The sequence below is a fragment of the Kamptonema sp. PCC 6506 genome, assembly GCF_000180455.1.
GTDB classification, from domain to species: domain Bacteria; phylum Cyanobacteriota; class Cyanobacteriia; order Cyanobacteriales; family Microcoleaceae; genus Kamptonema; species Kamptonema formosum.
Window position 1 is genome coordinate 1 of sequence record NZ_CACA01000353.1, and the last position, 42,704, is coordinate 42,704.

Below are 42,704 nucleotides of genomic sequence, written 5' to 3' on the forward strand. Positions count from 1 at the left end.
CCCCCGCTCCCTAGATCCAAACCTGCTTCTGCCAGGAGAGTATGCTTGTTAATAATTATCGTTGCCAGACCCCAGTAGGGGCCACCTTTAGGTAAGCCCTCCTTTGGCGTGATAAAAATTGGAGTGTGGCTGATAAAGGCTCCAGTACCATCGCTCCAGTGAACAGGCCCAGCAACTACAGTGCTTCTAGTATTAATAGCTCGCACGATCGCCTGCCTTTCCTGCGATTTCTCCAGAAGGTTAACGCCCAGTGCGATTTTCGCCTCTGGCGGATAGATATGACTAATAACAGTATCTTTAGCCAATTCAATAATACGGATGCCTGTTTGTTTTGCCGCCAGTACCCTAGCCAGGGTCTGAAATTCCTGCGAGCCAATATCAGGATGGGTTGAGACGTGAGCCACCAGTCCTTCTGTGAGAAATAACCGCGAGTTCAGAGCACCTTCAAGCCGAGCTCGTGCTGTACTGACTTGATTGAGAGTGTCAATACGTCTTTGTTCGCGGAAACGCTGCTGTTCTGAGCGATCCAAAGCCCAAACCCCAGCAAGAATCGTTACCATTGCCGATACCGCCGCTAAGTAAGGCAAAGCTCTAAAATTCATAACCCTGTTGCCAATCCTATAAATACGCCCGCCACCATTAGCTATTAATACTTAGTCCTTCATTATTCGCAATCAGTCTCCCATAGCACCGCTCTTGTTTGACTTTTCTTTACTCCGCCCGCGACTCGCAATCAATAACTGTTCTGCTTGCAGCAGGACTGAGGCACTTGACGGTCAAACTTTTCTTAGCCTAGCTAAATTATCAAGTTAGTAAATGAAACTGCGGTTTCTAGCTTGATACAGATACACTAATCACATTGTGGCCGAGAAATCGTGAGATTGCTGCGATCTGTAGCAGGAAATCTTAAAAAAAAGTAAGATTTGCCCAGTTTCCCTAACCTCAAATGTCACTTCCTATAACTAAAATGTCTTTTACTTTCTTGCGAAGATACTTAACCCCTTATCTATTCTTGATCCCAGCTCTGCTTGCCTTGGGTTTAACTGTCTTGTGGCCGGCCGCGCAAGCTTTTTACCTCAGTTTCACTGGCTACGAATACGACTTAACCCAGTTACCACAGTGGGTTGGTTTGAAAAACTTTCAAAAGCTCTACGCCGATCCGGTTTTTTGGCAGACTTTGCGAAACACGCTACTATACCTCATCTGTGTAGTCCCTGTCATGGCGATCGCTCCTTTGGGACTAGCGATTTTAGTCAACCAAAAACTGCGCGGAATGCACTGGTTTCGAGCCGCATTTTATACTCCTGTGGTAATTTCGATGGTTGTGGCTGGACTTGCCTGGAAGTGGCTGTATGCGGAAAATGGATTGCTCAATCAATTGGGTCAATTATTTTCATTTCCCCCTATTCCTTGGCTCTCCAGTCCTAATTTAGCGCTTTTTAGTGTTATGGCTGTTACTATCTGGAAGGGGCTAGGCTATTACATGGTAATTTACTTAGCAGGCCTGCAAGCAATTTCAGAGGAACTCTACGAGGCCGCTGCTATTGACGGTTCAGACGGCTTCCGCAAGCACTGGGACATTACTTTACCACTGATGAAACCCTATTTGGTGCTAGTAGCAGTAATTTCTGCTATCTCTGCTACAAAAGTGTTTGAAGAAATATATATTATGACCCAGGGAGGGCCGCTTAATAGTTCTAAGACTATTGTTTATTACCTTTATGAAAGGGCTTTTCAGGATTTAGAAATTAGCTATGCTTGTACCATTGGTCTAGTCTTATTTTTGATAATTTTGGGGCTATCAATTCTGCAATTTAGTATTCAGCAATCAGGAGTAAGAAGACTAGATAATTAATATCCCGACGTCTGATTAAACAAGTTGAATTAGATTACTAATACCTCATAGGATGATAGCGAGGATAAATTAAGCAATATGACAGCAGATACTCTCAATCGCGATCGAGGCTTTCAATTTCGCCGTTTGTTTGTTAATTGGCGAGGAGATTTGACGGGAGGCTTGACAGCGGCGGTGGTAGCTTTGCCTCTAGCTTTAGCATTTGCAGTCGCAAGTGGAGTCGAGCCGAGGGCGGGACTCTATACGGCAATTGTGGCGGGAATTGTGGCGGGAATTTTTGGCGGTTCTCCCGTACAAATTACTGGCCCGACGGGAGCGATGGCGGTGATTTTAGTGGGGATTGTTACTAAATACGGCATCGAAAAAGTTTGGATTGCGGGGGTGATGGCTGGAATTATTCAGGTTGCTCTAGGAATTGCTAAATTAGGGCGGACTGTAAAGTTTATTCCCTATCCAGTGACGGCTGGATTTACTAATGGAATTGCGGTAATTATTTTTTGCGGTCAGCTCAATAATTTCTTTGGCTTACAATTGCCGCGTAGCGAACATTTTTTGCCGGGATTGTGGCAGAGTTTGACTCATTTGCAGGGTCTAAATTGGGCGGCGGTTGGCTTAGCAATGGGAGTGATTGCTATCAAGCTGCTTTGGCCTCGGATTAATCGCACCATTCCTGGTTCATTGGTGGGGATGATAGTCGCAACTGCGATCGCCTCTTATTTTCACCTTGATGTACCCACAATTGGCGCGATTCCCCAATCTTTGCCTTTACCGCATGGGATTCCCCACTGGAATGATTTTGGCTTAATCCAAGAATTGATTAAGCCGGCTTTGGCGTTGGCGGCGTTGGGAAGCATTGAATCTTTACTGTCAGCGGTAGTAGCCGATGGGATGACTGTCAGCGAGAAACATGATAGCGATCGCGAACTTATCGGTCAAGGTTTGGCGAATATCGCCATCCCCTTCTTTGGGGGTATACCCGCCACAGGCGCGATCGCGCGTACTGCTGTCAATGTCCGATCTGGGGGCAAAACTCGACTTTCGGGAGTTATTCACAGTCTTGCGATCGCCCTAATTATCTTAGTTTTTGCTCCTCTGGCCGCACAAATTCCCCTAGCAGCTTTAGCTGGGATTTTGATGGTAACAAGTGCGAGGATGATAGAGTGGGAAGCTATTGGTTTGCTGATGCGAGCTACTTACTCGGATTTTGGCGTAATGATTCTGACTTGGTTTGTGACAATATGTTTTGATTTAGTCCTAGCTGTGGAAGTAGGGTTGATTGCTGCCGGCGCTCTATTTATTAAGCGCATGAGCGAATTAAGCTTAGGCAAAATTCCTGAAACAGAAGCATTTCCCCCTGGAATTCCGCTGGAATTGAGCAAGGAAATTGCCGTTTACCGGGTGGATGGCCCAGTATTTTTCGGTGCAGCGGAACGGTTTGTCACTTTCCTCCGAGAACAGCCAGAAGTGAAATTTTTGGTTTTACGATTGCGTTACGTTCCCAATATGGACACGACTGGTTTAGTAGCTTTGGAAGACATTTTTAATGACTTAAAACGCCATAATTGTCGATTACTTCTGAGCGGTTTGCAGCCAGAAGTGGAAGGACTTCTAGAGCGCACTGGCTTACTGGGAAAAATTGGTCGCGAAAATTGTTTCGAGACCACAGAGGTAGCAATATTATCTCTAACTCATGGCTTTGAAGGAAGTTCTCAGCTAACTATTACTACTAAGCCAGAATTAGCTGTTTAATACTTGAATGAAGAGCGAGGGGAAAAGAAAGGGTAATGGTAAGGGAGAATTGTACCTGCCTTTGCGTTAGGTTTTTGCCCCTTGGTGTCAACTTAAGGTCAAACCCTGACTCCGACAGGGGTTAAAACCCCTGTCTCAAAGATCAAGTCCTCTAAAGAGGACTAAGAAAAGCTTTGAATTTAGTTAGTCCTCTTCAGAGGACTTAAATTTATTAGCCAGGGGTTTTAACCCCTGGCGGGCTTTCTGCTTAAGTTGACACCTATGGTTTTTGCCCCCTTCCTTTTTCCTTTTTCCTTCTCCCTCCTTCCCTTTTCCTTTTTCCTTCTCCCTCCTTCCTTCTTCCTTCTTCCTTCTTCCCTCTTCCTTCAGCAAAAAATGATATAAAATGTATTGTGTAAGATTTGGCAGATGAAACAATTGTTTAAATTATCAAGGAGTAGCTTTATGGGATGTCAGTGTTGCGATCGGCGCTATTTTCTGAAATCTTTATTGTCAGGCGCGATCGCATTTACAGTCCTTCAACCGACTCAACCTGCTAGAGCCGAAGAGCGGGAAGCTAAAGCACTGGTTCTTAGTTGCATAGACTTTCGCTTTCTCGGATCGGAAAGATACTTTTTATCTTTACAAAACCTGGGTAATCAGTATGACTGGACGGCTTTAGCTGGAGCATCTCTTGCTTTGGCCGGATTTCCCAGCGGGGCTGATACTCAAGCTTTTTGGGATCAATTAGAGTTATCTTACAAACTGCACCATATTAAAAAAGTAATCATTCTCGACCATCAAGATTGTGGAGCTTATGCTATTAAATTTGACCCCGAATTGAACCAAGATGCTGAACGAGAGTTGCAAGTCCACACGGATTACTTGAATCAAGCTTTTTGGGCAATTCGCAAGCGCTATCCTGACCTAAATATAGAGCTTTATTTTGTTAATTCTAATGCTGAAGTTAAACCTATTTTGCCTATAACTCAGACTGCAAAAACTACTCGCACCACCTAAAAATTTAGATGGAGTTATCCCTATAAAAACAATAGTTTCAGCAATTAAGAATTTCCTAACTGTGTTGATGCTTGCTATCTTTCTACCTACGGTAGTTTCATTTGAATGGCAAATGTAGTAAAGATATTTCCTCCCAGCGGAGAACTTTTCAGCTTGTAAAGTCTCGTTAAGACTCTTAACAAAATGTGTAAAATCAAACCCAAAACTCAAATAGACCCTTAACCTAGAGATTTATAGTAAGTAACCCCCGAATTTATGAATAACCTCCATAACTATCGCCTCAAATGCACGCTCACCTTCGGTGACATCTACGGTCAAATCATTGCTTGGCTAATTGTCATCTTCCTGAGCCTAGCATCCTCACTAGCTTTGTGGAGCAGCGCCCGTCAGATCTACGCCCTAGCCACTGTGGGTATAGTTTTAGTGCTGTCTTTGCCATTCTTGCTGTTTGCCTTCGTCACTACCCTCCTAAACCATATCGAAGTAACAGCCATTGACCCAGCCACCGAACCCCAAGCCACTATTACAGGAACGATGCCCAATCATAAACCAGCCGAAGCCATTGGCTGATCGGATTTTAGATGTGAACAGGCATCTAAAATCAAAAAAATTTCCCTGCCTTGAGGTAGGGAGTTTTTTTTATGCTTGACACTCCCACCCTCAAGGAGCAATACTCGCGGCGCGGTTAAATTCTGTCAGGTTGACACTCCCCGGTCTGTCATACACGGGGATTCTTAAGGACAAACTTTGGGGGATAAATCCACCCAAAGTTTGATTCTTAAAGGGTTTGTCAGTAACCCGCTACCCACTCGCCCAATAATTGAGTCTGTGGCTACTTTTGATTTGCAGATAATATTTGCCGCACCGTTAACATCTGCATTTAGAATTAATCTCTGAGCTGAACGGTACAAACCTCGTTTAATTCTTTTGCCTGATGGTTGCCAATTGTCGGGTTTTTCACCAACTTTTACTGGCAGAAAATCTCGATCTAAGAAGCTAGCTTTTGAGGTGTAAGATTCATCTTGCTCCACAAATCGCCAACCTCTTAAGTCGCACTCTTGTTGCAATCTATCTTTAACTTTAGCTGTGGGTATTTGAACGAAGTTCTGATTGGTTACTCCACCCATATTGACTTCTTGCTTCTGTCCCTTATTCCAACCAAATACTATGACGTTAATTTGGTGACTTTCGCAATAATCTATGATGGTTCTAACTGCTTTGTTGACAGCATCTCTCATCCTTCTAGTGCGAGTTTCTGATAACTGTTGCAGTCTTTTTGACGAGAAGCCTTTAGGCAACTTGTGTTTAGCGTATTCTGATTGAATTCTCGCTTTTTGCTTGTTAAACCATTGGTTCCAAGACTTCAATTTGTGACCATCGACAATGAAGGGCTTACCATTGCTAGAAACACAGGTCAACCAGTTATTGATACCATGATCTATACCCAGAACTCCAGTTACTTCGAGACTGCAACTAGGGGCTTGTTTGGTCAAAGATTCGTGGATATACTCAACCCAGACCTCACCATTTCTAGGGATTAACCTGAGTTCTTTAATCGAGCAACCCTTCAGTCTTTGTGGTAACGTCACCCAAAGACCGTCTACCCCAAAGTGTTCTTTCCCTTTATTCCCTAGAGGTAGTCTCACTTGATTGCCGACTATTTTCAAGGCTTGTCCCGGATATGAAACCGGGTACATACCCCCTTTGGTTCTGTACTTGGGTAATCTCGGTTTTTGATTAAGTTCCCCCTTTTTGGCTAACTTTTCTAAGGCTCGGAAAGAACTAAAAGATTCAGCGACAGACTTAAGGGATTGTTGAGCAACTTGCGAGTAGAGCAAGGCGTAATTTTCGTTGGTTTTGGTTATTTTGTATAGTTCGGGATATTTAACTGCGCCTTTGTCTTTGAAGTATCGTTGCCGACTTTCGTAAGTGCCGACATTAAATAGGTTATTTGACCATCTCAACAGTTGTTCGACAATAGATTTATCGCGTCCTATTAAATGCCAGATATCTTTTTGCACTGCGTACATTTGGTTTCACCTCCTTTGATTAATTGTACTATACTTGGAAATATCTAACTGGGAGATTAAAGTCTCCCGATCCCTTTCATCCCTGGACTAAAGTCGCAGGGTTTTCAGGGGATTTTTTTATAAGAACAGCAGAACAACTCAAAATCAGCTAATGTTAGAACACGACGTAATCATAGTAGGCGGTGGGTTAGCCGGTTGCCGCGCCGCAGTAGAAATTGCTCGCACCGACCCCAGCTTAAAAGTAGCTGTCGTCGCCAAAACTCACCCGATTCGATCGCACTCTGTCGCCGCCCAGGGGGGAATGGCCGCCACACTGAATAATGTAGATACTGAAGACACTTGGAAAGCCCACGCCTTCGATACAGTAAAGGGTTCTGACTATTTGGCGGATCAAGACGCGGTAGAAATTCTTACTCGCGAGGCCCCAAATGTAGTCATCGATTTGGAACACATGGGGGTATTATTTTCCCGCCTCGCAGATGGGAGAATTGCCCAACGTGCTTTTGGCGGACATTCTCATATCCGTACTTGCTACGCCGCTGATAAAACCGGTCACGCCATCCTCCATGAATTAGTCAACAATTTGCGTCGCTATGGAGTTCACATCTACGAAGAGTGGTATGTGATGCGTTTGATTTTAGAAGAAGGCCAGGCGAAGGGATTAGTAATGTATCGCCTTGTCGATGGTCAAATTGAAGTTGTCCGCGCTAAGGCGGTGATGTTTGCTACTGGTGGTTATGGTCGGGCTTACAATACGACATCTAATGATTATGCTTCGACGGGAGACGGTTTGGCGATGTCTGCCTTGGCGGGAGTCCCTTTGCAGGATATGGAATTTGTGCAGTTTCACCCCACTGGTTTGTATCCAGCGGGAGTGTTAATTTCCGAAGCTGTGCGGGGTGAGGGCGCTTATTTGATTAACTCGGAAGGCGATCGCTTTATGGCTAATTATGCCCCTAGCAGGATGGAGTTAGCACCAAGGGATATTACATCTAGGGCAATTTCATTAGAAATTCGCGCTGGACGTGGTATCAATACCGATGGTAGTGCAGGCGGCCCTTTTATTTACATGGATTTGCGACACATGGGCCGGGAAAAAATCATGAGTAAAATTCCTTTTGCTTGGGAAGAAGCGCACCGATTATTAGGGATTGATGCTGTAAATCAACCGATGCCTGTGCGTCCAACGGTACACTATTCAATGGGCGGAATTCCCACTAATACTGGCGGTCAAGTTCGTAGCAGTAGTGATGGTTTGGTTGATAGTTTTTTTGCTGCGGGTGAAGCTGCTTGTGTCTCAGTTCACGGCGCGAACCGTTTGGGCAGTAATTCGCTATTAGAATGTGTAGTTTATGGAAAAATTACTGGTGCAACTATAGCAGAATTTGTGCAAAATCGCAAGTTGCCATCAGTGAATGAACAGCGTTATGTGCAGGAGGCTCAAGAGCAAATTCAAGCGCTAATCGAACAGCCTGGAAAAATTAGAATTGACCAATTAAGGCAGCAGTTTCAAGATACTATGACTGCACACTGCGGTGTGTTTCGTACTCAGGAAGTGATGCAGGATGGCTTGAGTAAATTGGCAGAACTACAAGGGCAATATCAGGATATTTACTTAGATGATAAGGGTAAGCTTTGGAATACGGAAATTGTAGAAGCCTTGGAATTACAAAGTTTGATGATTGTGGGGCAGTTAATTTTAACTTCGGCTTTGAATCGTCAAGAAAGTCGCGGTGCTCATTCGCGGGAGGATTTTCCGCAGCGGGATGATGGGAGTTTCTTAAAGCATACAATGGCTTATTATTCGCCTGCGGGGATTGATTTGTCTTATCGACCTGTGGCGATTACAATGTTTGAACCCCAGGAGAGAAAGTATTAATTAAAGAGTTAACGGTTAACTGTTAAGGGTTAACAGTTAACCCTTTAATTAAATGAGGCTAAAAGCTCTCCAGCAGCCTCGACATCCAGGGGCTTAGAAAAAAAGAATCCCTGTCCGTATTCGCACCCCAATTCCCTTAATCGATTCAATTGTTCTTGCGTTTCTATCCCTTCAGCAACCACATCCAGTTCCAAAGAGTGAGCCAAAGCAATAATCGTCTTCACAATATCAAAATCTTTACTATCTCCAACCATTCCACTAATAAACTCCCTGTCAATTTTCAGAGTATCAATTGGTAGATGATGCAGATATGATAGAGAAGAATAACCCGTGCCAAAATCATCAATAGAAAATTGTATTTGCTTCGCTTTTAACTCTGCTAATAACTGACCCGCCGCTCCAGCATTCTCCATAAACATACTCTCAGTAATCTCTAACTTTAAAGACTCACCACTTAAAGAAAACTGTGCCAACAACTCCTCAATCAGCATCACTAAATCAGGACTAGAAAGTTGAATTCCCGACAAATTAACGCTCATACTCAAAGGTCGTACATTCGGAAACTGTTCGAGCCAAATCCTCAAACACCCCATCGCTTCCGATAGTACCCATGCCCCTAAAGACAGAATTAATCCTGTTTCTTCAGCAACAGGAATAAACTCGGCTGGAGAAACCATTCCCCTAACTTTATGCCGCCATCTTACTAAGGCTTCAAACCCAACAATTTGTTCATCAACTAATGAGAAAATGGGCTGATAATTTAAATGTAATTGCTCGTTAAAAACTGCTCGCTGCAAATCAGCTTCTAATTCGAGGCGAGAAATTGCACCCGCAAGCATCCCTGGATTAAATACCGCCGTGCTACCTTTACTCTGCACCACTGCGTAGTGCATCGCTGTATCCGCTGCTCTCAATAAATCTTCCGGTTCAAGGCCCTCTAAACTGCTGTGAGCAATGCCAATACTCACTGTTGAAGACACTGCCACTTCTTCTAAAACAAAGGGAGTTTCTAAAGCGCGATGGATAGCACTAGCGATATTGCTTGCCTGTTGATTGTCAGAAATATCTTTCAACAATATGGCAAATTCATCACTGCCCACGCGGGCGATTATTGCCGTCTGCGGCATACAACTTTCTAACCGCCGAGCTGTCTGTTTCAACAATTCCTCTCCTACTCCGTGTCCCAAAGTAAATTTGACAACTTGATAGCGGTCTAAGTTCAAAAATAATATCGCAAAGCGATTACTAAGCTGCTCTTGGCTAATATGAATACAGACCTCTATCTGTTCGATAAATCCGTTTCTGTTCAGTAAACCCGTAAGAGCATCATAAAATGCCTGGTATCGTAGTTGTTCTTGCGCGGCTTGAAGCTGCCGTTGATTATCTCGAACTTCGCGGACAAACCCCAAGGTTTTATTAATCGTAATCTCTAAATCATTAAAGTCAATCGGTTTTGTCAAAAAATCAAAAGCTCCGCGATTCATCGCAGTTCTAATGTTTTTCAATTCGTCGTAAGCTGATACGACAACAGCCTTGAGAGTTGGGTCAACTTTTTTGATTTTATCTAACAGCGTCAAACCATCCATCTCCGGCATCCGAATGTCCGTTAAGATTAAATCGACATCTGGGGAAGCTTCTAGCAAAGATAGGGCTTCAAAGCCGTTACTAACAAAGATAAATTCTAATTCTTTCGCCTTAATTTGTTTGCGAAACCTCTGTTTAATTAAACGTTCCAGACTAAGCTCATCATCTACTACTAAAATAATTTTGGATGTTCTGAAAGATGGCATAGTTAACCACCCCCAGAATTGCTGTATATGGGAATTTCTATGATAAATTCGCTACCGTTTTCTGGATTAGAAATACAGTCAATCCTGCCACCATGTTTTTCTACCACAATTGACCAAGAAATAGACAGCCCCAATCCTGTACCGACCCCCACTTGTTTTGTTGTGAAGAATGGGTTAAAGATGTTCTCTCTTACTGATTCTGGCATTCCTAGTCCATTGTCAGAAATGCGGATTATAGCGTGAGGATATAATAATCTCGCTCTCTCATCTCTATTGTCATCATTTCCTATCTGCGATTCCCGATTTCCCAATTCAGTTTTAATAGTAATTACCTTGGAATTAGCTTTAATCTCTTCATAACTATATCCTTGATTCGATTCTTCTATTGCATCAATCGCATTGGCAATAATATTCATAAATACCTGATTTAGTTGCCCAGGGTAACATTCTACTAGAGGCAATTCTCCGTAGTCTTTAATTACTTTAATGTCAGGTCGATGCTTATTACCTTTTAGTCGGTGCATCAAAATCATGAGCGTACTCTCAATTCCCTCGTGAATATTGAAAGGAACTTTTTGGACGGTATCGCTTCGCGAGAACGTTCTCAAAGAGGTGCTAATATTGCGGATGCGTTCTGTTCCTTCTTTCATTGATGCGACAAGTTTAGGCAAGTCTTCAATCACAAAGTCCAACTCGACTTTCTCTATTTTCTCCTGAAGAACGTCGCTAGGGCTTGGTAGTTCGGTTTGATAGAGTTCTAAAATATTCAACAATTCTCGGATATAAATTTCTATGTGATCGATATTACCAGAAATAAAGCCAATCGGATTATTAATTTCATGAGCAACTCCTGCCACTAATTGCCCAATAGAAACCATTTTTTCACTTTGAATTAATTGAGCTTGTGCCTGATGTAGCGCCTTGAGGTTTTGTTTCATTTTTTGGACATACTCTAAGGTTCTATTAATGGTAATTTCTAAATCATCAAAGTCAATCGGTTTGGTTAGAAAATCAAAAGCACCCCGATTCATTGCTGTTCTAATATTTTGTAAGTCACCGTAAGCAGAGACTACTACTGTTTTTAAAGTTAGATTCCCCTCAAGCTCCGAGAGCTTTTCTAGCAAAGTCAATCCGTCCATTTCTGGCATATTAATGTCAGTTAAAATTACGGCTATGGGGGATTCTTCTACTAATTTTTCTAGGGCTTCTTTGCCATTATGAGCAAAAATAAACTCTAATTCACGATCGCGAATACTTTTACGAAATCGTTGCTTAATTAATCGCTCTAAGCTTACTTCATCATCTACTACTAAGATTTTATATGTCATTTTTTACCTACTACACACTTGATTTTTTGCTTTTGTTGGCATTGAAGGGGTGATAAAATCGGGAAATAATCTTTATTTTCAAGAGTTGAATTAAATTAAAATTGCCAACTCTATTCTTATAATTCAATCATTTTCTTACCCGACCGCTTATCTTTCATTGCTCAACTGTTTCGGTAAGCAAATGATAAATTTTGTCCCCCTTCCTAGTTCAGTTTCTAGTTGGATGCTGCCTCGGTGTTGTCCTACAATTATATCGTGTGTGAGCGATAGCCCTAAACCTGTACCTTCTCCAGCCGATTTGGTTGTAAAGAAAGGATTAAAGATTTTATCTTGAAGTTCTGATTCGATCCCGCTACCGTTATCAGCAATACTGATTTCTACAGTTTCGCCGCGATTTCGCGTCTTCACAGAGATGGTAGGGTTAAAAGAATCGCCAAGTTCTTGCTTCTTAGTATGCACCGCGTAGCAAGCGTTGTCAATCAAATTGATGAAGGCGCGGCTGAGATCGGAAGCTATTAATTGTAATTGACCGATAGTGGTATCATAATTGGTTTCTATCATTAAATTAAACCTATTATCTTTTGCCCGCCTGCTATGGTAAGCTAAATCAACTGCTTGAGCGAGAAGTTGGTTCAAGTCTATGAGTTGGTATTGACCGCTTTCTGTACGAGCGTGCATCATCATACTTCTAATGATATTTTCAGCTCTTTTCCCATGCAGGTTGATGTCACTCGCATTGCCTTTGAGTTCTTCCAGAATATATTTGATATTGTCAAGAGTTTCTGGTTCTAGCTTTTCTGAATTTTTTTCTATTTCTTCTATCAATTCCTCAGTTAATTGTACGCTAGATTCGGCAAAGTTATTGACAAAATTGAGTGGATTTCTGAGTTCGTGAGCAACACCAGCGGTCAGAGATCCTAAAGAGGCGAGTTTTTCTTTGGCGATAATCTGTTTTTGAGCTGCTTTGAGTTCCGCAGTTCTTTCTTCTACTTTAGTTTCTAGGTTATGAGAATATTCTGCTAGTTGCTGATTGGCGGCTTCTAACTGCTGGTTGCTTTGCTCTAAGTTACTATACAAAAAGGCATTTTCTAAGGAAATAGCTGCTTGAAGGCAGAGAATATTTAAGACTTCTGTACGCTCTTTTGTAAAAGCTCCGATTGTAATGTTGTTTTCTAGATAAATAAGCCCAATTAGTTTGCCTTGATTGAGAATAGGCGAACACAATACTGATTGAGGATGCTGCTGTTGAATGTAAGAATCGGCAGCAAATCTTGAGTCATTAGCAGTACTATTTAATACTAGGTTTTGTTTGCTCCTGAGCACATAGTTAACTACTGAAATAGGTAGTAATTCCTTAGCTAAAGGGATTTGCTCCACTGTTATTAATTCTGGGCTGAGAGCGCTGACTTCTATTGTCAGTTGATTGTTTTCTTGCAAGATTAAATAGCCTTTTTGAGCTCCGGCGTTTTCTATTAAAATTGTCATTAGTTTGCTGAGCAAACCTTCTAAGGCAAATTCGCCGGAGAGTGCTTGTGCAGCTTTCATAACACTAGCGAAGTCTAATACTGCTGAACCTCTCGAACTGGAATTGGTTGACCGCGTTGAGGTAGTTACTCTAGTTGCTTCTATGTCCGATAACTCTGGGTTTGACGTGCGGAAAATTAGCTGAGGGTAGCGTTCGTCTAAGTCTTTGACTTTAGCTGTTGCTCCCCAGCGGATGTAGGCGTAGTAGGCTTCTGTCATGTAGGTTTTGGCTATCTTTTCTCTGCCGAGAGCGAGATAAAATTCGGCGGCGAGTTCGTTCGCTAAGGCTTCTTCTTGGATGTAGCCATTGTTTTTAGCTCCAATAATTGCTCGGTCGTAATAGTCCTGAGCTTTGAGGATATCGCCAGAAATTCGCGCTCTTTCTGCTTCAACGAGTTCGTATTTATGCTGGTAGTTGGCGGGGGCGTGGTGGGCCCAGTGCTGCATTTTTTTCTGGTTTTCTTCTACTTGGAGTAGATATTGTTCTTTTTTAGTAGGTTCGACCTTGGAATAGTGAGCGAGGAGAGATAGGGAATAATAAAAGTTATAAACGGCAAGAGTCATCAAGCCTATCCCACTCGCAATTTGTTCTAGCACTAGCAAAGCATTGTCAATAGCTTGAGAAAAATCTTTGAATAAATAGCAGAGAATTGTTTTATTAATATATACAACAAAAAGAGTTCCACTATTTTTTGTTGCTTGCAAAAATGGCAGCATGGCTGTCTCGTCAAAACTTTCACCAATCAACACAATTTTATTTGGCGCTAGCCCTTGTAGATTTAAGGTGAGTTGATGAAAACTTTGGATATATTTGGTTACGAATTCTTGCTTTAATTTTTTCATTGAACCAATATATGCCAGTTGCTCATTTGCCACTAATTCTAATGGCTTACCAACCCAAAGTATGTAAACTGAGTAGTGAAGAGCACAAATACCAGCATATTCCATATCTCCGGTCTCTAGTCCACTATGAAATCCTTCTATTAACGGTGCTAAAGTTTCCACCGTATGTTCTTTCCAGTGTCGAATCAAACCGTTAAAAGGAGCATAAACTTTACTTTTTAGTTCTCTAGCATTGAATTGCTCCAATAATCTTAAAGATAGTTGACCAGCATAATATCCAGCATCCAATTCGCCCATTACTCCCGATAAAATCATGCCATAATCAACATAGGCAATCGCAGCTACAGCCGAATGACCTTCCTCAATACAAAGAGCAAGCATAGTGAAAACTATCTGCACAAAAGCTTGGGGATTAGCAATCACAGCAGCAGCACTAATATTCATCAAAATTTGCATAGCGGCTAGCTTATAGGGATCGGTCATTATAGGGAAATTTTCTAAATCTTCAAGCTGAGGCAAATTGAATTTTGCAGTGCTATTATTGCCAGGGAGAGGAGATAATTTTACTCCCAACAATTCCACGACTTTTGTTCCTGTTTCAATTGCTTTTAGCATCTGATTTTGTGCAATAGCAAACTGAATTTCTAGCTCATACACTTTCACCTTGTCCAGTAAATTCTTAGCTTGCTCCAAAACAATTTTTACCAAATTTTCTGCTCGCTCAAAATTAGTATTTAAATATTCTGCTTCCGCCGCTTCCACATAAAGTTTAAGGGTCAATTCATAGTGACTATACCAGCTATTTTCTGGCAACAATTCCAACCCTACTGTTAAATATTTAACAGCCGCATCAATTGCTGTAGAGATTTTCGCCTTCTTACCAGCTCTCAAATTCAGATTAGCTAGTTCCTCTTTTTCCGAGGATTCGGTGATAAATTCCCTACCAATATTAAGCTGATTAACTACGTCAAAAATTGTTTCTTCTAAGGCATAATTTGCCGTCTGTTGCAACAGCAATTGACCTATTTTTAAATGCGTAGCTTTTTTTTGTTCTTCAGGAATTAGGGAATAGGCTGCTTGCTGTACTCGGTCATGGAGAAATTTATAGCCAACTCTAAACTCTTCAAGGGGTGTTGTATCTTGCTCAGATGGATCGAGCTGTAACGGTATTTTATAGTCATTACTTAAAGGTAACAATAAACCTAATTGCAACGCTTCCCAGAGATTATCTGCTATGCCAAACTGAGATTTTTCGCTGACTATTGCCAAGACATCTAAATAAAAAGAGTTGCCGATACAAGCAGCTAATTTTAACGCTTCTTGAGTAGCTTCTGGCAGCTTTTGCAAGTTTCTTGCTACTAACTGGACAACGTTGTAATCGGTAATACCGATTGCTTGTATTTCCTCTAGGTTCCACAGCCAACGCCCCCGATTAAAGTCAAATTGCAACAGTCTTTCTGCATACAAAGTTTGCAGCAATTGATTCATAAAGAATGGATTTCCCTGAGTCTTATTGAAAATGAGGCGGCTGAGTTCTTGGGAGCGTTCAGAATCTTTTAGAGTGTCAGCGAGGATTAAATTAACTATATTAAGTGTTAAAGGTTGGAGTACAATATTATTAACTATTGCCCCTGTTTTTTGTATTTCCTCCAGGGTTGATATCAAGGCATGAGTAGGACTGACTTCGTTATCTCGATAGGCTCCAATTAGTAATAAATAATTGCTATCATCGTCAGTCATCAGTAGTTGAATCAACTTCAAAGAAGCTAAATCTGCCCACTGCAAATCATCAAGGAATAGAACAAGGGGGTGCGTTTTTTTTGTAAAGACACTGATGAATTTTTTAAAGACTAAATTGAAGCGGTTTTGAGAGGCGGTAGGTTCAAGTTCCGGGACTTCTGGCTGATTACCAATAATCAATTCCACTTCGGGAATTACATCGATGATGACTTGAGCGTTAACCCCTAATGCTTCTAACAATTCTGCTTTCCAAATGGCTATTTGTTCAGTAGTTTCTGTTAACTGCTGGCGGATGAGTTCTGAGAAAGCTTGAATAATCGCTGCATAGGGAATGTTACGCTTGAATTGGTCAAATTTCCCGGTAGTAAAGTAGCCCCGTTGTCGGACTATGGGTTTGTGGACTTCCTGAACGACGCTGGTTTTGCCAATGCCAGAGTAACCAGAAACTAGCATTATTTCAACTTGGCTTAGCCCGGTTGGGGGATTACTAATTCGTTCAAATGCTTCTAGTAATGCTGTAACTTCTGATTCCCTACCGTAGAGTTTTTGAGGAATCAGAAATTGTCCTGATTTATCTTTTTTACCTGGAGTCAAGTTACGAATCCGTCCAGTAGCTTGCAGTTGGTTTAAGCATTCTTCTAAGTCTACTTTCAGTCCTTGGGTACTTTGATAGCGGTCTTCCGCATTCTTTGCTATTAATTTCATCACAATAGCACTAATAGCGCTAGGAATTTCGGGGTTTAGTTGTTGAATGGGAGTCGGATTTTTGGCGATGTGGCAATACACTAATTCCAATGGGTCAAGGCTGGTAAAAGGAACTTGACCCGTTAGCATTTCATAGCAGGTGATGCCGAGGGAATAGAAATCGGTGCGGTAGTCGAGAGTGCGGTTCATTCTCCCAGTTTGTTCGGGAGACATATAGGCAAGAGTGCCTTCAAGTTCGTTGGGGTTATTGATAGTTGGGGTTTCTCGGCTAAGGCGAGTGGCGATGCTAAAATCGATGAGTTTAAGTTGCTTGGTAGTGGCGTTAATGATGATATTACTTGGTTTAATGTCTTTGTGAATGATGCTGTGTTGATGGAGCTCAGTAAGACCAATTGCAAGTTGTAAAGCGATGCTAAGAAATTCTTTAATAGTAGGTTTTTTTGCTGCTAAAAGTTGCTTGAGAGAAGTTCCGCCCAAGTCTTCCATGATCAGGGCGTAGCTGTTACCTGCATTTTCTAGACTGTAGGTGTTAACAACGCCTTGTAAGTTTAAATTTTGAGTTATTTTATATTCGTGTCTGAGGCGAGTAATATCTTCTATAGTAGGGAACTCGGCTGTTAGGGTTTTAATGATGATTTGGGTGCGGTCTTTTTCTCTGATTCCTCGGTAGATGGCGTTCTTTATTCCCACTTGGACTGACTGGGTGATTTGATAACCGGGAAGGTCGAACATATTGGAATCTCCTGTACCGAGAGAAGCAAGTTGTCGATTCAGTATATCTAATTTTTCGGGCAAGTAGGAATGGGGTAGAAATTTTGGCGTTGCTGATTTACGGTATAAACGGCTAAATATGCAAATCCTCAAAACTATTGTCCACAAATATTCTGGGTTTTTGTATGGTTCCTTTTCGTACCTTGATTAAGCAACGCCGAAAATTGTTATATCTTCCACCATTAGCACAAACCCCCCAGGGGTTTTAACCCCTATCTATCTACTTACGTAAATACACTGAATTTATAAAGATTCTATAAAGTAGCTGCCAAATAGCTTGACTTTGCTTTGAAGCTCATATAGTGTCGTTTGTGACCTATATCACAGAGAGATTGTTAACTCTGTCACCTTTTGTAATGTCTTGTGTCACAATATCTAAGGCAACGAGCAAAAATTCTCAATGCTTATCCTCACCATCTGAAGAAAAACCGCTTCGCAAACAACTTTCCGTCAGTCACGGAGAACCTCTGACGCTAGCCCCTAGTGCTCCTACGAACCTTTCCCAAGCTCTGCAACAGGCGGCAATTCATTCTCCCCATCAAGGCATTGTCTATATTAAGTCCAATGGTAAAGAGAGCGTTCAGTTATATCCAGACTTACTAGAGGAAGCCCAGCGAATCGTTGGCGGATTGAGAAAACTCGGACTAAAGCCGCAAGATAAGGTAATTTTCCAGTTCGATCGCAATCAAGACTTTATTGCTGCTTTTTGGGGATGCGTTTTAGGGGGGTTCGTTCCCGTACCGATCGCGATCGCTCCCATCTACTCCGAATCTAATGGATCTGTTACAAAGCTGCACCATGCTTGGCAGATGTTAGAGCAGCCGACAATTCTAACTAACGAAAAACTAGCTCCCTCAATTCTTGCTCTGTCAAAGTCTTGGGGAGTTGATAGTATTCAAATTGAAACTATTGAAGAGTTGCAAACCGGTACTCCTGACAAACGCGCTGAAAATAGTAATCCCGATGATTTAGCTCTATTGCTGCTCACTTCTGGAAGCACGGGAGTACCCAAAGGGGTAATGCAAAGCCATCGCGCTTTACTCAGCCACTCTGCTAGTACCTCCCAGATAAATAACTTTAACAATAAAGATATCTCACTGAATTGGATGCCTCTCGACCACGTTGGTGGTCTAGTCATGTTTCACATTCGAGATGTTTACTTGGGTTGCAAACAAATCCACGTTGTCAAAGAAGCTATCTTGCAAAACCCGCTCCTTTGGCTAGATTTGATCGATAGTTTTAAAGCAACAATTACTTGGGCTCCAAATTTTGCCTATGCGTTGATTAATAAACAGGCTCACAAGATTAAATCGCAACATTGGAATCTATCCTCAATGCGGTTTATTTTAAATGCAGGTGAGGCAATTGTTGCTAAAACAGCAAGACGTTTTTTAGAGTTGCTTTGCCCCCAAGGACTGCCAGCTAATGCGATGCGTCCGGCGTGGGGAATGTCAGAAACTTCTTCAGCAATTACTTTCTCAAACAACTTTTCATTAGACTCAACAGCGGAGCATGATGCCTTTGTAGGAGTAGGATCTCCCATTCCTGGTATTTCGATTCGTATTGTTGATAGTAATAACCAAGTATTTGAGCAAGAAACGATTGGACGCTTACAAGTTAAAGGAGTTTCAGTCACATCTGGTTACTATCAGAATCCCGAACTAAATCAAGAAGTTTTTACCGAGGACGGATGGTTTAATACGGGAGATTTAGGCTTTCTCAAAGGTGATAATCTAACTATTACAGGTCGCGCCAAGGACACGATTATCGTCAATGGTCTCAACTACTACAGCCATGAAATTGAAGCAGTAGTTGAAGAAGTTGAGGGAGTAGAAGTCTCCTATACTGCCGCCTGTGCCGTCCGAACTCCTGATAGCAACAGCGATAATTTAGCAATCTTTTTTCATACACATATTTCCGAACCGAACCGCTTGGCGTTACTACTCAAGGATATTCGAGCTAGTATTGTTAAAAAAGTTGGGCTGAATCCAAATTATCTGATTCCAATTGAGAAACAAACGATTCCTAAAACCGAAATTGGGAAGATTCAGCGATCGCAATTGAGCCAGCGTTTCATAGCTGGCGACTTTGATAGTATTCTCAAACATTTGGATATTGCTACCAGCAACGGTAACACATTACCAGACTGGTTTTATCGCCCGATTTGGCGACCAAAAGTAGCGATTCCCGCAACAACTCAGTCAATAACAGGCGCAACCCTAATATTCCTTGATTCGATAGGATTAGGAACTTACTTGAATGTAGAACTAGAAAATCGTAATAGTCCCTGTATTAAGGTTGCAATTGGCGATGAATTCACCAAGATTGATACCAATCACTATAAAATCAACCCCAAACACGCCGAACACTATCTGCAACTACTAGCATCACTCTTAGAAGATAAGATAGCAATTGTTCGGATTCTGCATTTGTGGACATATCAAGCATATTTAGGAGAGATTGCCAACTTAGAAGCACTAGAAGAATCCCTCGACCTTGGGGTTTATAGTTTACTTTTCCTCACCCAATCACTGACCAAGCTTAAAGCTGCGAACCATTCAGTACAATTACAGGTAATTTCTAGCTATTCACAGCCAACTTCACCCGATGACAAAATTGCATCGGAGAAAGCTCCAATTTTAGGACTGGTCAAAACAATTGCCCAGGAAATCGTTGGTTTGAAATGCCGGCATATCGATCTCCCTATAGATATAGATTCAGTTGCAGTGAATGCGCCTTATATTCTCACGGAGATTCAGACAGATAGCAACGACTCAGAAGTGGCATATCGCAACGGACAGCGTTTAATTCCCCGCTTAGAAAAAGTTTACTTGACCATAGCTGAAAAGCAAAAACTTCCCTTCCAAGCTGGCGGAATGTATTTGCTGACTGGAGGATTAGGAGGAATTGGTGTTGAGATTGCCAAGTATTTGCTCGAAACTTATCAAGCTAGGTTGTTATTAGTCGGTAGAACTCAATTGCCTCCTAGAAGTACATGGGAGACTCGGATCAAACAGGCAGATGTTGTTGCTCAAAAGATCGGGGCTTACCTAGCATTAGAGAAACTTGGGGGAGAGATTATCTACGAAGCTGTTGATATTTGTGATTTTACTCAGTTGCAACAGGTTGTTAACCAAGCTCAGTCTCTTTGGCAATGCAAATTACAAGGAGTGATTCACTCAGCAGGAATTTATCAAGAAGGTTTACTGGTTAAGGAAACCAAAGATAGTTTTGCAAAAACGCTGCATCCGAAAGTTTTTGGTACTTGGGTTCTACATCAACTCATACTTAAGCATCCCAACCCTCTTTTCATTAGTTTCTCTTCGGTGAGTAGCTTTTTTGGAGGGGCGATGGTGGGTGCTTATAGTGCAGCTAACCATTTCCTAGACTGCTTTGCTCATTACCAAAAATACCAGTGTTCAATAGAGAGCTATTGCTTTAATTGGAGTACATGGAATGAGGTAGGCATGAGTCAAGGCTATCGGGGAAAAGATGCACTCCACGCGAGAGGTTACAAATCCATGTCAGCAAAAGAAGGCTTGCATTCTTTCCTAACAGGGTTATATAATGATCGAGCAAACCTCTTAATTGGGTTGGATGGAAGTAAAAGCTTTATTCAACAATACACAGAGGTAACTGAAGCCGTAAAACACCCTCTTAATCTTGAATGTGAAAGTCCTAAATCGCAGCGAAAAAAAACCGCTACCACTGCCAAAACAGAAGTAGAAAAAACAATTGCTTCTATTTGGAAACAAGTGTTAAATATAGATGATCTCGATATCCACGATAGCTTCTTCGATCTAGGTGGAAACTCCTTACTTGTAGCTCAGGTGACTGGGAAGTTACAGGAATTTTTACAGCGAGATATTTCCATGAGCGAAATGTTTCAGTACCCCACCATTAGCTCGATCGCAAAACATTTAGACAGTCCAGAAAAACAAATCTCCCTTAATCAGTTGCGTCAGAGCAAAAGTCCAACTGATAAACGTCGAGAACTCATTCAGAGACAGCAGCAAATTCTGTCTAGAAAGTCACGAAATCTAGTCTAAATCCATATCAATTTGTCAACAATATAACAATTAATCAGGAGTCCATTAGAATGGAAGCAGTTGAAAACGTGGGTGTCGGTAATGAACTAGATATTGCCGTTATTGGGATGTCGGGTCGCTTCCCTGGAGCAAAAAATATTGATGAATTTTGGCAGAATCTACAAGATGGGGTAGAATCTATTTCCTTTTTCTCAGAAGCAGAATTGGAAGCTGCTGGTGTTGATGCTGCGACTGCCAGCGATCCGAATTATGTGAAAGTAGCTCCTGTACTAGATGATGTTGATTTGTTTGATGCTTCCTTCTTTGGCTATAGTCCGAAAGAAGCAGAAATGCTAGATCCTCAAAACCGGTTGTTCATGGAGTCTGCTTGGGAAGCTCTGGAAACTTCTGGCTATAATCCTAAAAATTATTCAGGTTCAATTGGCGTTTATGCCAGTCAATCTCTGAGTACATACCTGTTAAGAAATGTTTATCCCAACCTTGATTTTCGCAGTTCGATTCTCTCATCAAGAAATGTCCAAGCTTTGATTGCCAATGAGAGAGACTTCTTACCAACAAGAGTTTCTTACAAATTCAACTTAAAAGGCCCAAGTCTCAACGTTCAAACAGCTTGTTCGAGTTCATTAGTAGCTATTCACTTAGCTCGTCAAAGTTTATTAATGGGTGAATGCGATATCGCTTTAGTCGGTGGAGTTTCCATCTATCTTCCCCAAAATGCAGGCTATTTGTATGAAGAGGGAATGATGCACTCTCCCGACGGACATTGCCGAGCTTTTGATGCCAAATCTAAAGGAACAGTTTTTAGTGGCGGTGTCGGTGTTGTCATTCTCAAGCTACTCGCTAATGCTATTGCTGATGGAGATTGTATTCATGCAGTAGTTAAAGGTTCAGCAATTAATAATGATGGTGGTTTTAAAATCGGCTATACAGCACCCAGTTCTCAAGGTCAGGCAGAGGCAATTGCCGAAGCAATTATCAATTCAGGAGTAGATGCTGAAACTATTACTTATGTAGAAGCTCATGGCACAGGAACTCTCCAAGGCGACCCGATTGAAGTTACAGGATTAACTAAAGCTTTCTCACACTATACCGAAAAGAAAGGCTTCTGCGCCATTGGTTCAGTGAAGCCAAATATTGGACATACTGATGTAGCAGCCGGAGTTACCAGCTTCATTAAAACTGCGTTAATGCTGAAACACAAATTGTTAGTTCCCACTATCAACTTTGAAGAACCAAATCCCCAAATAGATTTTGCCAATAGTCCCTTCTACGTCAACACAAAACAGCAACCTTGGACAACTGAAAATGGCATTCCTCGCCGCGCCGGAGTCAGTGCTTTTGGCATTGGTGGCACTAATGCTCATGTTATCTTAGAAGAACCCCCAGAAGTAGCCTCCATACCATCAGAAACCGAACGACCATTGCATTTATTATGCCTCTCAGCAAAAACTGAAAAAGCTTTAAATGAATTGGTGGCTAAATACGAAACTCACCTAGAAATATCACCAAATCAGCCCTTAGCAGATATTTGTTTCACTGCCAATGCAGGACGTTCGCACCATAATTACCGCATCGGAATTGTAGCTGATTCCGCACAAGATTTACGCGAACAATTAGCAGATTTTTCCGCAGGTGAAGACTTTAGCGAAGTTATTACCAAATGCTCTAATACTAACCCGCCTAAAATTGCCTTCCTATTTACCGGTCAAGGTTCCCAATACATCGGTATGGGGCGCGAACTTTACGATACTCAACCTACATTCCGCCAAACTCTCGATCGCTGCGATCGATTGCTAAAACCCTATTTAGAAGTGCCACTGCTAGATGTTCTTTACCCAAAAAAAGGCGTATATTCTCCTCTCAATGAAACAGCTTATACCCAGCCAGCTTTGTTTGCTTTCGAGTATGCTTTAGCTCAATTATGGCTATCTTGGGGTATCAAGCCAGATGCAGTTATTGGTCACAGTTTAGGCGAATACGTAGCCGCCTGTATAGCCGGAGTTTTCAGCTTAGAAGATGCCATAAAGTTAGTGGCAGAACGCGGTCGGCTGATGCAAGCACTACCTCCAAATGGCGAGATGGTTGCGATTTTAGCGAATGCAGAGTTAGTAAAAGCCGCCATCGCACCCTACCAGCCAAATGTGGTAATTTCAGCTATCAACAGCCCAGAAGAAACAGTTATTTCTGGAACTTCTGAAGCTATTTCTGCGGTACTTTCAGACCTGCAACCTCAAAAACTGTGGACGCATAAGCTCACAGTCTCCCACGCCTTCCACTCGCCTTTAATGGCACCGATTCTAAATGATTTTAGCCAAATTGCAGCTCAAATCACCTATGCAGAACCACAAATTGAGCTGATTTCAACAGTAACAGGAGAAAGCGCCCAAGTCACTGATATGGGATGCGCTGAATATTGGTGCAATCAAATTCTGCAACCTGTCAATTTTGAAAGCGGAATCAATACACTTTCAGCTCTACAAATTGATATCTTCCTTGAAATTGGAGCTCACTCTCCATTAATCCAGATGGGGCGCAGATGCCTCCCAGAAACAACAGCAGTTTGGTTGTCTTCACTTCACAAAGAACGCTCCAACTGGCAGCAATTACTTGCGAGTTTAAAAGCATTATACGTTCATGGAGCCGATGTGGATTGGGCGGCATTTGACCAAGACTATTCCCGTCGCCGAGTGCTACTTCCTACTTACCCATTCCAGCGCCAAAGATATTGGATTGAGCCAGCAGCAAGAGTAATAGTCAGCGAACAGCAGACCTCACTTGCACCAGTGCATTCCATCTTTGAAGAAGCAGATCTGGCGCTATCTACGGCGGGATTAAATTCCCAAAAAGTAACTTGGCGTGATAGAATATTAACTGCCAAAAATAGCGATCGCCCTTCTTTATTAGAGTCTTATCTTTGTCAGCAAGTAGTCCGGGGATTGGGAGTAAAACGATCTGAAGTCTGCCTCGAAGCGTCTTTAAGGGAGTTAGGATTTGATTCTTTAATGGTCGTCGAACTCAAAAATCAGATTGAGAAAGATTTGGAAATCAGCTTGCTAGTGAAAGAACTAATAGCAGGGCCTTCTATCACTCAGCTAGCCCTAAAAATGAGTTCTCAACTAACGCCAGCAATAGAAGAATTATTGCCAACACTTGAGATTGCAGCTTTGACAGTTCCTCAAGATACTAATTTGAGTTGGATTAATAAATCTGAGTTTTCTACTTCTGCAAAAATCCGCTTATTTTGCTTTCCATACGCTGGTGGTGGCGCTTCAACCTACCGCAGTTGGGAGTCACAGTTACCACCAGAAATAGAAGTCTGTCCAATACAGCTTCCTGGCCGCGAAAACCGCATCAGCGAAGCGCCTTTTACTGAATTTACAGAGTTAGTTGAAGTTTTGGCAGATGTGCTGAAACCAATGCTCGATCGGCCCTTTGCATTCTACGGACATAGCATGGGTGGGCTGCTAGCTTTTGAGGTAGCAAAGTCCCTTCGCAATCGGTTTGGCTTGTTGCCAATTCACTTGTTTATTGGGGCAACTATTGCTCCCCAATTACCTAATCCTTTCCCAGCTCTCGATTTGACTTCTCCTCTGAATTTGACTAGGTTTCTCCGCAGTTTAGGAACATCATCTAAAGTGCTGCAAAACACTGAACTGATGGAGGCGCTGTTACCGACTATGAAGGCAGATTTTCTTGCTCTTGAGAGCTATACTTACAAAGATAATGCACCGCTTGATTGTCCGATTTCGGCTTTTGCGGGAAGCAAAGATCGCTTTGTGAGCCAAGAAGATATGGCAGCATGGAGTATACAAACTTTGAGCCGCTTCCACCTTGAATCTGTTGCCGGTTCTCACTTATTTTTAGAGAGCGATCGCGAACAGGTTTTACAAACTATTTGCCGCGAGTTAGCACCTAATAGCTTGCTACATCACCAAGTCTCTCCTTTTAGTCGCTCCTTAACATCATCTGGCGTTAATTCTCATAAATAAATAGGTATGCAGTTGCGTTAAAGTGCTCTTTATGTATGCGACAGAGCGCTAAAGTGTAACTACATACCTTGATTTAAAGTGACAGAGACTTTCGTCCTAAAAGAAAAGAGAAAAAGAATAAAAAGGGCGATTGTAAAGGATTTTAGATCGTCTAACAACTAACAACCAAGGAAAAATCATGGATGCAACTTCTTTTCCCATCAACCAAGAGCGAGTAATCAAAGGACAAGCCGTTTACACGGAAGATATTTTGTCTGAATATGACAAGATCGTGGGAATTTCTGCTCGTTTTTTGTGGAAATGCTCTTATTCTAGGCTACTCAATTTCTACAACAAAAATATTTCTGCTTGCCACTTAGATGTCGGAGTTGGATCGGGATATTATTTGGATAAATGTCGCTTTCCTTCTGAGCAGCCAAAAATTAGTTTGTTAGATCTAAATGCTAATAGTTTAGAGTTTACATCAAAGCGGATTAAACGCTACAATCCCTCTTGCTATCAAGCATCTGTGCTGGAACCATTACCCCTGGAACCGAATCAGTTTGATTCGATAGGCATTAACTACCTATTGCACTGTCTCCCTGGAACTCTGGCGACGAAAACAGTAGCCTTTGAGTACCTTAAACCTTTGATGAAAGATGGTGCGGTTTTATTTGGTTCGACTGTTCTCGGCTCTGGAGTGAAGCACAATTATTTAGGTAGAATAGTAATGCACATTTACAACAACACTGGTGTTTTCACTAATTGGCAGGATAACGTTGAAGATTTAAAAGAGGCATTAGCATCGAATTTTTCGAGTTATTCAGTTCAAGTTGTTGGTTGTACTGCACTATTTACGGCAAGAAAATAATAAGTAGAAGGGAGAAAGCTTTTGTTATCTAGAATGGCAAGATGGAAAAGACTTATGCCTTTTACTGATGCCGCTACAGGTTAGGGAGAGCCACAAAGCAATCTCTCTCCCCAGCTCTTGAACTTCCTACTGGTTTGAAACCTCCAAAAAAAAGAGAGAGCCACCTTAGCGACTCTCCCTGCCATCAGGGTGCATCTAACTAACATAATATACCACTCTGGTAATGTGGGGTTATACCCCTTATTTAAAGTTTTGGTAAACAAACCGTTCTGGATTGTGATGTTAGTGTGAGGAGTGGGGGAGGATAGGGAGGATGGGAGGAGGATTTAGCTACTCTATTTTAGGGGTAGCAATGCCTCGATCGCTTGATGAGTAAAGCGTCGCTCCTCCTGAATATCGCTCAAGATCGACGCGACGATCGCAGACTGATTGAGATGACACTAAAGAATTACGATCGTCGCGATCGCTCCCTGAGATTGCTGCGGATGCAATTCCGCAATAGTAAAATGCGTACCTCCTGGTAATGAAAAACGCCAGAAGTTAATAAATCCGTTCCAAACGGCGAAAATCCCGCTCAACTTCCGCCCAGAGAGCACGGTTGTGAGGGTCAGTCCGCAGAGCTTTTTTCAGATAACTTCTCGCTTTATCAACCTGGTGTTCGCCGATCAAGTGCCTTCCCCAGCGCTGATAAGCGATCGCCTGCCATTGCCGCACCTCCAAATCATCAGGAATGCGCTGGGCCAAACCTTCCACCAGTGCGATCGCGCGCGGGAACCTCTGATATTTAAGCAACTGCTGTAACTGTAAATAAGAATCCCGCTTCAACTTTTGGTCAGCTTCCGACAGCGCCCCATTATATTCAATAGGTCGTTCTTTGCGAGTTACTTTAACTGCCTGTGGTTGAGGCCGCACTGTCGCCGATGCGGATGTCGAAACAGACTGTTTCCCCTCCTGAACATCAGGCGGCGCAACATCCAAGAGAAACTTATAAGCCTCCGTCAAGGCAATAAACTTATTCTTAGCTGCTTCATCCCCAGGATTTACATCGGGATGATACTCTCTCGCCAGCCGCCGATAAGACGACTTAACTTGCGACAAACTCGCACCTAATCTTAACCCTAACTGCCGATAATAATCTGCAATATCCATCTATTTTAAGACGGCAAAACCATATAAAAATATATCATTAGTTGGTGCTGTTAGCAATGATTTCTAAAATCCTAAAAATAAAATTGTGAGGTAATAGCTGTTCAAAAGCAGCGCGAGATTTGCGGCATACCTCAGCAAACTCTTCCTCCGAAAGTCGATCGTGAAAAGCTTGGATATACTCTCCAATCCGATGCACTTCCGAAAAAGGAACTATCACACAAAAATCTTCCCATTTCATTCCGCTCAACTCCGGTAATAATCTATTGGTATCAATCAAGACGGGAATTCTCCCTGCTGACATCACCTCCCAGAGTCGGTAACACCCATTATCGTCTCCCCTCATCGTCAATATATAAGCATTATTCTCGATACTTTCGATATACTCGGCTCTTTGGCGCTTTTTTTCTTCTAGTGGTAGACTATAAAATTCTCCTTTTCTTTCAATCACAAAAGTTTGTAGATTTTTCGCTTTTCGCACTTCATTAATTATTTTTTTTCTGACTAATTGTGCAATCAACATTCGCTGTGTCAACTTCAAATTCCGATTAACAAAAATGCTCCCTGCCATCGAGTTAACCATAGAATCCGAAAATTTAACATAACGTAATATAAGCGAATTTAGTCGAGATGGATATTCAATATTTCCTACAAAACTGACAGTAGGAATTGATGGCTTTGGGATATTTGCCTTCTCTCCTAGGTCAAAAATCCATTGGGGTGTGGGTATTAATTTTTCTTTTTTATCTCTGTAAGTTGACGATGCAAAAAATATTTCTCCTTGATAAGGCTTATACTCCGAACAGTTTGAAAAAGTGACGAGAGTCCGTTTTGATGCTGATACTTTACGCCTGAATTTATCTAATTTATCTTCCTTTTTCAGACGATAATAGTTTGCAATAAAATGTGGAATTACCACAATTTTCCCTGCATCTGCCAAGTTTGTAAAGCGGTGAATCTTGACTAACTCCGGCAATTTATCCCTGAGTAAATTCCAAAACTGTAACTCTGGATTAGTCTCCGGCGGGCTGAGGTGCATTAGCAGGGGAACTTCGCGGACTTCAGGAAGTAGTAAATCTTCATTGAGCCATATTTCTAGGGGTTTATTAATTTGGTCGTTCATTTTTTTTTCTCTTACTATAATCCCTGTTTATTCTCAACTATAATTTAGCCCCAATCTAGGCGGGCGGGGTACTTTCCCCGCCACAACTGATTATACCCTTTCCTCAATTACCTGGTCAATGAGACCATATTCTTTCGCTTCCGCAGCAGACATGAAATAATCGCGATCGGTATCCTTCTGAATTTTTTCCAAAGTTTGACCCGTCCGCTTAGCTAACATTTCATTGAGTTGTTGTCGCACTCTCAAAATTTCCTTAGCTTCAATTTGAATGTCTGTTGCTTGGCCGCGCGTACCGCCAAGAGGCTGGTGGATCATAATCCGTGCGTGAGGCAAAGCCAACCGCTTACCCTTAGTCCCTGCTGCTAATAGGAAAGCTCCCATTGAAGCTGCTTGACCAACGCACATAGTAACCACTTCAGATTTAATGTACTGCATGGTATCAAAAATAGCCATGCCAGCAGTAACAGAACCCCCCGGTGAATTGATATAGATAAAGATCGGCTTAGTAGAATCATCAGAATCTAGGTATAGCAAATACGCAACAATTCGATTAGCCAAACCATCCGTTACTTCTTGACCCAGAAAGATAATTCGTTCCTGACTGAGACGAGTGTAAATATCAATCCACCGCTCATAGGTACTACCGGGGAGACGGTATGGGACACTAGGGACACCAATAGGCATAGGACTCTACTCGTTTTATGAGGGTGAACAAAATTTACTTGAGAGCAGCCAAAGGTTTAGGCAAGTCTTTGCTACTTTCTAAAACGCGGTCTAGCAGACCGTATTCTTTGGCCTCAGCCGGTGTCAGATAAAACATTCGATCCATGTCTTTGGCTATCTTCTCTACAGTTTGACCAGTATTTTTAGCGAAGATTTCCACAACAGTTCTCTTGTTTAACAAGACTTCTTGAGCCATGATTTGGATGTCAGTAGCTTGACCTCTGCCACCAGTTTTAGATTGGTTCAAAACTATAGTAGCGTGAGGCAAGCTTGCCCGGAATCCTTTGGTACCTGCTGACAGAATCATAGCTGCCGTTCCCATCGCCTGACCAATACAAATTGTATGAACAGGAGGCTTGATGTAACTCATAGTATCGCAGATAGCAAAGGCTTCAGTTTCCAAGCCAATTGCATAGCCCTCATCTCCCCAAGAAGTACCACTGGAGTTGATGTAAAAATAGATCGGCTTTTCGGGGTCGTCAAATTGCAAATAGAGCAGTTGAGCAATAATTAGCTCAGTGACATCTATGCCGACATTCCGTTTAATCTCATCTGAGGAAAACAGGGGCATCCCCAGATAGACAATCCGTTCCTTCAACAACAGCGATTCTAAATCCGGCGGGGGCGTGCGGTAGTTCGCATCCCCATAGTAAGACGATTGCATAGCTTTAATGGGTGAGTTGATACGGAGTTGTCGGTAGAGCTGGTGGAGCTATCCTTAAAGAAATAGTAGCGTAATCTTAGCCTTTAGGCGATGGGTTTCCGTTTTGGAGGTCTTTATGAAAGTTAGTTTACAGTCCGCTCTCAATGATGCCAACCTCGATGCAGCAGTGCCCTCGACGCAGCGTCAGCTATCCATTTCGATTTCTGCCTCCGCCGCTGCGATCGATCGCAGCGTACCCTTAAATCTGTGCCTGATCCTTGACCACAGCGGTTCTATGGGTGGCAGACCCCTCGATACTGTCAAACAGGCGGCTGGCCGACTGGTGGATAGATTGAAACCAGGCGATCGCTTATCGGTGATCGCTTTCGATCACAAAGCTAAAGTTATTGTCCCCAACCAATTTATTGACGACCCCGGTAGTATTAAAAAGCAAATTGACAAGTTAAGATCCTCCGGTGGCACAGCAATTGATGAGGGATTAAAACTGGGAATTGAGGAAATGGGTAAGGGCAAATCAGAAACGGTTTCCCAAGCTTTTTTATTGACTGATGGTGAAAACGAACACGGCGACAACAATCGCTGTTTGAAATTAGCAAAACTAGCTGCTGACTACAATATGACGCTGAATTCGCTAGGGTTTGGCGATGACTGGAATCAAGATATTTTAGAAAAAATTGCCGATGCAGCGGGCGGTACTCTTGCTTATATTCAGCGTCCCGAACAAGCAATAGACGAATTTAGCCGCCTGTTTACCCGCCTTCAATCTGTAGGGCTTACTAATGCTTATTTACTATTTTCTCTATTGCCAAAGGTGCGGTTAGCGGAACTAAAACCGATTGCTCAAGTTGCCCCGGATACGATCGAGTTACCAGTCCAGAAAGAAGGCGATCGCTTGATAGTACGATTGGGAGATTTAATGAAGGATGTAGAGCGAGTAGTCTTGGCTAATCTTTATATTGGACAATTGCCAGAAGGTAGGCAAGCGATCGCGCACTTGCAAGTCCGCTATGATGACCCAGCCATTGGTGAAGCTTTACTATCCGATCCCATAGCAGTTGAAGCTAATATTATGAGAGCTTATCAGCCAGCACCCAACCAACAGGTACAGCAACATATTTTTGCCTTAGCCAAATATCGACAAACTCAAATAGCTGAAACAAAATTGCAGCAAGGCGATCGCGCTGGTGCAGCTACGATGCTACAAACTGCGGCTAAAACAGCTTTACAAATGGGCGATAAAAGTGCAGCCACAGTATTGCAAACTTCTGCTACTCGCTTGCAGTCTGGAGAGGAATTATCGGAAAGTGAGAAGAAGAAAACTCGGATTGTTTCTAAAACAATCTTGAAGTAACAATTTCAATCGCTTAGTTAATGTAGCTAACAATATCTAGGCGATTGAAATCGCGCAGCAACGCGGGCACACAAACTTTCGTCCGCTTGACAAGGACTAATTGAGGCTAGAATATTAACACGATCGAGAAGGAATATCTATATGAGTCAATCTATATCAGATCGAGTACGTTGGACTAGCGCCGATCTGGAACTCTTGCCAGATAACGGCAATCGCTATGAAATTATTGATGGGGAGTTATTTATGACAAGAGCACCACATTGGGGTCATCAACAAGTTTGTGGTAGAGTTTTCTCTGTCATTGATATTTGGTCACATTCTACTGGTTTAGGGCAAACTGCAATCAATCCTGGTATTATTTTTACTGATGCCGATAACGTAATCCCTGATGTAGTTTGGGCGAGTAATCAACGTTTAGCTATCTTGCTAGATGAAGCTGGACATTTAACTGCTGCACCTGAGTTAATTGTAGAGGTATTGTCACCTGGTGCGGATAATGAAAGACGCGATCGAGAGTTGAAACTCAGACTCTATTCAACGCGAGGAGTACAAGAATATTGGATTGTGAATTGGCAGTTACAACAAATAGAAGTTTATCGACGGGAACAAGCAAGTTTAAGGTTAATTGCTACTCTGTTTGCTGAGGATGAACTTACTTCGCCTTTGCTACCTGGTTTTACTTGCCGGATCGCTCAACTTTTTGGGTAACAAAATTTACGGAAGTTTCTAGAGAAACAGCATTGCCGTGTCCTTACCCGTTGCGCGATCGCTAGGCATCGCTTTTATCTTCCTTCTTCCTTCTGAAACCAATTATATGCAATGCTAGTTAGTTGATTAATTGAATATTCAAAAAATGTCTATTATTTCCACTGTCACTGTTACTGTTCCCGCTACTACTGCCAATTTAGGGCCTGGTTTTGACTGCATCGGGGCCGCTTTGACTCTGTACAATCATTTCAACTTTTCCCTATTACAAGAAGCGGAAACGCTCAGAATTACCGCCACAGGTACAGAAGCTGCAAAAGTCAAAACTGATGATAGCAATCTTGCTTATCAAGCTTTTGTGAAATTATACGAATATCTCGGTCAGTCACCCCCTTCAGTGGCAATTGAGATTAGTTTGGGAGTACCCCTGGCGAGGGGTTTGGGAAGTTCGGCAACGGCGATCGCAGGTGGGTTAGTCGGGGCAAATTATTTAGCTGGGGAACCTCTGACTCCCGTAGAAGTGATGCAGTTAGCGATCGCGATCGAAGGCCATCCCGATAATGTTGTCCCCGCTTTGTTCGGCGGGTGTCGCCTTGCTGCTACTAAAGGAGAACCCCCCCAACCCCCCCCTTAGTAAGGGGGGGCTAAATGCCGAAGTTATAGAATCTCCCCTTAGCAAGGGAGGGCTAAATTCAGAATCTCCCCTTAGTAAGGGAGGGCTAAATTCAGAACCCCCTCTTAGTAAGGGAGGGCTAAATTCAGAACCCCCCCTTAGTAAGGGAGAGCTAAATTCAGAACCCCCTCTTAGTAAGGGAGGGCTAAATTCAGAACCCCCTCTTAGTAAGGGGGGGCTAAATTCAGAACCCCCCCTTAGCAAGGGGGGGCAGGGGGGGTGCAATTGGGAAATTTGCGATATCCCTTGGCATTCAGATATTGTTCCAATAGTTGCTATTCCTGATTTTGAACTATCTACCGCTGAAGCTCGCAAGGTTTTGCCCACAGAGTATAGCAAAGCCGATGCGATCTTTAATGCTGCCCATCTGGGTTTGTTAGTGCGGGGGTTAGCGACTGGGAATGCAGACTGGTTGCGATCGGCAATGCAAGATAAAATTCATCAGCCTTACCGTCAATCTTTAATTAAAGGATATTCGGCAGTCCGGGAAGCGGCGATCGCAGCAGGCGCTTACGAAATGGTCATCAGCGGCGCAGGGCCCACGCTTTTAGCTTTAGCGACTAGGGAGGTGGCGACAGCAGTAGCAGCAGCAATGGCAGATGCTTGGCAACAAGAGGGAGCGATCGCACAAGTGCGATCGCTTTCCCTCGATACTCAAGGAGCAACCATTTCTGTCTAAATTTAAGATACTCGCGATCGCTTGTTTGGTGGACGGCAACTTTAGCTAGGGGCTAGGGGAAGAGCGGAAGAAGGGGAATAGAATCAACGGTTAGGACATTCTCGATCGCCTAAATCCTTTCTCTGATTGTATTTTCCTCCTGCCTCCTGCCTCCTGCTATACAAGGAGCAGGTTTAGCCGATCGCACCAAATCCAGCTTAAATAAGCTCTTTATTCTTTAGTCCGCGTAGGCGGACTTTGTTTGTGTAGTAGCGATTTCAATCGCCGAACGATCTTACTTTGTTTGTGTAGTAGCGATTTCAATCGCCGAACGATCTTACGCACCTTCTTTAGCAATTCACAGTTAACAGTTAACAGTTAACAGTTAACAGTTAACAGTTAGCAATTCACAGTTAATAGTTAACAATTCACAAGCTATTTCTGGACAAATTATAAAACCTGCTCACCCTAGATTCAAACTCAAGTTCCGAATTACAATTAAGCCTCCTATCTTCAGGTATTTCGTGAATAACAGCACCCATTAATAATGGTGTGAAATTTCCATCTCGGATTAAGAAAATCGTCAGGGCTATCTGCTTTATTTTCCGATCTTTAGTCAACAAGCGCTTCTCCACTCGATAGAAATCGCGTTTACCAGAAATCAATTCTTCAAAAAATTCGCGGTCAAATTGACGATCGCTTGGATGAGTCAACTTCATTAAACTTATCTGCCGCAACTCTTGTCGGCTGTAACCTAAAATCCCTTGCATCACTTCATTACTCTCGATCGCATATCCGCCTCTATCCAAAAGCGCCATCCCAACTCCAGCTTTTTCAAAGGAAATCCGAAATAAACGAGCGCGTCGCTGCTGTTTTTCCTCTCTAGCAATCTCTAAAGCCACTGCTGAGTACTCTTCGCTCCCAAAACTAGCAAATTTGCTATTTATTTCCTCTAATTCCTCCACAACCGCCTCAGATGGCTCTCCCGAACACTCTATTGGCAATCGAAATAGTCCCCACCGCAGCCCCTCTAACTCCCCCCCTGCATTCTTTATAGGTGTTACTGTCACAACCGCTTGGAACTGCTCCCCTTTGCGGGGTTGAAGAGTAAGCAGCCAATTTTTCGTACTCCCACCTTTTTGCACCAATAAGTTTAGCTGCGTGCGGAAGTTGCGGCGTTCCGACTCTGCCACAAACAGACTCAAAGGTTTGCCCGCCAAGCGATCGCTCTTTACCTTGAGCATTACCCCCGCCGCCAAATTTGCTTCCACGATCGCCCCTTGTAAGTTACTCACCAAATAACCCTCCGGGGCCAAATCGAATAGCTCCTTATAGCGCCGCCGCTCAATTTCTATTTCCTGCCGACTAGCAAGTAACTCCTCATTGACTTGCCGCAGTTCCTCCGAAGCCACCTGCAACTCTTCTAGAGCAATGGAAAGTTCTTCCAAACTCTCCAGCAAAAGTTGTTCTTGCTGAGCTGGAAACTCCTCAGATTGCCGCCACAAATCCCCAACCGGTTTCGGCAATTTGTCAGCCCGTTGCATCATTAACTCCAGCCGTTGTCTGGAAGTTTCTAGATATTTCTCAAAAATCCCTGTTTCCATAATTTTGAGGCTGTAACGCCCAACTCATGTTCAATTGGATGATGTATTTAACTATAAAGTTTTTACTCAAAATTACCAAATATTCAAAATGTTACAATTGATGGTAAATTTAGATACCAAATAAACAACATTAAGAAAATATAAATTTCCTCATCTTCTAAAGACATCACGTTTAGGCTCAACCCCAGATCCTAAAGATGATTTAGCCTGTTTATATAGGATTATAGGATAACTAGCCTGCTTATATATAACTATGACAGAATAATGTATATAGCTTCAAGAGAAATTTATTTTAAGGAAACCAATCTTGAGTAGCGAACCCGAAGATAAAAAACAGTGTATAGCAGGTCGCTCAAACCAAGACGAAGGAATTTTAGAGGCGAAAAATCCCTCTAGCTGTAGGTTTGAGATCGTAGCAATTGCTTCCTCAGCGGGAGGCATAGAAGCCTTGAGCACGATCCTGGGTCAACTACCGGCGGACTTTCCCACAGCGATCGTAGTTGTGCAGCACATTCCTGCCCACCGCCAGAGCTTAATAGCCCAAATCCTCAACCGCCGCACAGCTTTACTCGTCAAAGAAGCTGAAGAGGGAGAAACGTTGAATCCTGGCACAGTTTACATAGCTGCGCCCAATTTTCACCTGCGAGTCGAACTAGATAAAACTATCGGTTTTAGCCAATCAGAAAAAATACATTTTCTCCGTCCCGCAGCCGAGATATTATTTTCTACGGTGGCAGAAGTATATAGAGAGAGAGCGATCGCAGTTGTGTTGACAGGAGGCGACAGCGATGGTGCAGCAGCAGTAAAAGTCCTCAACCAAGCTGGCAGCAAAGTAATAGCCCAAGATCGAGCGACATCGGCAGTCTTCGGAATGCCAGCCGCAGCCATTGAGACTGGTTGCGTCGATTGGGTGCTCCCACTAACTCAAATTTCCACAGCTTTAAAAAACTTAGTAGCCACAGGGAATATAGGCAGATTGATTTTATGAACAGTGACGACCAAAGTTCAGCCTTTGAAGGTTTGCTGAACTATCTCAAACGCGATCGCGGGTTGGACTTCACCGGCTACAAACGCCCCAGCCTGATGCGACTGATGAAAAAGCGCATGGCGAAAGTAGGAGTCGAGTCATTTCACGACTACCTCGACTACGTAGAAGTCAACCCCCTAGAACTCAGCCAGCTATTCGACACACTACTACTCAACGTCACCACCTTCTTTCGAGATACTCCAGCTTGGGAGAGCCTCTCCGAAGAAATTATCCCTCGCATTCTCAGCGCCAAATTAGGGAACGAACCAATCCGAATTTGGAGCGCTGGATGCGCCTCCGGGGAAGAAGCTTATACCTTAGCGATCGTCTTGGCCGAAGCTTTAGGCTTAGAAGCATTCCGATCGCAAGTAAAAATCTACGCCACAGACTTAGACGAAGCAGCTTTAATCAAAGGCCGCCTTGCTACCTACTCAGCGAGGGAATTGCAAAATGTTCCCGACACCTTCCGCGACAAATACTTTGAACCAACCGGCATCAATTATACCTTCGCTACAGAACTCCGGCGTAGCGTGATTTTTGGTCGCCACGACTTAATTTTGAACGCACCGATTTCGCGCTTAGACTTGCTAGTGTGCCGCAACACCTTAATGTATTTCAACTCGGATACTCAGCGGCGCATCCTCGCCCGATTTCACTTCGCCCTCAATGATATAGGCTTTCTATTTGTAGGCAAAGCAGAAATGCTTTTAACTCATGCCAACCTCTTCACCCCAGAAAATCTCAAGTATCGGATTTTCAGCAAATTGCCTAATATCAACCTACGGCATCGTTTGCTAGTTATGTCCGACTCGGACACGATCGAGGATAACAGTCTGCGGGCAGGGATCGTTCGCTTGCGCGACGAAGCCTTTGAATGCCAGCCGATCGCTCAGATGATAGTAGATATGCACGGGAATCTAACAAAGGCAAATCGGCTGGCGCGGATGCTGTTTGAGATCAAAATAGAGGACGTGGGGCGGCCTTTGCAGGATTTAGAAGTTTCTTATCGACCCGCCGACTTGCGATCTCCCCTGCAACAAGCTTATACCGAACGCACACCCGTCAAAATTAGCAGTGTCGAACTCGCCAAGACCAACCAGCCGGCCCAGTATTTTGACATTGAAGTAACTCCCCTATTGGATATCAATAGAGATACCTTTGGTGCGTGCATCGACTTTATAGAAGTGACGCGCTACAAGCAGTTGCAGCGGGAATTAGAACGCTATACCCAAGAGTTAGAAACTGCCTCCGAAGAATTGCAGAGTACCAATGAAGAACTGGAAACTACTAACGAAGAATTGCAGAGTACCAATGAAGAACTGGAAACTACTAACGAAGAATTGCAGAGTACCAACGAAGAACTGGAGACTATGAACGAAGAGATCCAGTCTTCTAATGAAGAACTGCAAGCAACTAACGACGAACTACGACAGCGGACGGAGGAACTAAACCGAGTCAACACCTTCATGCACTCCAGCCTAAGTAGCTTGCGGGTAGCGATGGTGGTTTTAACCAACAAACTGAGCGTGCAGATTTGGAACGAGATCGCAGAGGAAATGTGGGGTCTGCGGATAGAGGAAGTTCAAGGACGTTTCTTTTTTGACTTGGATATAGGTTTACCAATGGAGCAGTTGCGGCAACCAATTCGGGCCTGTCAGAGTGGAACCAATAAAAGCCAAGAAATAATTGTGGAGGCTGTCAACCGCCGGGGTCGAACCATACACTGCCGCATTATTTGCACACCTATAATTCCGGCGAAGGAGCCGCAAGTAATTATTTTGTTAATTGAAGAAAAGCCCCCTTGTTAAAAGCTAAAATGAGTATCAGTAGTGCGATCTTTTTCCCTCGATACTCAAGGAGCAAAAATTTCCACCTCATGGTAACTCCCCTCTCTTGTGTCAGTACAGGGAGAGTAAAATAGGACTTACGCACGCCTCATGTAAAGCCACCATCTTGGCGGTATCTTTACCTCGTAGTGAAAGAAGGGGAATCACCATCTGGGCGGTTGTTTATATTCGTACTACTCTTAATGTGTAATCTCCCTAACAGTCAACCAGGTATTGAGAATATACACTTAAAGCATCGGCTTCTGTTTAGGCTCAATTGCGCTCTAAGCAGTAAAGTTCAACTTAAAGCACGTTCTTAGGGTCATCAGATTACTAATTAATATCAAGAACTTATAGCAACCGCTTTCGTCGGTTAGGACGTTCTGAATTCATGAAACCATTGATTCTATATCCCTTCTTCCCCTTATTACCCTTCTTCCCTAGCCCCTAGCCCCTAGCCCCTAGCCCCTAACCGCTGAAAGCGGTTGCTATACAAGCTGAATTGTCATTATGATTGAACTCCTAGCCGCCCTCTCTGCGTCTGCGGCAGGGGGTATGAGAATAGCCCTACCCCTCCTTTTAATTGGTCTGTTGCGAAGCGACAATCTGTGGTCGCAAGTACCCTTATTGTCTGCCATCCACCCCCAAGTGGTGGTAGGAGTTTTAGTAAGTTGGTCGCTCTTTGAGCTATTTGCTTCCAAAAATCTTTTAGGTCAGCGCATTCTACAAATTTTTCAGCTCTTTTTGAGCCCTATTGTGGGAGCAATTATGGGAGTGGCGATCGCACAGGTGATGCTAATAGACGATAATCCTGCTGATAGTTGGCTAATTTGGATAATTGCTGTAGTTGGCGGTTTGTTGGCACTGGTGTTACAACTGGTTCAAGCCGGCTGGTTCTATCGGTTGCGGGGTTTACCAATCTGGGTAATTTTTGCCCAAGATACTCTCTGTATCTCTTTAGTTCTGTTTGCCTTTGATGCACCAAGACAAGGTGGATTAATTGCCTTAATGCTCCTCTGGTTTGCCATCCGCAGTTCTAAAGAGTGGTATCGTTGGTATAAATCCCAGGGAAAACCAGGTGCAAGAGGGAACCCCCGCCGGCATAAAAGAAATCCCGATTAATTTGGTAATTGGTAATTGGTAATTGGTAATGGCTAATGGAAGACAGGCTAATTACCCATCCTCCCCTGCTCCCCCACTCCCATATTTCCTAATATATTCCTTCGGTAATATCTCAACTCATTCTCCCTAAATTAGACATCACAATTTCTCTAATCCATTGATTCCTGATATTTTTTCAAAATTTCCGGGATGTAATCATAGCCATCAACACCAATTATAGGAATAATTTGCGATCGCTCTTGTTTCAACGCTGCTTCAAACCCATCTCCCAATTGACCTTGTAAAATTATTAACAAACCTGCCGGCTTACGCCACTCGCTAGCACCAATTTGCTCTAAAAGATACATACTCAAACAGCCAGTAAAAACAGCTTTCTGCAAATTTTCCGTGCTATAATAAGCTTGAGCAATATAAGCCAAATTCAAACCTTGCAAATACAAATCTCCCGAAACTTGGGCAGATTGCCAGCCGTTCGCCAGATATTTAATAGCTTCTTGGGGTTGTTCTAAAATCGTGTAAGCAATGCCAAGACTACTATAACAAAGAGCTTGACTTTGGCGATCGCCTAATTGTTCAGATAACTGCAAACCCCGCTGCAAATAGTTAACCGCACTCTCATAAATCTCTGGTTCTACTTCTTGCAATTGTCGAGCTTTAAACACTTCGCTATAACCTAAATTAGCCAAAGCATTTACTTCTCCTAATTTATCACCGCTTTGACGGGATAGTATTAACGCCCGCTGACTGAAATCAATAGCTTCTTCATAATTTTTTTGAGCTACATGAGTGCGGCTAAGGTGATTTAAGTTGGCAATTTCACAGGGTTTATCACCTTCTTTGCGGGCAATTTCTAATGCTTGTTGATGGAAGTTAATAGACCGATCGTATTGTCCCATCGCTCGCATGGAAGCACCGATAAGTGTAAGAATCCTAGCTTTAGCTTGGGTTCCTTCCACACGCCGTAGGGGTTCATCTAAATACTCTAAAGTATTCCGCAAATACTCGCCGGAAAAAGAGGCAAAAACTCCGCCGTAAAGCGGGAAATAGTCGCGTTGGGAAAATGCCCGCAGAACTTGCAGCGTTAGCTGGAAACAGCTATTTGCTAAAATTTCACCGCTGCGAGTTGAATTATTGAAGCCATTGGCTAATTGACACCAGATGGCTGCAAAGGTTAAAAAAGTAGAAATTGAAAGTTTTGCCCCTACTTTGGAGTCGTAAATCAGTTTGTCAAACCAAGCCACTAAACCCCGTTGCAAACATTGTAAAATTACGGCTAGTTCAATTAAATAACTTGGTTCTATATTACCTTGTTTTGCCGCAAATTCGGCGATCGAATGATTAAAGGAAATTGTGTTAAATAGTGCTTGTGGGAAGGAACTATTTACCTTTTTTGCCCATAATGCCCAAGGGCCGTTTTGTTCAGCAGTGCCGGCAAATCCTAACTGCCGTTGTTGATAAATCCAGCTTACGAGATCGGGTTCTAATCGCTGCCATGATGCTAAACCTTTAGTGATGCCAACGATGATTTGTTGTACGTCTTGTTCTGTGTCAGGATTAGCAATTTGCAGCATTTGTTGTTGCAGTGCTTTGGCTAATTGCTGTAATTGTTCGAGGGTGAGGGGGTGTTCTCGGTTGGGATCGATGATTTGTAATAATGTGAGTAGGCGATTGTTAGGTTCGGCGGTGATGATTTGTTGCACTGAAGATGCGATCGCACGGTCAACGCGGTTTTCTTTTTGCCAGCGTTCCCATTCGCCTTGAATGGTTTTGAGAGCTCTCAGACTGCGAGTTGCTTTAGCTTGTTTGAACTCGTCTTTGTCTGTTTTGAGTTGGTTTTCAATAGTGCCCAAGCGTTCCGCGAGACAGCGTTCAAAGATTTCGCCGCTGCCGGGGCTGATTTCTTGGATCAGGATTTGATATACTTGCTCTTTAGAGCGAATTTGACCTTTAAGGGTGATGTCTACGATCCGATCGATCAGGGCTAGATTGCGATCGCGCAGTGAGGGTAAATCTGACATAGTTTTAATTTTAGAATCGATGGGTTTGTTTTCATTTTCAGGGCTGATGAGATCGTGCGATCGCTTTGGAAAGCCCCTCCCAACTTTTTACCATCTCCGCTAAAAGTAATTATACAAGAAACATGAGGGCCCAGAAACCGGGTTTTTTACGAAAATACTTCGTTCGAGCCCGCAGATTTGGTAAAAAACCCGGTTTCTTTGGTCTAAGTGGGTAACTCCTGAAAGTGAAAGTCCTCTTCAGAAGACTAAAAACCTTACTGTATAAGCATTTTTCCCTGTTCCTTCTTCCTTCTTCCTTCTTCCTTCTTCCTTCTTCAACATTCTGGCCAAGCTGATGCAATCAACTCTACGCCAAACACTTCAGCAAAACTAGCCGCAACCACTGGCCGCATTCGATCCAGGTCAATGCCAGGGACAAACTCAGCTAAGCTACCCACAGGATAATCTGAAATACCACAAGGTACAATTTCCTTAAAACCTTGGAGATCGGGACAAACATTTAAAGCAAAGCCGTGCATCGTAATCCAACGACTAACTTTAATACCGATCGCGGCCACTTTGCGCCCCTCCACCCAGACACCAGTCAAACCAGGAATGCGATCGCCCTGCAAACCCCAGACCCCCAGCGCCCGAATCAGCACCTCTTCCAACTGTCGCAAATACCAGTGTAAATCTTGTTGATAGCGCCGCAAATTCAGAATCGGATAGCCCACCAACTGTCCCGGACAATGATAAGTCACTTCGCCCCCCCGTTCCACTCGGTGTACTTCCCAATTAGTAACCATCGGGTCAAACTTAACAAACTCCAGCGTCGCACCCTGTCCCAAAGTATAGACCGGCGGATGTTCCAGCAAAATTAACACATCTAATAAATCCGGGCGATCGCGACGTTCTTGCACCAACCGCCGCTGAACCTCCAAAGCCATAGCATAAGGCACTTCTCCCTGATTAATTAGCCAGCAGGGTACAGAAGCAAAAACTGATTCAGACAGAGTAGTAGGAAACATCCAAAAAATCAATAGGATTTTGATGCAAAATGAGTCAACTAAAATCAAGAATTGTCAAGGGATGCAAAAGATTCTAAAGCGATCTGTTTTGCAGAATACAAAGTGCTACTGTAAAACTATACCCAGATTAAGTAAGGAGGGGCTTTATGAAGCTTGTTATCCAGGGTAAAAATATTGAAATTACCGATGCGATTCGCGAATACGTCAATCAAAAAATTGACAAAGCCGTGAACCACTTTCAGACATTGACTACGGAGGTGGACGTACACCTAAGCGTAGCTCGCAACCCGCGAATCAATACTAAGCAGACTGCCGAAGTCACAATCTACGCCAACGGTAGCGTGATCCGGGCAGAAGAAAGCAGCGAAAGCCTCTATGCCAGCATAGACCTAGTAGCAGATAAAATTGCTCGTCAACTGCGGAAATTTAAAGAAAAACGTCAAGACAAAACCCATACTAATCCTAAAGTGGGCGATGTCGTAGCAGAGGAGCCGGTTGTCTCCGATCTGATTGGCGATCGCACACCAGAACTTCCCAGCGAAGTATTGCGAAGCAAGTATTTTGCCATGCCGCCGATGACCATGCAAGAAGCACTAGAACAGTTACAAGTCATCGATCACGACTTTTATATGTTCCGCAATGCCGAAACTGGTGAAATTAACGTGATCTACGAACGCAAACATCACGGCGGTTACGGCGTGATCCAACCCCGCAACGGTAACGGTAACAGCAATAATGGCAAAGTTGCTCACAACAACGTTCCAGCCGAAAAGTCAAAAGCTCCAAAGGCTTAAGGGATAGGGGGCAGAGGAGCGGGGGAGCAGGGGGGCAGAGGGGCAGAGGAGCAGAGGGGAAATCTTCGTCTTTCCTGTTCCCTCTCCATCCGCTCCCCTGTTCCCTCTTCACCCGCTCCCCCGCTCCCCCGCNNCCNCNNNNCCCCNNCNCCCCNNNNCCCC

The 42,704-nt window shown here is 43.1% G+C and carries 27 protein-coding genes and 2 pseudogenes; 16 read left to right on the forward strand and 13 right to left on the reverse strand.

The annotated features are described in order from the left end of the window. The coding region (locus OSCI_RS25040) for a CHASE domain-containing protein (RefSeq protein WP_039963042.1) at positions 1-602 on the reverse strand (602 nt) is incomplete at its 3' end. 365 nt (positions 603-967) lie between these two features. Here OSCI_RS25040 and OSCI_RS25045 point away from each other — a divergent pair. Beyond that, positions 968-1,855, forward strand: coding sequence for a carbohydrate ABC transporter permease (locus tag OSCI_RS25045; RefSeq protein WP_019487132.1), 888 nt, complete (start codon positions 968-970; stop codon positions 1,853-1,855). Between the two features lie 78 nt (positions 1,856-1,933). Continuing rightward, positions 1,934-3,604, forward strand: coding sequence for a SulP family inorganic anion transporter (locus OSCI_RS25050; protein WP_007358004.1), 1,671 nt, complete (start codon positions 1,934-1,936; stop codon positions 3,602-3,604). A gap of 183 nt (positions 3,605-3,787) precedes the next feature. Here OSCI_RS25050 and OSCI_RS25055 read toward each other — a convergent pair whose 3' ends face one another. Further along, positions 3,788-3,976, reverse strand: a complete 189-nt coding sequence (locus tag OSCI_RS25055; RefSeq protein WP_234708827.1) for a hypothetical protein — start codon at positions 3,974-3,976, stop codon at positions 3,788-3,790. A 72-nt stretch (positions 3,977-4,048) separates the two neighbouring features. Here OSCI_RS25055 and OSCI_RS25060 point away from each other — a divergent pair, with 72 nt between their 5' ends. Both OSCI_RS25060 and OSCI_RS25065 read left to right on the forward strand, forming a co-directional pair. Beyond that, positions 4,049-4,603 carry a carbonic anhydrase gene (locus OSCI_RS25060; RefSeq protein WP_007358006.1) on the forward strand — a complete coding sequence of 185 codons (555 nt, stop codon included), beginning with the start codon at positions 4,049-4,051 and terminating at the stop codon, positions 4,601-4,603. A 255-nt stretch (positions 4,604-4,858) separates the two neighbouring features. Then, positions 4,859-5,173, forward strand: a complete 315-nt coding sequence (locus OSCI_RS25065; RefSeq protein WP_007358007.1) for a hypothetical protein — start codon at positions 4,859-4,861, stop codon at positions 5,171-5,173. Between the two features lie 164 nt (positions 5,174-5,337). Here the strand turns inward: OSCI_RS25065 and OSCI_RS25070 are convergent, their stop codons facing one another. After that, complete coding sequence (locus OSCI_RS25070) at positions 5,338-6,633, reverse strand: RNA-guided endonuclease InsQ/TnpB family protein (RefSeq protein ID WP_007358008.1); 1,296 nt, start codon at positions 6,631-6,633, stop codon at positions 5,338-5,340. 151 nt (positions 6,634-6,784) lie between these two features. Between OSCI_RS25070 and OSCI_RS25075 the strand changes: the two genes are divergently transcribed. Further along, positions 6,785-8,512, forward strand: a complete 1,728-nt coding sequence (locus OSCI_RS25075; protein ID WP_007358009.1) for a succinate dehydrogenase/fumarate reductase flavoprotein subunit — start codon at positions 6,785-6,787, stop codon at positions 8,510-8,512. 44 nt (positions 8,513-8,556) lie between these two features. On the opposite strand, the gene OSCI_RS25080 is transcribed toward OSCI_RS25075, so the two are convergent. The 3 genes from OSCI_RS25080 to OSCI_RS25090 form a co-directional block, all read right to left on the reverse strand. Beyond that, the gene (locus OSCI_RS25080; RefSeq protein WP_007358010.1) at positions 8,557-10,302 is read right to left on the reverse strand and encodes a putative bifunctional diguanylate cyclase/phosphodiesterase; all 1,746 of its coding nucleotides are present in this window, start codon (positions 10,300-10,302) and stop codon (positions 8,557-8,559) included. Positions 10,303-10,304: 2 nt separating this feature from the next. Next, a complete protein-coding gene (locus OSCI_RS25085) occupies positions 10,305-11,630 on the reverse strand; it encodes a sensor histidine kinase (protein WP_007358011.1) in 1,326 nt (441 codons plus the stop codon). Positions 11,631-11,777: 147 nt separating this feature from the next. Next, positions 11,778-17,306 (reverse strand): trifunctional serine/threonine-protein kinase/ATP-binding protein/sensor histidine kinase, encoded by a 5,529-nt coding sequence (locus OSCI_RS25090; protein ID WP_420705295.1) that lies wholly within the window; start codon positions 17,304-17,306, stop codon positions 11,778-11,780. Positions 17,307-17,569: 263 nt separating this feature from the next. Between OSCI_RS25090 and OSCI_RS25095 the strand changes: the two genes are divergently transcribed. The 3 genes from OSCI_RS25095 to OSCI_RS25105 all read left to right on the forward strand — a co-directional run bounded on the left by OSCI_RS25095 (position 17,570) and on the right by OSCI_RS25105 (position 26,101). Next, positions 17,570-21,262, forward strand: a complete 3,693-nt coding sequence (locus OSCI_RS25095) for an SDR family NAD(P)-dependent oxidoreductase (RefSeq protein ID WP_007358013.1) — start codon at positions 17,570-17,572, stop codon at positions 21,260-21,262. A 50-nt stretch (positions 21,263-21,312) separates the two neighbouring features. After that, positions 21,313-25,251 carry a type I polyketide synthase gene (locus tag OSCI_RS25100; protein ID WP_007358014.1) on the forward strand — a complete coding sequence of 1,313 codons (3,939 nt, stop codon included), beginning with the start codon at positions 21,313-21,315 and terminating at the stop codon, positions 25,249-25,251. A 178-nt stretch (positions 25,252-25,429) separates the two neighbouring features. Beyond that, positions 25,430-26,101: a class I SAM-dependent methyltransferase gene (locus OSCI_RS25105; RefSeq protein WP_007358015.1), complete on the forward strand. Its 672-nt coding sequence runs from the start codon at positions 25,430-25,432 to the stop codon at positions 26,099-26,101. 540 nt (positions 26,102-26,641) lie between these two features. On the opposite strand, the gene OSCI_RS25110 is transcribed toward OSCI_RS25105, so the two are convergent. The 4 genes from OSCI_RS25110 to OSCI_RS25125 form a co-directional block, all read right to left on the reverse strand. Beyond that, positions 26,642-27,250, reverse strand: a complete 609-nt coding sequence (locus tag OSCI_RS25110; RefSeq protein ID WP_007358017.1) for a J domain-containing protein — start codon at positions 27,248-27,250, stop codon at positions 26,642-26,644. Positions 27,251-27,287: 37 nt separating this feature from the next. Beyond that, on the reverse strand, positions 27,288-28,370 hold the full coding sequence (locus OSCI_RS25115) for a hypothetical protein (protein ID WP_007358018.1): 1,083 nt from the start codon (positions 28,368-28,370) through the stop codon (positions 27,288-27,290). A 90-nt stretch (positions 28,371-28,460) separates the two neighbouring features. Next, the gene (locus OSCI_RS25120) at positions 28,461-29,054 is read right to left on the reverse strand and encodes an ATP-dependent Clp protease proteolytic subunit (RefSeq protein WP_007358019.1); all 594 of its coding nucleotides are present in this window, start codon (positions 29,052-29,054) and stop codon (positions 28,461-28,463) included. 34 nt (positions 29,055-29,088) lie between these two features. Beyond that, entirely contained in the window at positions 29,089-29,757 is a 669-nt protein-coding gene (locus OSCI_RS25125) for an ATP-dependent Clp protease proteolytic subunit (protein WP_007358020.1), read from the reverse strand. Between the two features lie 115 nt (positions 29,758-29,872). Between OSCI_RS25125 and OSCI_RS25130 the strand changes: the two genes are divergently transcribed. From OSCI_RS25130 to OSCI_RS31775, 4 genes and pseudogenes are all read left to right on the forward strand, one after another. Next, complete coding sequence (locus OSCI_RS25130; RefSeq protein WP_007358021.1) at positions 29,873-31,108, forward strand: vWA domain-containing protein; 1,236 nt, start codon at positions 29,873-29,875, stop codon at positions 31,106-31,108. A gap of 141 nt (positions 31,109-31,249) precedes the next feature. After that, complete coding sequence (locus OSCI_RS25135; RefSeq protein ID WP_007358022.1) at positions 31,250-31,816, forward strand: Uma2 family endonuclease; 567 nt, start codon at positions 31,250-31,252, stop codon at positions 31,814-31,816. Between the two features lie 145 nt (positions 31,817-31,961). After that, positions 31,962-32,430: pseudogene (locus OSCI_RS31770) on the forward strand (homoserine kinase); the annotation flags it as partial. 279 nt (positions 32,431-32,709) lie between these two features. Beyond that, positions 32,710-33,165: pseudogene (locus tag OSCI_RS31775) on the forward strand (homoserine kinase); the annotation flags it as partial. 407 nt (positions 33,166-33,572) lie between these two features. Here the strand turns inward: OSCI_RS31775 and OSCI_RS25150 are convergent. Continuing rightward, on the reverse strand, positions 33,573-34,748 hold the full coding sequence (locus OSCI_RS25150; RefSeq protein WP_007358023.1) for a PAS domain-containing protein: 1,176 nt from the start codon (positions 34,746-34,748) through the stop codon (positions 33,573-33,575). A 307-nt stretch (positions 34,749-35,055) separates the two neighbouring features. On the opposite strand from OSCI_RS25150, the gene OSCI_RS25155 reads away from it, so the two are divergent. From OSCI_RS25155 to OSCI_RS25165, 3 genes are all read left to right on the forward strand, one after another. Beyond that, a complete protein-coding gene (locus tag OSCI_RS25155; RefSeq protein WP_007358024.1) occupies positions 35,056-35,736 on the forward strand; it encodes a chemotaxis protein CheB in 681 nt (226 codons plus the stop codon). Beyond that, a complete protein-coding gene (locus OSCI_RS25160) occupies positions 35,733-37,583 on the forward strand; it encodes a CheR family methyltransferase (RefSeq protein ID WP_007358025.1) in 1,851 nt (616 codons plus the stop codon). Before OSCI_RS25155 ends, OSCI_RS25160 begins: the two co-directional genes overlap by 4 nt. A 528-nt stretch (positions 37,584-38,111) precedes the next feature. Continuing rightward, complete coding sequence (locus tag OSCI_RS25165; protein WP_007358026.1) at positions 38,112-38,723, forward strand: DUF4126 domain-containing protein; 612 nt, start codon at positions 38,112-38,114, stop codon at positions 38,721-38,723. 149 nt (positions 38,724-38,872) lie between these two features. On the opposite strand, the gene OSCI_RS25170 is transcribed toward OSCI_RS25165, so the two are convergent. Then, the gene (locus OSCI_RS25170) at positions 38,873-40,741 is read right to left on the reverse strand and encodes a tetratricopeptide repeat protein (protein ID WP_007358027.1); all 1,869 of its coding nucleotides are present in this window, start codon (positions 40,739-40,741) and stop codon (positions 38,873-38,875) included. A gap of 314 nt (positions 40,742-41,055) precedes the next feature. Next, positions 41,056-41,748 (reverse strand): lipoyl(octanoyl) transferase LipB, encoded by a 693-nt coding sequence (lipB, locus tag OSCI_RS25175; RefSeq protein ID WP_007358028.1) that lies wholly within the window; start codon positions 41,746-41,748, stop codon positions 41,056-41,058. 146 nt (positions 41,749-41,894) lie between these two features. On the opposite strand from lipB, the gene hpf reads away from it, so the two are divergent. Next, positions 41,895-42,542 carry a ribosome hibernation-promoting factor, HPF/YfiA family gene (gene hpf, locus OSCI_RS25180; RefSeq protein ID WP_007358029.1) on the forward strand — a complete coding sequence of 216 codons (648 nt, stop codon included), beginning with the start codon at positions 41,895-41,897 and terminating at the stop codon, positions 42,540-42,542. The last annotated feature ends 162 nt before the right edge of the window (positions 42,543-42,704 follow it).

What these genes read in the sequence shown, in the direction of transcription:
- OSCI_RS25150 (WP_007358023.1), bottom strand. Translation starts at nt 34,748, where the DNA reads ATGGAAACAGGGATTTTTGAGAAATATCTAGAAACTTCCAGACAACGG.
- OSCI_RS25165 (WP_007358026.1), top strand. Translation starts at nt 38,112, where the DNA reads ATGATTGAACTCCTAGCCGCCCTCTCTGCGTCTGCGGCAGGGGGTATG.
- OSCI_RS25095 (WP_007358013.1), top strand. Translation starts at nt 17,570, where the DNA reads ATGTCTTGTGTCACAATATCTAAGGCAACGAGCAAAAATTCTCAATGC.
- OSCI_RS25115 (WP_007358018.1), bottom strand. Translation starts at nt 28,370, where the DNA reads ATGAACGACCAAATTAATAAACCCCTAGAAATATGGCTCAATGAAGAT.
- OSCI_RS25050 (WP_007358004.1), top strand. Translation starts at nt 1,934, where the DNA reads ATGACAGCAGATACTCTCAATCGCGATCGAGGCTTTCAATTTCGCCGT.
- OSCI_RS25065 (WP_007358007.1), top strand. Translation starts at nt 4,859, where the DNA reads ATGAATAACCTCCATAACTATCGCCTCAAATGCACGCTCACCTTCGGT.
- OSCI_RS25125 (WP_007358020.1), bottom strand. Translation starts at nt 29,757, where the DNA reads ATGCAATCGTCTTACTATGGGGATGCGAACTACCGCACGCCCCCGCCG.
- OSCI_RS25160 (WP_007358025.1), top strand. Translation starts at nt 35,733, where the DNA reads ATGAACAGTGACGACCAAAGTTCAGCCTTTGAAGGTTTGCTGAACTAT.
- OSCI_RS25110 (WP_007358017.1), bottom strand. Translation starts at nt 27,250, where the DNA reads ATGGATATTGCAGATTATTATCGGCAGTTAGGGTTAAGATTAGGTGCG.
- OSCI_RS25120 (WP_007358019.1), bottom strand. Translation starts at nt 29,054, where the DNA reads ATGCCTATTGGTGTCCCTAGTGTCCCATACCGTCTCCCCGGTAGTACC.
- OSCI_RS25085 (WP_007358011.1), bottom strand. Translation starts at nt 11,630, where the DNA reads ATGACATATAAAATCTTAGTAGTAGATGATGAAGTAAGCTTAGAGCGA.
- OSCI_RS25135 (WP_007358022.1), top strand. Translation starts at nt 31,250, where the DNA reads ATGAGTCAATCTATATCAGATCGAGTACGTTGGACTAGCGCCGATCTG.
- OSCI_RS25170 (WP_007358027.1), bottom strand. Translation starts at nt 40,741, where the DNA reads ATGTCAGATTTACCCTCACTGCGCGATCGCAATCTAGCCCTGATCGAT.
- hpf (WP_007358029.1), top strand. Translation starts at nt 41,895, where the DNA reads ATGAAGCTTGTTATCCAGGGTAAAAATATTGAAATTACCGATGCGATT.
- OSCI_RS25100 (WP_007358014.1), top strand. Translation starts at nt 21,313, where the DNA reads ATGGAAGCAGTTGAAAACGTGGGTGTCGGTAATGAACTAGATATTGCC.
- OSCI_RS25060 (WP_007358006.1), top strand. Translation starts at nt 4,049, where the DNA reads ATGGGATGTCAGTGTTGCGATCGGCGCTATTTTCTGAAATCTTTATTG.
- OSCI_RS25075 (WP_007358009.1), top strand. Translation starts at nt 6,785, where the DNA reads ATGTTAGAACACGACGTAATCATAGTAGGCGGTGGGTTAGCCGGTTGC.
- lipB (WP_007358028.1), bottom strand. Translation starts at nt 41,748, where the DNA reads ATGTTTCCTACTACTCTGTCTGAATCAGTTTTTGCTTCTGTACCCTGC.
- OSCI_RS25105 (WP_007358015.1), top strand. Translation starts at nt 25,430, where the DNA reads ATGGATGCAACTTCTTTTCCCATCAACCAAGAGCGAGTAATCAAAGGA.
- OSCI_RS25045 (WP_019487132.1), top strand. Translation starts at nt 968, where the DNA reads ATGTCTTTTACTTTCTTGCGAAGATACTTAACCCCTTATCTATTCTTG.
- OSCI_RS25070 (WP_007358008.1), bottom strand. Translation starts at nt 6,633, where the DNA reads ATGTACGCAGTGCAAAAAGATATCTGGCATTTAATAGGACGCGATAAA.
- OSCI_RS25130 (WP_007358021.1), top strand. Translation starts at nt 29,873, where the DNA reads ATGAAAGTTAGTTTACAGTCCGCTCTCAATGATGCCAACCTCGATGCA.
- OSCI_RS25080 (WP_007358010.1), bottom strand. Translation starts at nt 10,302, where the DNA reads ATGCCATCTTTCAGAACATCCAAAATTATTTTAGTAGTAGATGATGAG.